The sequence below is a fragment of the Paenibacillus xylanexedens genome, assembly GCF_007676705.1.
In the GTDB taxonomy this organism is placed as follows: domain Bacteria; phylum Bacillota; class Bacilli; order Paenibacillales; family Paenibacillaceae; genus Paenibacillus; species Paenibacillus xylanexedens_C.
In genome coordinates this window covers 57,672-115,342 of the sequence record NZ_VEBF01000001.1, presented here as the reverse complement: position 1 = coordinate 115,342, position 57,671 = coordinate 57,672, and the positions used below count along the sequence as shown (strand labels likewise).

At 46.2% G+C, this 57,671-nt stretch carries 50 protein-coding genes (2 of these 50 cut by a window edge); 39 read left to right on the top strand and 11 right to left on the bottom strand.

The genetic code is table 11. The annotated features are described in order from the left end of the window. The 17 genes from FS628_RS00500 to FS628_RS00420 form a co-directional block, all read left to right on the top strand. A protein-coding gene (locus tag FS628_RS00500) for a glycoside hydrolase family 2 TIM barrel-domain containing protein (RefSeq protein WP_145317520.1) crosses the window boundary here: on the top strand, nt 1–1,584 show its 3' portion. The gene continues 1,242 nt to the left of window position 1, outside the view; the window shows 1,584 of its 2,826 coding nt (coding positions 1,243–2,826); its start codon lies off the left edge, out of view; the stop codon is at nt 1,582–1,584. 252 nt (nt 1,585–1,836) lie between these two features. After that, complete coding sequence (locus tag FS628_RS00495) at nt 1,837–2,577, top strand: LytR/AlgR family response regulator transcription factor (protein WP_145317517.1); 741 nt, start codon at nt 1,837–1,839, stop codon at nt 2,575–2,577. Nucleotide 2,578: 1 nt separating this feature from the next. After that, nucleotides 2,579–3,877, top strand: a complete 1,299-nt coding sequence (locus tag FS628_RS00490) for a sensor histidine kinase (RefSeq protein WP_145317514.1) — start codon at nt 2,579–2,581, stop codon at nt 3,875–3,877. Nucleotides 3,878–3,988: 111 nt separating this feature from the next. After that, complete coding sequence (locus FS628_RS00485) at nt 3,989–6,040, top strand: serine hydrolase domain-containing protein (RefSeq protein ID WP_145317511.1); 2,052 nt, start codon at nt 3,989–3,991, stop codon at nt 6,038–6,040. Nucleotides 6,041–6,234: 194 nt separating this feature from the next. Continuing rightward, nucleotides 6,235–7,638 carry an outer membrane protein assembly factor BamB family protein gene (locus tag FS628_RS00480; protein WP_145317508.1) on the top strand — a complete coding sequence of 468 codons (1,404 nt, stop codon included), beginning with the start codon at nt 6,235–6,237 and terminating at the stop codon, nt 7,636–7,638. A 61-nt stretch (nt 7,639–7,699) separates the two neighbouring features. Beyond that, nucleotides 7,700–8,374: a hypothetical protein gene (locus FS628_RS00475; protein WP_145317505.1), complete on the top strand. Its 675-nt coding sequence runs from the start codon at nt 7,700–7,702 to the stop codon at nt 8,372–8,374. Between the two features lie 160 nt (nt 8,375–8,534). Beyond that, nucleotides 8,535–9,524 carry an SDR family NAD(P)-dependent oxidoreductase gene (locus FS628_RS00470; RefSeq protein WP_440131237.1) on the top strand — a complete coding sequence of 330 codons (990 nt, stop codon included), beginning with the start codon at nt 8,535–8,537 and terminating at the stop codon, nt 9,522–9,524. A 293-nt stretch (nt 9,525–9,817) separates the two neighbouring features. Continuing rightward, nucleotides 9,818–10,708 carry a UDP-N-acetylmuramate dehydrogenase gene (murB, locus tag FS628_RS00465; RefSeq protein WP_145317502.1) on the top strand — a complete coding sequence of 297 codons (891 nt, stop codon included), beginning with the start codon at nt 9,818–9,820 and terminating at the stop codon, nt 10,706–10,708. 235 nt (nt 10,709–10,943) lie between these two features. Then, complete coding sequence (locus FS628_RS00460; RefSeq protein WP_091016421.1) at nt 10,944–11,903, top strand: ABC transporter permease; 960 nt, start codon at nt 10,944–10,946, stop codon at nt 11,901–11,903. Nucleotides 11,904–11,905: 2 nt separating this feature from the next. After that, nucleotides 11,906–12,775: a carbohydrate ABC transporter permease gene (locus FS628_RS00455; protein WP_083679484.1), complete on the top strand. Its 870-nt coding sequence runs from the start codon at nt 11,906–11,908 to the stop codon at nt 12,773–12,775. Between the two features lie 23 nt (nt 12,776–12,798). Next, a complete protein-coding gene (locus FS628_RS00450; protein WP_145317499.1) occupies nt 12,799–14,337 on the top strand; it encodes an extracellular solute-binding protein in 1,539 nt (512 codons plus the stop codon). Continuing rightward, nucleotides 14,334–15,662, top strand: coding sequence for a Gfo/Idh/MocA family protein (locus FS628_RS00445; RefSeq protein WP_145317496.1), 1,329 nt, complete (start codon nt 14,334–14,336; stop codon nt 15,660–15,662). Before FS628_RS00450 ends, FS628_RS00445 begins: the two co-directional genes overlap by 4 nt. Nucleotide 15,663: 1 nt before the next feature. After that, nucleotides 15,664–17,895 carry a glycoside hydrolase family 88/105 protein gene (locus FS628_RS00440; protein ID WP_145317493.1) on the top strand — a complete coding sequence of 744 codons (2,232 nt, stop codon included), beginning with the start codon at nt 15,664–15,666 and terminating at the stop codon, nt 17,893–17,895. An 87-nt stretch (nt 17,896–17,982) separates the two neighbouring features. Further along, the gene (locus tag FS628_RS00435; protein ID WP_145317490.1) at nt 17,983–20,277 is read left to right on the top strand and encodes an AraC family transcriptional regulator; all 2,295 of its coding nucleotides are present in this window, start codon (nt 17,983–17,985) and stop codon (nt 20,275–20,277) included. 43 nt (nt 20,278–20,320) lie between these two features. Continuing rightward, nucleotides 20,321–22,378, top strand: coding sequence for a glycoside hydrolase family 65 (locus tag FS628_RS00430; RefSeq protein WP_145317487.1), 2,058 nt, complete (start codon nt 20,321–20,323; stop codon nt 22,376–22,378). 67 nt (nt 22,379–22,445) lie between these two features. Then, entirely contained in the window at nt 22,446–23,591 is a 1,146-nt protein-coding gene (locus FS628_RS00425; RefSeq protein ID WP_260870887.1) for a glycoside hydrolase family 88/105 protein, read from the top strand. Further along, entirely contained in the window at nt 23,588–26,128 is a 2,541-nt protein-coding gene (locus FS628_RS00420; RefSeq protein WP_313958495.1) for a glycosyl hydrolase family 95 catalytic domain-containing protein, read from the top strand. Before FS628_RS00425 ends, FS628_RS00420 begins: the two co-directional genes overlap by 4 nt. 169 nt (nt 26,129–26,297) lie before the next feature. Here FS628_RS00420 and FS628_RS00415 read toward each other — a convergent pair whose 3' ends face one another. Beyond that, the gene (locus FS628_RS00415; protein WP_145317484.1) at nt 26,298–27,083 is read right to left on the bottom strand and encodes a DUF817 domain-containing protein; all 786 of its coding nucleotides are present in this window, start codon (nt 27,081–27,083) and stop codon (nt 26,298–26,300) included. A 272-nt stretch (nt 27,084–27,355) separates the two neighbouring features. Between FS628_RS00415 and FS628_RS00410 the strand changes: the two genes are divergently transcribed. The 8 genes from FS628_RS00410 (at nt 27,356) to FS628_RS00375 (ending at nt 33,205) form a co-directional block, all read left to right on the top strand. Further along, nucleotides 27,356–27,694 (top strand): antibiotic biosynthesis monooxygenase, encoded by a 339-nt coding sequence (locus FS628_RS00410; protein WP_145317481.1) that lies wholly within the window; start codon nt 27,356–27,358, stop codon nt 27,692–27,694. Between the two features lie 132 nt (nt 27,695–27,826). Beyond that, the gene (locus FS628_RS00405; protein ID WP_145317477.1) at nt 27,827–28,171 is read left to right on the top strand and encodes a YojF family protein; all 345 of its coding nucleotides are present in this window, start codon (nt 27,827–27,829) and stop codon (nt 28,169–28,171) included. Nucleotides 28,172–28,194: 23 nt separating this feature from the next. Next, entirely contained in the window at nt 28,195–28,875 is a 681-nt protein-coding gene (gene bshB2, locus FS628_RS00400) for a bacillithiol biosynthesis deacetylase BshB2 (RefSeq protein WP_145317474.1), read from the top strand. Between the two features lie 400 nt (nt 28,876–29,275). After that, the gene (locus tag FS628_RS00395) at nt 29,276–30,583 is read left to right on the top strand and encodes a right-handed parallel beta-helix repeat-containing protein (RefSeq protein WP_260870886.1); all 1,308 of its coding nucleotides are present in this window, start codon (nt 29,276–29,278) and stop codon (nt 30,581–30,583) included. Continuing rightward, nucleotides 30,580–31,101 carry a nitrous oxide reductase accessory protein NosL gene (locus FS628_RS00390; protein ID WP_145317470.1) on the top strand — a complete coding sequence of 174 codons (522 nt, stop codon included), beginning with the start codon at nt 30,580–30,582 and terminating at the stop codon, nt 31,099–31,101. Before FS628_RS00395 ends, FS628_RS00390 begins: the two co-directional genes overlap by 4 nt. A gap of 22 nt (nt 31,102–31,123) precedes the next feature. Further along, nucleotides 31,124–31,945, top strand: coding sequence for an ABC transporter permease (locus FS628_RS00385; protein ID WP_145317467.1), 822 nt, complete (start codon nt 31,124–31,126; stop codon nt 31,943–31,945). After that, a complete protein-coding gene (ccmA, locus tag FS628_RS00380; protein ID WP_145317464.1) occupies nt 31,938–32,651 on the top strand; it encodes a heme ABC exporter ATP-binding protein CcmA in 714 nt (237 codons plus the stop codon). Before FS628_RS00385 ends, ccmA begins: the two co-directional genes overlap by 8 nt. 11 nt (nt 32,652–32,662) lie before the next feature. Next, the gene (locus FS628_RS00375) at nt 32,663–33,205 is read left to right on the top strand and encodes a TlpA family protein disulfide reductase (RefSeq protein ID WP_145317460.1); all 543 of its coding nucleotides are present in this window, start codon (nt 32,663–32,665) and stop codon (nt 33,203–33,205) included. 173 nt (nt 33,206–33,378) lie between these two features. Here the strand turns inward: FS628_RS00375 and metE are convergent, their stop codons facing one another. Next, nucleotides 33,379–35,673 (bottom strand): 5-methyltetrahydropteroyltriglutamate--homocysteine S-methyltransferase, encoded by a 2,295-nt coding sequence (gene metE, locus FS628_RS00370; protein WP_145317456.1) that lies wholly within the window; start codon nt 35,671–35,673, stop codon nt 33,379–33,381. 202 nt (nt 35,674–35,875) lie between these two features. On the opposite strand from metE, the gene FS628_RS00365 reads away from it, so the two are divergent. Further along, complete coding sequence (locus tag FS628_RS00365) at nt 35,876–36,523, top strand: hypothetical protein (RefSeq protein ID WP_222125161.1); 648 nt, start codon at nt 35,876–35,878, stop codon at nt 36,521–36,523. Between the two features lie 297 nt (nt 36,524–36,820). Here the strand turns inward: FS628_RS00365 and FS628_RS00360 are convergent, their stop codons facing one another. Continuing rightward, entirely contained in the window at nt 36,821–37,486 is a 666-nt protein-coding gene (locus FS628_RS00360) for an MBL fold metallo-hydrolase (RefSeq protein WP_145317450.1), read from the bottom strand. Between the two features lie 203 nt (nt 37,487–37,689). Between FS628_RS00360 and FS628_RS00355 the strand changes: the two genes are divergently transcribed. Then, on the top strand, nt 37,690–38,160 hold the full coding sequence (locus FS628_RS00355) for a GNAT family N-acetyltransferase (protein WP_145317447.1): 471 nt from the start codon (nt 37,690–37,692) through the stop codon (nt 38,158–38,160). Between the two features lie 138 nt (nt 38,161–38,298). Here the strand turns inward: FS628_RS00355 and FS628_RS00350 are convergent, their stop codons facing one another. Next, nucleotides 38,299–38,664 (bottom strand): winged helix-turn-helix transcriptional regulator, encoded by a 366-nt coding sequence (locus tag FS628_RS00350; protein ID WP_145317444.1) that lies wholly within the window; start codon nt 38,662–38,664, stop codon nt 38,299–38,301. A 105-nt stretch (nt 38,665–38,769) separates the two neighbouring features. Between FS628_RS00350 and FS628_RS00345 the strand changes: the two genes are divergently transcribed. After that, entirely contained in the window at nt 38,770–39,627 is an 858-nt protein-coding gene (locus FS628_RS00345; protein ID WP_145317441.1) for an arginase family protein, read from the top strand. 145 nt (nt 39,628–39,772) lie between these two features. After that, nucleotides 39,773–40,951: an MFS transporter gene (locus FS628_RS00340; protein WP_145317438.1), complete on the top strand. Its 1,179-nt coding sequence runs from the start codon at nt 39,773–39,775 to the stop codon at nt 40,949–40,951. An 87-nt stretch (nt 40,952–41,038) separates the two neighbouring features. Here the strand turns inward: FS628_RS00340 and FS628_RS00335 are convergent, their stop codons facing one another. Beyond that, nucleotides 41,039–41,851, bottom strand: coding sequence for an undecaprenyl-diphosphate phosphatase (locus FS628_RS00335; protein ID WP_145317435.1), 813 nt, complete (start codon nt 41,849–41,851; stop codon nt 41,039–41,041). A 211-nt stretch (nt 41,852–42,062) separates the two neighbouring features. Here FS628_RS00335 and FS628_RS00330 point away from each other — a divergent pair, with 211 nt between their 5' ends. From FS628_RS00330 to FS628_RS00310, 5 genes are all read left to right on the top strand, one after another. After that, nucleotides 42,063–43,091 carry an ABC transporter substrate-binding protein gene (locus FS628_RS00330; RefSeq protein ID WP_145317432.1) on the top strand — a complete coding sequence of 343 codons (1,029 nt, stop codon included), beginning with the start codon at nt 42,063–42,065 and terminating at the stop codon, nt 43,089–43,091. A gap of 187 nt (nt 43,092–43,278) precedes the next feature. Continuing rightward, a complete protein-coding gene (locus FS628_RS00325; RefSeq protein ID WP_145317429.1) occupies nt 43,279–43,704 on the top strand; it encodes a MarR family winged helix-turn-helix transcriptional regulator in 426 nt (141 codons plus the stop codon). A 137-nt stretch (nt 43,705–43,841) separates the two neighbouring features. Next, nucleotides 43,842–44,486: an SDR family oxidoreductase gene (locus FS628_RS00320; RefSeq protein ID WP_145317426.1), complete on the top strand. Its 645-nt coding sequence runs from the start codon at nt 43,842–43,844 to the stop codon at nt 44,484–44,486. A gap of 51 nt (nt 44,487–44,537) precedes the next feature. Next, nucleotides 44,538–44,882, top strand: a complete 345-nt coding sequence (locus FS628_RS00315) for a rhodanese-like domain-containing protein (protein ID WP_145317423.1) — start codon at nt 44,538–44,540, stop codon at nt 44,880–44,882. Nucleotides 44,883–45,011: 129 nt separating this feature from the next. Next, nucleotides 45,012–46,034, top strand: a complete 1,023-nt coding sequence (locus FS628_RS00310) for an NADH:flavin oxidoreductase/NADH oxidase (protein WP_145317420.1) — start codon at nt 45,012–45,014, stop codon at nt 46,032–46,034. A 109-nt stretch (nt 46,035–46,143) separates the two neighbouring features. Here FS628_RS00310 and FS628_RS00305 read toward each other — a convergent pair whose 3' ends face one another. After that, a complete protein-coding gene (locus FS628_RS00305; protein WP_145317417.1) occupies nt 46,144–47,067 on the bottom strand; it encodes an AraC family transcriptional regulator in 924 nt (307 codons plus the stop codon). 202 nt (nt 47,068–47,269) lie between these two features. Between FS628_RS00305 and FS628_RS00300 the strand changes: the two genes are divergently transcribed. Further along, nucleotides 47,270–47,848: a TetR/AcrR family transcriptional regulator gene (locus FS628_RS00300; protein ID WP_145317413.1), complete on the top strand. Its 579-nt coding sequence runs from the start codon at nt 47,270–47,272 to the stop codon at nt 47,846–47,848. Nucleotides 47,849–47,998: 150 nt separating this feature from the next. On the opposite strand, the gene FS628_RS00295 is transcribed toward FS628_RS00300, so the two are convergent. After that, complete coding sequence (locus FS628_RS00295) at nt 47,999–48,412, bottom strand: MerR family transcriptional regulator (RefSeq protein WP_440131256.1); 414 nt, start codon at nt 48,410–48,412, stop codon at nt 47,999–48,001. A gap of 193 nt (nt 48,413–48,605) precedes the next feature. Here FS628_RS00295 and FS628_RS00290 point away from each other — a divergent pair, with 193 nt between their 5' ends. Continuing rightward, a complete protein-coding gene (locus FS628_RS00290; RefSeq protein WP_145317407.1) occupies nt 48,606–49,646 on the top strand; it encodes an NAD(P)-dependent alcohol dehydrogenase in 1,041 nt (346 codons plus the stop codon). Between the two features lie 174 nt (nt 49,647–49,820). Further along, a complete protein-coding gene (locus FS628_RS00285) occupies nt 49,821–50,192 on the top strand; it encodes an iron chaperone (protein WP_145317404.1) in 372 nt (123 codons plus the stop codon). A gap of 71 nt (nt 50,193–50,263) precedes the next feature. Here FS628_RS00285 and FS628_RS00280 read toward each other — a convergent pair whose 3' ends face one another. Next, the gene (locus FS628_RS00280) at nt 50,264–51,244 is read right to left on the bottom strand and encodes an aldo/keto reductase (RefSeq protein ID WP_145317401.1); all 981 of its coding nucleotides are present in this window, start codon (nt 51,242–51,244) and stop codon (nt 50,264–50,266) included. Nucleotides 51,245–51,654: 410 nt separating this feature from the next. Here FS628_RS00280 and helD point away from each other — a divergent pair, with 410 nt between their 5' ends. Then, a complete protein-coding gene (gene helD / locus FS628_RS00275) occupies nt 51,655–54,069 on the top strand; it encodes an RNA polymerase recycling motor HelD (RefSeq protein ID WP_145317398.1) in 2,415 nt (804 codons plus the stop codon). A 221-nt stretch (nt 54,070–54,290) separates the two neighbouring features. Beyond that, nucleotides 54,291–54,995, top strand: a complete 705-nt coding sequence (locus FS628_RS00270) for an SDR family oxidoreductase (RefSeq protein ID WP_036616036.1) — start codon at nt 54,291–54,293, stop codon at nt 54,993–54,995. Nucleotides 54,996–55,113: 118 nt separating this feature from the next. On the opposite strand, the gene FS628_RS00265 is transcribed toward FS628_RS00270, so the two are convergent. The 3 genes from FS628_RS00265 to FS628_RS00255 form a co-directional block, all read right to left on the bottom strand. Next, entirely contained in the window at nt 55,114–55,944 is an 831-nt protein-coding gene (locus tag FS628_RS00265) for a carbohydrate ABC transporter permease (RefSeq protein ID WP_145317395.1), read from the bottom strand. Between the two features lies 1 nt (nt 55,945). Next, nucleotides 55,946–56,818 carry a carbohydrate ABC transporter permease gene (locus FS628_RS00260; protein WP_145317392.1) on the bottom strand — a complete coding sequence of 291 codons (873 nt, stop codon included), beginning with the start codon at nt 56,816–56,818 and terminating at the stop codon, nt 55,946–55,948. Between the two features lie 74 nt (nt 56,819–56,892). Then, a protein-coding gene (locus FS628_RS00255) for an ABC transporter substrate-binding protein (protein ID WP_145317389.1) crosses the window boundary here: on the bottom strand, nt 56,893–57,671 show its 3' portion. It continues 532 nt past the right edge of the window; 779 of the gene's 1,311 nt are visible here — the last part of the coding sequence; its start codon lies off the right edge, out of view; its stop codon occupies nt 56,893–56,895.

Below are 57,671 nucleotides of genomic sequence, written 5' to 3'. Positions count from 1 at the left end.
CATCGTCATCTGTACACCGAAGGCTCTAATAACTTTCAGTTTGTGCCGGACATTCTGGAGGAAAGTGAATTCTTCTGCGGGGTTCGTTTCTCCAAAGAGCGGTTGTTCAGAGGTTCATATGCCATGTGTGATGCGCCACTTGGTCACGTACAGACCGACTTACCGAACACATTGAAGGATTATGATGCGAACATTGTACCAGAACAAGGAAGTGACGCTGACTCTTTTGCCCAGGCGGAGGGTCAAGAGATTCAGATCCAGTATGGCACAGGTTCCAAAACGGTACAGGCCGAAGCCGGTAGTGACCAACTCGTCTCACATGTACCGATCATCTCGCATGAAATTGGACAGTACGCCACGTTTCCTAATTTCGAGGAGATCAACAAGTATACGGGTTCTCTCAAAGCCAAGAACTTCGAAGTATTTAGAGAACGTCTGGAAGCGAAGGGACTGGGCCATCTGGCGGAGTCCTATTTCAGAGCCTCTGGCAAACTTGCTGTCGAATGTTACAAGGAAGAACTGGAAGCTGCTTTTCGTTCGAAGCATCTAGCCGGTTTCCAGCTGCTTGATCTCCAGGATTTCAGTGGTCAGGGAACAGCGCTCGTAGGCATACTGGACGCATTCATGGATTCCAAGGGCATGATTACGCCGGAGGAATGGAGAACGTTCTGTTCAGACGCGGTGTTGTTGGCAAGGTTCCCCAAATATAATTATCAGGCTGGTGAATTGTTCGAAGCGCGCATTGAACTAAGTTATTTTCGGAGACAAGCGTTGGATGGACTTCAATTGAAGTGGGAACTGAAAAACGAGCAGATCGAAGGCCGCATCCTTGTGGAAGGGAAAGCAGACCTGCCAGCGTTCCATGGAGAACATTATGTGAGTATCACGGGTCTCAGTATTCGTATCCCTGAAGTCTCCAATATGACCAAAGTGGAGCTGAGTTTGTCCATTCCGGGCACGGATATCCGTAAGTCTTATGACCTCTGGATTTACCCCAATCAACAGGAAGTGGATCTGAGCGGTTTGAATCTTTTTACCGAACTCTCGGAGCATGCACTGGAGCTGCTTGAGCAGGGAGAGGATATTTTACTTTTCCCGACACCAGAGAATGTTCCACAATCTATCAAAGGTTTCTATAGCACTGATTTCTGGTCTTATCCCATGTTCCGTTCCATATCAGAGAATATGAAAAGAGAAGTTCCAGTCGGCACGATGGGTTTGTTAATCCAACAGGACCATCCGGCCTTTGAAGATTTTGTCACGGAAGAACATTCGACCTATCCGTGGTGGAGCATTGTGTCCGAGTCGTCATCGATCATTCTGGATGGGCTGAGTAAAGATCTGCAACCCATCGTGCAGACCATTGATAATTTTGAACGGAACCATAAGCTCGGATTGTTGATGGAGTGCCGGGTGCGGAATGGTAGAGTCCTGATGGGTGCTCTGAATCTGGAGAGCCTAATGACTACGCTGGAGGGAAGACAGTTGTTATACAGCTTCCAGCGTTATGTACAGAGTCCGGCGTACCAGCCAGTTACTCACTTGGAAGAAGAGGAGCTTCGCCAGTTGTTTATTCAGGTCTAGGTAGTCGCTTAAGTAAGCGGAAGCAGATCATGAACAGCCATCAAACAGATGAGCAATTAAACGCCTTAAACAAGCCCTTTCCGTCCACGGAAGGGGCTTTGTGTCAGATTTATTAGTATAATCTGTCCAGATTATTGCATTTCACGGTTGAAATAATGCATTTCGTCCCAATTCGACTCCGAAACCTATGCTAAAATAGTATATTCGAGAGTGAAATTCAGAGTCGATGTCGATGAAAGGCGGATGTCCCCCATGTTCAATATTGCAATCTGTGATGATGAGGAGCAGCAGCGAGAACGTGTGAAAACAATGCTGATTTCCTTATCCCTAAAAACCAATTTTGATTTTCAAATTAGCTTATTCACATCCGGTGAACAACTGCTCTCGCATTATAGAGACGTCGGAGATACATTTCATATGCTCATCATGGATGTGGAGATGGGCGGAATGAACGGGATCCAGACCGCCAAAGAAATCAGGGACATGAAGTTTCTGGATGTACAGATTATGTTCCTGACCAGTTACCCCGAATATATGGTGGAGAGCTTCGATGTCATCACCTTTCAATATCTGATCAAGCCCATCCAGCCTCAAGTTTTCGAGGAGAAGATGATTAAGCTGTGTCAATATTTTCAGGCGCTGGACAAAAAGTATGTGCTAATCAAGTCAGACTATGATGAGCTGCTGCTAAAGTATGATGATATTCTCTGGATTGAGGTCGTCAAAAGTCTGACCATCAAGAACAAATTGAAGTTTGTGACCCAGGATAATGTGCATGACACCAAAGGGATTCTATCCAGTTATGCGACTGCGTTGAAGGACCATGGTTTCCTGCAAATTCATCGCTCGGTTATGATTAACCTGATGCATGTCCAGAAGTTTGCAGGCACACAAGTCGTCATGCTGAATGGAACGGAACTGCCCATAGGTCGCTCCAAGGTCAAGGAAGTCAAGGATGCCTATACCAAATACATGATTATGAGGATTCAATGATATGGATGCCTATATGATCTTTTCCATCATCTTCGTGACCTTGCTTATGGCATTTCAGGCGAATTTTTATTTTGATTCTGTGCTGGGCAAGTCCAGGCGTAAGCCGCGCAGAGCGATCTATTTCATGGTATTTGTCTTGTTGGATTATTTTTATTTGGTCTCTTCCTTCTCAGACATCGTTTCCACTGCTGTTGCTCTGTTATTAATCTTCAGTCTGGCGCAATCCTATGAAGTGGAGTTCAAAATCAAGCTTGTTTTTACCATCCTGTATGCGGTTCTGATTACTATGGCGAACACTATAGCTGTATATATTCTCGGAGTTTTCGAATCCACAGATTTCATCTCATGGGAACAGTTCAACGGAGGAGACCACTGGATTCTCTCCAAAGTGATGCTGCTTGGTTGCAGCATCATGTTCGTTGTCATTCAAGTTGTCCGTCTAGTCGCCAAACGTAGAAGTTTTGCCGTTCACTATCGGTATTATTTGCTTTTTCTCATCGTACCGATCATTACGATCTATCAGATCAATGTGGCCTCCATATATAGTGAAAAGAACATATTTTACGTCTTTTCTGTACTGGGCTCTCTTTTTCTCAATGTGTTCATTGTCTATGTATTCGATAATATGGTGGAAAAGGTACAGCTTGCGCATGCAAATGCCCAGTTACAGCGTCAGATGGATCACCAGGATGCCAACTATGAGAAGACCGTTCACAGTTTCAAAAACATTAAAAGCATCATCCATGATATTAACCAGCAGTTTCTGTATATTGATGAATGTATCAAACGTAACGAACTGGCCGCGGCAGGTGACCATATCAAGTCTACACTGAATACGATTGAAGGTGCATACCAAAGGGTGAACTCCGGCAATCTGGTCATTGATGCTCTCGTTACGAATACGCTTGCTATGGGGCAGGCAAACGGGATCAAAATCGACACCAAAATCCAGCTTCACTCGCAACATGTGCAGATTGATCGATATGATCTGTGTGTGGTGCTCGGTAACATGCTCGATAATGCGATTGAGGCTTCCAAGAAGGTCAGACAAGCGGAAGACCGATATATTCTGATTGCCATTCACTCCACATCATCTGCACTCGTCATCCAGATTATGAATCATGTAGAGCAACCGATAGTTGACTTGAAAAGTGAGAAGCCCAATCCGGAATTCCATGGAATCGGTCTGACCAATATATCGAGAATGTGTGAGAAATACGGTGGACATATGAGTATTGAGCATCAGCATCGGAAGTTTAACAACATGGTTGTGCTTCCGTTTCACACCAACAATCCCTGAACATACCGTTCGGGGATTGTTTTTTTCCATTCAGGGTCCATTCACGCTTTAACTGCCTTTTCCCGGATATGATGAATTCAATCATAAGAACATTTGAGGGAGGACATGAGGATGAAGAAATTAATCAGTTTTTTATGTACAGTGGTGCTTGTAATTACGCCGCTGACATCTGTCAGCGCAGAGACGAATAACAGTGCAACGATTGAGGTGCGGGCGGAGCAGATTGCCAAGGAAATGGTACAAAACTACGGTGTCACCAGTGTGCAATATGCGATCATGGATGAAGGGGAATACATTTTATCAGATAGTGTCGGACTGCACGACAAGGGATCACAGAAGCCAGTAGACAAGGATAGCATGTATGGCATAGGTTCAGTTAGCAAAATGGTTGTTACGGCAGCTGCCATGAGGCTGGTCGATTCCGGCAAAATAGATCTGGATGAGCCGCTTACAACGTATCTACCAGACTTTAAGATGGCGGATGCGCGCTATACACAAATTACACCGCGTATGCTGATGAATCATTCATCTGGTCTTTACGGTTCCCACTATGGGAACAGCATGTTGTTCGACGATAATGATAGCCGCAATCATGATGAGCTATTGCTCAAACTTCAGTCCGAAAAACTGAAATCCAAGCCTGGCGCTTACTCCGTCTACACCAATGACGGTTTTCAGTTGCTTGAAATCTTGGTGGAACGGGTGAGTGGATTAAGCTATAGCGAATATATCGCCAAGTTTATCAGCGAGCCATTGAAGTTGAAATCAACGAAGACACCTATGGATTCTTTTGACAGAGCACAGTTATCCGAAACCTATTGGCCTACACTTGAAATGAAGATGCCTACCGAGAATGCAAATATTATCGGTACAGGTGGTGTGTATTCCACGGCAGAGGAATTGAGTCAATTCGGAGAGGTGTTAATGGGGAACAGACCGGATATTCTGTCCGAATCTGCTGTGAAGGCCATGCAATCTCATGAATATCGTAATGGCATATGGGTATCGGATGAACAAAATACGATCAATTATGGCTTGGGCTGGGACGCGGTTGACCTTGCACCGTTCAGCGATTATGGGATTACCGCACTTGCCAAGGGTGGAGACACCATGCTATATCATGCCGTGTTAATCACCATACCGGAACATGATATTTCAATGGCGGTCCTATCCTCTGGCGGATCTTCGGTCTACAATCAGATGTTTGCCAGCAAAGTGCTGCTGGACGTTCTGGAGGATCAGGGCATCATCGACGATGTTCAGCCTGATCAGACATTCTCACCACCTGTCAAAGTGAAGATGCCGACGAAGTTGAATGCTTACTCAGGTCTGTATGGTACGGTAGGTGCAACGCTGGATATAACAATCAAGGATGGTGAGATTAAACTGCCTGCCTTGATGGGAGGAATTATTCCGGAGCAGAACTATGTGTACACAGGCGATGAACATTTTACAAGTGCGGATGGTAGCGTGAAGGTCAGTTTTGTGAAGGAAAGTAATGACAAGGTATATGTTAAAGTTCAGGGCATGATTACGTTACCCGGTTTAGGTCAAACGGTGATGAACACGTATGATTATCAAAAGTTGGAACATAACGCGCTGGATGCAGCAACGAAAGAGAAATGGGCAGCTCGTAACAACGCGAAATATTATGCACTGGATGAAAAAATAACGTCGATCTTCTATCTGCTTCCATCGATGCTGATCAAGAACCTGTCCGTTGATGCCGAAAATGGCTATGCTAATGGCACGCAAATCTTGGATGCGAACAACGCAGAGAATGTTGCTGAGATTCCAGTCATGAACGGAAGAGACGCATTTGATCTGCAATTCTCCACGAAGAATGGCGCCGAGATTTTGATGCAGGATGGACAGGAATTCATTGCAGAGGATGCCATTACGCCAATCTTTGGTGGGAAAAAAGGAATGACAACCATTCCGGCTAACGGTCAGGCCCGATGGTATGCGATCGACGCCCGTTCGGCGAACAAATCGATCACGGTAGATTCTCCGGAGAACGGAGGTTATGCGGTATATGATGAGAAAGGCGAGGTGGTTCACTTCTCTGTAGCAACCAATCAGCAATCGACTCAGCTTCCGAAAGATGGTTTTATCGTTTTTGGTGGTGACGCCGGTGATGTCTTCAAGATCCAATTAAAGTAAAACAGGAACTTCATTACAAAGTCACGTTTGCAACTTGTCAACGAAACAATACAGTTATCAAGAAGTCGCCTTATGGCGGCTTTTTTGATATCCCTCAGAATAAATTTAGCAATTGGGTAACTATTTGGCATTACTGCGCGTTATGTTTATGTAGTTATATATCAGGATAATTTTCACAGGAGGACTCACTTACCATGTTTAATAAACGTATACGTCAAACGAATACAGATTGGAAAAGAAGAGCAGGCAGACCCGTTGTTGCAGGCTTTGCTGCTGGAATGTTGATGGTTCATGGAGTCATTGGGGTGTTGCCGTCTCAGGCACATGCAGAAGCATCGGATGTATCGATCCGTAACTGGTATTCGTATCATCGATTCACTGTACCTGAGCTGAAACCTTCGTGGACGTCGAAAGTAGATAACTATCTAGATATGAACGAGACGTACGCCCTAGTTAATGCCATTGCGGAAGAAGGTAAAGTATTCACGTTCGCAGGATCAAAGTTAATTGCACTCGATGCCAAAACAGGTAAACGGCTGTGGACTTACGGCAAAGATCTGACACCTTATATCACCTATCAGGGCGGCGTCCTTTACGGACTGACCAGTGATCATAAGCCTTATGCCTTGAATGCAAAAACAGGCAAAGCAAAATGGCAATCTGTCACATCCACCTGGATTGATACGTATCAACGTACAGAAGTCCTGATTCCAACGATAGATACCCTCTATGTGATTAAAGGAAGTACAACGTTCGCACTGGATATCAAGTCAGGCAAACTGCGTTGGGAGGCGGATGAACCGCTGGGTGAAGGTCATGGCACCGAATATCTCGAAGAGTCTAATGGTGTGGTGCTGAGAACCTTTTTTGTCCAAGGGGCACTTACATCCATTCAGCTTAATGCATATGACAAGAAAACGGGCAAAAAGCTATGGGATCATTTTGGTCAGGGGCAAGCTCTTCAGATCAAAGACGGTCTTGTGTATTCGGTGGACACCTATTCTCCAATGCTGGAAGAATATGATTCGTCACCTGAACGCAAATGGAAGATCAACGCATACAACCTGAAGACCGGTGTGTTAAAAGGAAGCCAGGAGTATACGTGGACAATGCCGGGAGACCCGCCGTATACGAATGGTCGAGGAGCGATACTTGTTCATCAAGACAAACTGTACATTGAACAAGGAGACAAGATAGCGGAGTATCCGTTGAATTTGACTAAGTCGGGAACAGCACCCCTTCGAACTTTTCAGCGACCTTACGGGGACAAGATGGCGTTGCTTGGCATTGTACAGGAACGACTGATATACAAGAACCTCGACATCAGTGAACTCACAGGCATCAAGTTGGCTAATGGTCAAGAGGTTCAATGGCATGGGGATGCTCCCGTTTCTCAGATTGATGTTTACAGCAAAGGAATGTATCGAGCGCAACGTAACGGGACTTTGCTTGCCATCAATATGATGTCGGGTCAACCCGTCTTTCGAGTCTCCACCGAAGGAGATCTGTACAACACGACGTTGAAGACAAACGGAATGATCATTATCCAAGCCGAAGGCAAGCTTCTCGGGGTTAAGTTGCCAGCAGCGCTGAAATAGGCGTTCCTTCTGCATCTGCCATGGGTAATAACATGCAAGGTTAAAATAATGGTAGGGAGGAATGATCAAGTTGAAACACTCACGTCCTATTATCACGAGTATTACGCTGATCGCCATGGTTCTTGCACTTGCAGCTTGCTCAGGTGGTAATGAACCTTCTGCTAGCCCTGAGCCATCGACACCACCAGGTGAATCTGCTCCAGCACCTTCAACAGAAAGTGAGCAAGCATCTGAGACGAATGAAACAGAAGAAGAAGCAAATGTAACGGAGCGTCCGCAAACCGAGAGTTTTGAAATGATGACCGCAGAAGGGAATCAATCACTAGAGGCCTCCTTACAACAAGGAGAAGGCTTTTCCTTGTACGTATTCGAGAAATTCACATTTGATGCTGCTCAAGGCCGTTTATCACTGACCAGTAACTCTGACTACTATGTGGATATTGAACCATTGCCTGCGGATTATAATCTGGCAGAACTGGAGAATGGGGGCAAGGAAGAGTTAGAAAATGCCGGTAAGGTATCCGATTATAGCGGTGAATTGGTGGAGCATCCGCTTGGTTCCGCCGAGCTCTATCTCCAGGCCTCTGGTGAAGAAGGGGTCCGTGATTATATGGTCTGGAAATCAGAAGCAGGGGATGCTTTTCTATTCCGTCTTCATAACCCCAAAGGAGAAGAAGCTTCTGATTTCGCTACGCCGATATGGGTTTCATTATCAACTGTCGAGCGTGATTCTTAATCTGATAACGAAGAATCTTGTTAACGAAAGTCGCCAATTGGCGGCTTTTTTTACTTTTGCAGATTGCACGAAGAAGTTTCAGGCGAATTATTCGCTGCATTTGACTTAGAGTGTACTCTAAGGTGTAGACTGCAAAAGAATGAACAAGGATATAAAGGAGATGAACGTGATGATACAGGAAGAGAACTTCAAAACCTTACAACATAAAATAGGCTCAGGATTTGACCATCGCAGCACAGCGGAGGATGTATTGCGGGATATGGATCTGACAGGACAGCTCGCTATCGTGACGGGTGGATACTCAGGTCTGGGGCTGGAGACGACCCGCGCGCTTGTACAAGCAGGAGCCCATGTCGTTGTTACGGCACGCCGGCCAGCTGTTGCTCAAGAAGCACTATCCGGATTGACAGGTGTTGAGATTGACGAAGTGGATCTCGCTGATCTCTCCAGCGTCCGTGCTTTTGCCAGTCGGTTTCTAGCGAGTGACCGAAGTATTGACATGTTGATTCTTAACGCCGGGATCATGGCTTGTCCGGAGACGCGGGTAGGCCCAGGCTGGGAGGCCCAGTTTGCAACAAACCATCTTGGTCACTTCGCGCTCACGAATCTGTTATGGCCTGCACTCGCAAGTCAGGGAGGCGCGCGCGTGGTTTCGTTGGCTTCAGCGGGACATCATTTCTCGCCAATTCGTTGGGATGACATCCAATTTGAGCAAGGCTATGAGAAATTCCCTGCCTATGGACAGTCTAAAACAGCAACTATTTTATTCAGCGTTGAGCTGGACAGACGGGGTGCTGAGCAGGGCATACGTGCATTCTCAGTGCATCCGGGCGGAATTATGACACCTCTTCAGCGTCATATGCCAAAAGAAGAGATGATCGCGTTGGGGTGGATTGACGAGTCAGGTGAGGTCGCCAATCCTGCGTTCAAGACACCTGAACAGGGGGCAGCGACGCAAGTCTGGGCAGCAACCTCGCCTCAGCTTCAAGGAAAAGGCGGTGTATACTGCGAGGATTGTGACATCAGTGTGATGGCTCCTGAAGATGGAGGTTTCTATGGGGTCAAGCCGTATGCCATCGACCCTGAGCAAGCGACTCGTTTATGGAAACTGTCAGCCGAATTAACAGATACGGATATACCTACCTCTTAAGCAATGATTATTATGTAGTAACAAAGCTGGCCATATATCAAACGCTACGGTGCTTCTCAGTAGCGTTTTTCATTTTTTTCATAGAAAACAAAGACAAGGATCGTCCATGATGACGATAATAACCACTAGTCACATCCCTAATGGCTAGATGAATATCATATATCAAACTACAGGAAAGTAAGGCTGCAAACTGCTGGTCTGGAAGTAAAAAGATGTGATGGATTGTAATGAGGGTACATTTCCATTTACAATAGAAGAATCATGTTCTTTTGAGAACGCAGGGAGAGAAAATCATGAATATTTTTGAACATCAGATACCTTTGGAAAAAGTGAAATTTAATGAACCGCTAAAAGAACACACGTATATTAAAATTGGGGGCAACGCAGATATTCTCGTTCATCCAACGACAATAGACGAAATTAAAAAAATCGTAGAGATTGCCAACATACATCAATTGCCTCTGACGGTTATTGGCAAAGGGTCAAACGTCATTATCAAAGACGGTGGAATCAGGGGAGTCACTGTTTCGCTAAGTCATTTTGATCAGGTTAATGTTACTGAGGATAATATCATTGCGCAAAGTGGCGCCGATATCATTGATGTCTCCAGACTTGCGCTCGACCACAGCTTGACTGGTTTGGAATTTGCATGTGGCATTCCTGGCAGTACAGGAGGCGCCTTGTATATGAATGCGGGTGCGTATGGAGGTCAGGTTGCCGATGTGGTCAAACGTGCGACTGTAATCAACAAAGACGGCGCAGTAGTGGAGATCGCTCGAGATGAAATGAAATTTGGTTATCGAAATAGTCTCTTCAAGATGGATCACTATATTATACTGGAAGCAGAATTCGAACTCCAAAAAGGTAATAAGGATGAGATTGCAAGCAAAATGAAGGAATTAACGTTCCTCAGAGAATCCAAGCAGCCGCTTGAGTACCCTTCTTGTGGAAGTGTATTTAAACGACCCGAAGGGCATTTTGCCGGCAAACTGATTCAGGACTGTAATTTGCAGGGCACTCGTATTGGAGGTGCTGAAATCTCCATGAAACATGCAGGTTTTATCGTGAATGTGGATCACGCTACTGCCCAGGATTACATGGACCTGATCCAATTTATTCAGCAGAAAGTATATGATACGTTCCAAGTTGAATTGGAAACCGAAGTAATCTTTCTGGGAGAATAACTGAAAGAACGATGAACTACTTAAAAGTCGCCTATGGCGGCTTTTTTTGTTGCCAAAGTAGTACCAACCATTCCGCCAGTGAATGAACCGATCCTGCAAACCCGCGTCACGCAAGCGATTGGCTCATGCTATGGCTGATTGAACGATTGTTGCTGACCCCGCTCTCCCTTAACATGTGAACAGAGGAGCCTGCTCGTCACTCACCATCATTCTGTTAAAGGGGGCCCGCGATCGTATGGCTGAGCTGTCGGAAACATCAACGTTGCAACCCGGGGTTACAGTCAACAAACCCGTCAAACCAAGTTATCTGCGTAACATTCGAAAACACTGGATGTTGTATGTCATGATCCTGCCCGGCATTTTGTTCTATATTATTTTCAAGTACATTCCACTGGGCGGAAGCGTGATCGCATTTCAGAACTTTCAGATTATGAAAGGCATATGGAGCAGCCCATGGGTTGGCCTGGATAACTTCAAGTTTATTTTTACGTATCAAGATTTCTATCATGTGCTTCGGAACACAGCTCTGATTGCCTTATACAAACTGGTGATCGGATTTCCTGCTCCGATCCTGCTAGCGCTATTGTTCAACGAAGTGAGAAAAATGCTTGCCAAACGCTTTTTGCAGAGTCTGTTTTATCTGCCTCATTTTCTCTCTTGGGTCGTTGTCGGGGGGATCGTGTTTGAGGTGCTAGCCTCAGGTGGTTTTGTAAACGCTGTCCGTGGATGGTTCGGGTTCGAGCCGATCCTGTATATGCAGCAGGAGCAATATTTTCGACCTATTGTCGTCCTGTCCTCTATCTGGAAAGAGGTAGGTTGGGGAACGATTATATACCTCGCTGCGGTAAGTGGCATTGACCCCACGCAATATGAAGCGGCAGTGATGGACGGAGCAAATCGCTGGAAACAGACGATCTACATTACATTGCCTGCGTTGTTCCCGACGATCTTAACCCTGTTCCTGCTGAATATCGGCAATTTCCTGGAACTTGGCTTTGATCAGATCTACAACCTGCTGACACCGATGACCTACTCGGTAGGGGATATCATTGAAACGTATGTATACCGCTCTGGTGTCCTGCAAGGGCAATATAGCGTAACAACAGCGATTGGTCTATTTCAGTCGGTGATTGGCTTCATTCTGCTCTGGGTCTTCAATCGGCTTGCGAGAAAATCAGGAGAGGGGTTGTGGTAATGATCAAGCAGACGATTGGAGAAAAGCTGTTCCAAACCGCCAACTACATTTTCCTGACGCTTGCGGCCTTTACGATGCTCCTTCCTTTGCTGCATCTGCTTGCGGTTTCCCTGAGTTCGCCGGTTGCGGCAGACTCCAAAGAAGTATTTCTGTGGCCCGTCGGCTTTACTTTCGCGTCATGGAAACACATTCTACAAAGCTCGGGCTTATGGCAATCGTTTGGTGTAACCGTATTCATTACGGTAGTGGGTACTGCGCTTAGTATGTTATTTTCAGTGTTGACCGCTTTTCCGTTATCGCGCAGAGAATTCATGATCCGCAAACAAGTGATGCTGGGCATCGTAATTACGATGATTTTCAATGCACCGATGATCCCGTTCTTCCTGACGGTAAGGGAGCTGGGCATGATGAATTCTATCTGGTCCTTGATCATTCCTGGTGTAATTGGCACATTTAATATGGTCATTCTGCGTACCTTTTTCATGAGCTTGCCCAAAGAACTTGATGACACGGCCCGAATCGACGGTTGCCATGACTTCCGGATTCTGTTTCAGATTTATTTGCCGCTATCCAAGCCGGTTCTGGCTACGGTCAGTCTGTTCTATGCGGTGGGATACTGGAACACGTTCCAGCGGGCGGTACTGTTTCTACGTGATCCAGGGCTCTGGCCTTTACAGATGAAGCTGCGAGCGTATTTAACCAGCCCGGAGGAACTGGCCCAGGTAAATATGTTTCTTGGGGATTACAACTTCAATACAACCACGTTAAAGGCAGCGACGATACTTTTTGCAAGCGTTCCCATTATTTTGGTGTATCCTTATCTACAGAAGTATTTTGTGAAAGGTTCATTGCTCGGATCACTGAAAGAATAAACCATGTTCAGGGGGATGATTTCATGAGAAAACGACTGACCCGCAAGATGATGCCGCTAATGCTCAGTCTAGCCATGCTGTTGGTCGCTGGTTGTGGCTCAGCGACTACAAATTCCGGAAATGACGTTGGTAACGGCGAAGGTAGTGGTGGAGCTGCAAAAGTCAAAGTATTCAAAAGCCATATGGGCGTTGGCAGCTTGCCAACTGCGGATAATCCGCATGTAAAATACATCGCCGAACAGACGGGAGTCCAGTATGAACTCATTACAACCCCTCCAGGTTCGGAGCCATCCGAATACTTGAACCTGATGATTGCCTCGGATGAACTGCCAGATATCCTGCGTCCGATTGGAGGTATTGAGCAGACACTGATTCAGCAGGGAGGCGCGTTACCACTGGATGAACTGCTGCCTGAATATGCACCGCATGTGTGGGAGAGTATTCCTCAGGAAGCTTGGGATATCGTTCGCTCTGCTTCCCCTGATGGCAAAATCTATTATGTGCCCAAGGTATTCCTTGTGCCTGAACGTGCACCGTTAATTCGTCAGGATTGGGTGGATAAGGTGGGCATGGAGATGCCAAAGACCACTGATGATTATGTGGAGCTACTCACAGCTTTCCGTGACAAGGACCCGAATGGCAACGGCAAACCGGATGAACTGCCAACAAGTGGTAGGGAATTCGGCAGATGGATGGACCATTTGTTTGCGATGTACGGGGTAGCGATGTGGGAAGGGTATCCCGAATGGGATGAATACGATGGAAAGATTCAGTACGCAGGGACTACCGACAATATGCGGGAAGCAATCAAGTTCATTCGCAAGTTATATGTGGAAAAACTGCTGGACAATGAAACCTTCCTGAACAAAGGAGAAGTGTGGCAAGCCAAAATCAATAACAACCTCGTAGGCAGCTGGTACCATTTGCCTGCAAATGTGCGAGATCGGTACAATGCGATGCTGACCCAGGCTCCAGATGCCTATATTGCGGCAATGCCGTTGCCCAAAGCCGAAGGGTTCGAAGCTTTTGTCACCCAGAAAAGCATGGGTGAACCGGAATGGATGATCCCAGCCACCAAACAGGATAATGCGCCAAATGCGCTGAAGCTGCTGGACTTCTTCTATAATCCTGAAAATGATGAGTTTGGTCGCTTTGGTCTTGAAGGTGAGCAGCATGAAGTCAAGGATGGACGCAAAGTCATTCTTCCACCTGCTGACAACAAACCGCTTGCCTTGGGTATGAAGAATCTCACTACAGCAGAAGACATGAATAAGCGAATTGAAGAGACATATCCAGAAGATCAGCAGCAAATGGTCAAAGACATGTTCGAAGTCAGTACTGCCGATGCACGGCAAATTGCAGGTGACGGTCTGCCAGCCTCTGTGTATGAAGGCTTTCCTGATATTCAATCCCACAAGCTGTTTCAAGAGGTATTGACCAAGATCGTCATCGGTGAGCTGCCGATCGAGGCTTATGATGAATATGTGAAGAAATGGAATACTTCCGGGGGCGAAGTGGTCACCCAGCGTGTACAGGAATGGTATGAGAAGGTGAGAAAATGAAAAAAAGATATGCCCTATGTGGGGTCAGCGGCAGAGCATTGGGACAATTTGCAAAACCAATTCATGAGCTGTTCTCTCATAATTCAGAGGTTGTCGCTCTGCTGGATACCGATCCTGTACGGTTTGAAGTCTATCGCGCCCGTTTTCCTGAGCACACAGAAGTAGCGGTATATGGCGCTTCGGATTTCGGGGTCATGGTCGATGAGACTCGGCCTGACTGTATCATCGTGGCTGGCAGGGACGATACTCATGCCCACTATATTGTTGCCGCGTTGGAGCGGGATCTCGATGTTATCACCGAAAAGCCGATGACGACTACAGGCGCTGATGCCAGGCGCATTCTTGAAGCAGAAGCAAGGAGTAAGGGCAACGTCATCGTAACGTTCAATTATCGGTATATGCCGATCCACATGCGCATCAAGGAATTGATTCAGGAGGGGAAACTCGGTCGCGTCACTTCCATCGACCTTAACTGGTATATCGATACCCATCACGGCTCCAGTTATTTTAAACGGTGGAACCGTGAACGGGTATTCTCGGGAGGTCTGTCTGTCCATAAAAGTACCCACCACTTTGATCTGGTCCAGTGGTGGATCAATCAAAAGCCAGTTGAAGTTTTTGCCTATGGAGCACTGAACTATTACGGGGCTGAAGGCGAATGGAATCCGGCACAGGAGGACGGAAGACATTGCCGTACATGCCATGTCTCAGAAGATTGCGCCTATTATTCCCGCTGGACGTCCCGCAGTCGTCAGATCCGGGTACCGGATGACCATCTGAACCAACTCGGTACAGCAAGCCAGCAGGAGTTTCCGTACACTTCATACCGTCCCGACCAGTGTATCTTCGATTCCACCATTGAGATTGAAGACACGTATGCCGCAACCGTGAAATATAGCGGCGGCGCGCTGATGAGTTATTCAGTCAATTTCTCCCTTCCATACGAAGGGTACCGGTTGGCCGTGAATGGCACGAAGGGCAGGCTAGAAACATTGGAGTATCACATGCCGGCCCGGACGCCTTTTCCCACACCCGTCCAGACGATCGATTACTTTCCGCTCTTTGGTTCAAAAGAAACGATCCATGTTGTTCATCGTGAAGGCGGACATGGAGGAGGAGATCCACTGCTGCTGGAGGATATTTTCCTCGGCGAAGATAAGAGACGCCCTTACCGAATTCTGTCTGGTGCTGAAGACGGCGCTTATTCCGTTGCCGCTGGAGAAGCAGTGTGGCGATCTGTGGAAGAGCATCGGCCTATTTCCATAGACGAAGTGCTGGGTGGTTGGAACAGCAGAGTGCCCACGCACAAAGGGAGGGAGAAGTGACATGAGCAGACCTGTGTATTTTGAACCGGAGGAGAGCGTGGCTTATCACAGTGGTGAAGACGTTATGCACGCCCTGATGAGCATTGCAGGAAGGTATATTGGAGCCAATCCTCCGCATCCCCCGGTCTACAGAGTGAGTAGGCCAGGACTTGTACGCAAGTCCGATGATCACCGCTATGATTTTCCATTGGAGGAACTATTCCCCGACATGCAGAGAGGACAACAGGTCTATGCATGGGCCAAACTGTGGAGTAACAGTGATCAGGAATTTGTTTTTCATATCACCTGCTTCGGACCTGTTAGGCTATATCATAATGGCGTGCTGATCTATGGTTCTGCACCTGAAGAGGAATATCCAGCGATTCCTGTTCTGAAACTGAAATGTGGGCTGGTCAGAGGCTGGAATCATTTCGTTCTTGAATTCAAATCAGGCGAAAATGGGATAGGTGGGCAGTTTGGCACTGGTTCCCGGAAGAACAAACCACTTCACTTCATTGTGCCTTCGCTCGAACGAGATGGGGAAGAAGGCTGGCTCTACAGCGAGCCGTTGGATTTTCCGTTGTCGGAAATTCCTTCTGGCCCCATGCGAGAGAAGGCCACTGGCGTTAACTGGTTGCCTCGGGAGGAAGCCCCCGAGAAGGCATCGCCTTATGGACAGTTGGCACGGATGTATGGACTGACCAGTGGCATGTCTGCATATGCATGGACGAAGATAAGTGGTACGAAATGTGGCAAGGAGACTGTGCTAATCTCTGGTGAGGCTTACAGCCCGATTGAATTCTCGGTGGAGGGCAAGGTGGTATTCCATCAAGAGCAGGCCGGACGCTTTCGCTTCGAACTGCCATTGTCTGCTGCCGTGCAAGATCTGACAGCGAACTGTGTATGTGGAGACCGGGATTGGGGATTCCGTATGGACACAACTACAGATGAGATGTTGACACCCGCACTGGATGTGAAAGGGCACAGAGGCAAGTGGCTGTACCTGGGTTCTTTTCAAGCGGAACAGGAGATTGATCTGGCTTCCTGCCAGAAGATGAAGCGGACTGCTCGTAGCGGAACAGGTGAAAACGTATACTGGCGAACAGAGTTGCCAGACGGAGAGGTACGTCCATTTCTGGAAAATGAATGGTACGGCCGATGGAACTATCCCCTTGGCGTCACGTTATACGGATTGCTTCAGCTTGGCAAAGCGGGTCAACGATCGGATATTCGAGATTACGTGCTGAATCACATTGAATTTGCCTCTTCACGTTTCAGCTACTCCTTATGGGACAGAGAGCGTTATGGTGCAGCTGGGCTGAATAATCAGCTCTCCCATATCGACAGCCTGGACGACTGTGGATCTTTCGGCGCCACCATGCTGCTTGCCGATCGGGTACGCAAGTTGGACGGCGTTTCAGAGACGGCAGCTCATATCGCTGACTATATTTTGCATCAACAGTCCCGTCTGGAAGATGGCACTTTATACCGCAAGATTGGTGTCTCCAGATCAATGGATAACACGATGTGGTGTGATGATCTGTATATGAGCATCCCGTTCCTGTGTAGATACGCCGAATGGTCGGGTGACGATAAGCTGCTGGATGAAGCGGCAAGACAGGTTCTTTTGTATAAAAAGTATCTGTATATTCCAGAGCGTCAAATCATGTCCCATGTATTCGATGTGGAGCGAGGTGAGCCAACACGGACCCCGTGGGGCCGAGGCAACGGCTGGGTGTTGTTCTCCATATCGGAGCTGCTGACGGCCCTTCCTCAAGAGCATCCATCCTATACAGTTCTCATTCAGTTCTACAGGGAATTGTGTGAAGGGTACTTGGCATTGCAGGGCAGAAACGGACTGTGGCATCAGGTATTAACGGACCCGGAGTCGTATGAGGAAACATCCTGTACCTCCATGTTCATCTATGCGTATGCCCGAGGGGTGCGAAAGGGCTGGCTTTTGGATCCGAAACCCTATGCTCAAGCGGCGTATCAAGGGTGGAAGGGGCTTTCGGAGCGCACAATTGATAAAAGAGGCAATGTATACGGCGTATGTCGTGGCTCCAGTTACTCCTTCACGAATCACTATTACAAGCATGAACTGGGTTGGAATCTGAATGATACCCATGGGATCGGCATTGTACTTCTTGCTGGGCTTGAAACTATTTCCATGCAAGAATGGCAGACAAACACGCCGGTTTTCGCTACGGAAAGGGTCGGAACACCGGAGAAATTGGAGAAATCATCTTTTTAGAGGGAGAAAATAGGCTGTTGGACCGGGTCGTATTGGGCATATGGGAACGGTATAATATCGGTATATTGCATATGAGGTGGGATAATTGTGACCCTTTCCTTCTTGAAGTGGCTAAAATTCAATGTCACCAATACCCAGACCCGGCTGCTGCTGATTCTGACTGTTGTTGTCTTCATGATTATTATTGCGGTGGGGATGACGACGTATTATTCTTCCAAATCGGTGTTACAGCAGGAATTAAGTGAGCCGCAACACCAGATGCTGCGTATCAGCATGAATGATATTGATGAAGTGATCCGGGAAAGTGATCAGATTGCGGTGAAAATTGCACTGAACAGTAATGTATACCGATTTCTCACCAATGAAGTACAGGGATCATACCGCAATATTACGGAACTGGTACAATTTCTGGAAACCTTAATCAGTAGTACGTCCTTTATTAAGAGCGCTTACATTTTTGATATGAATCGGGAGAGCGTTGTTGCCTTCCCACAAGGCTACAGCTCCAGCAAGGTTAATTTCCCGGATTCGGATTGGGTTAGCGTTGCCGATGAACTTGAAGAGCGTCCCATGCTGGTCAAACAACGTGAGATTTCCACATCTTCTGGTGCGTCCATGCCGCAAATTACACTTTACCGAAAAATAATGATCGCTGGCGAGTTGAAAGGGATTATCGCAGTTAATTTCAAGACAGAGAAGATGTTCGAGCACATGCTGCTCTCATCCGTCTCCGACCTTGACAGCCATCGGTTCATCCTCGACACCAACAACCAGCCTTTATATGATCTCGGCAATTATGCCGTCGGAGAGGAAGCGGTCAATCATGTACTCACCCAATTGGATGGTGAAAAGCTTGGTGAGTTTAAACATGAAGGTAAGCGTTTACTGGCTTCACAGACCATTTCACCATACACCGGATGGCGCTATCTGTCCGTGATATCACAAGACAGTCTCCTGGCTAATGCACAGAAGATCCGCAATATTGTTTTTATCGTATCTTTGTTGGCTCTTGTAGCAGGAGCAGTTACGATCACAGTTTACAATGCAGCTGCTTTTAGACCGGTAAGACGCATGAGACAACTGCTCAGCGGATACGACCAGGAGAGAATCCATCCGGAGCAGATTGATCTGGAGAAAATAACGGGTGAACTGCTAACGGATCATGCTCAGCAGGCCATCCATCTCAGGCAGACCCTTCCGGAAGCTTCATCCAAATTTCTGACGGATATCTATAACGGACATATGACAGGAGGTCGGGAAATTGGCGAGAAATGGTGCCGTTATTTCAAGGATTGGAGCGATGAGCCACTCTCTATTGCCATGTTGTCGATTGACAATTATATGGCCTGGTGTGAGCGCTTTACGAAGTCAGATCACTCCCTGCTGAAATTTGCCATTGGTAATATCATAGCTGAACTGTTGTCTGGACAATGGCGGGTGTTATCAGCCGATCTGGGCAGAGACCGGATGCTCGTGATGCTGCAACCGATTCATTCTGGCGGTAGCAAGAGCGTATCGACAGCAATACGAGAGACGATTGGCATGATTCCTCGCTTGCTCAAGTTTCAGGTGTCGAGCGGCGTAAGCGGGGGGCACGACGGATTCATGCGACTTCAGCGAACCATGCATGAGGCGGAGAGTGCGCTGGATTACAGATTCTACCGGGGGTATGAACGAGTTATTTCGTTTGACGAGATCTCGGGTCTGCAACCGACCGAGAACACATTGGAAGAACATGAATTCATGACTCAACTGACGGAGACCGTCGAAGCAGGTAGGGGTGAAGAAGCCCTGAGGACTTTTGACAAGATAATCGTTAGAATGACGCACGAGCAATGGCATCCGTCATCAGCGTTGGCCTTTCTTGAAGCTGTTGCAGCTACACTTGAACGTATTCGCCTGAAGCGCGAGACAGAAGGCTGTGGATTCGAAATGGTGGATATGCGGACCATGCATCTGGAGGCTGTCTGTGAAGTGCTGCGAAGCCAGATCGAAGGTTTGGCTGATTGGTTCGGTAGTCTTATGCTCAGCAAGGATTTCATACTGTGTCAACAGATGATTGCATTTATGAACAACCACCTGGAAGACCCGGTAAGCATTCAGGAGATTGCCGAGCATGCCGGGATCGGAAGCAGTTTGGCAAGCCAGTTGTTCAAGCAGGAAATGGGCGATACCATCCACGGATATTTCACTAAACTTCGGATGGAACGTGCCTGTGAACTATTGCTGGATACGGATTACAGAATTTCCGAGATCGCAACGATGGTGGGTTATCAGCATGAGAACAGCTTTATTCGTGTATATCGAAAATACAAAGACATTACACCGGGAAAGTACAGAGAAATAATGCGAAGCCGCAGGGGTGTACTACGGGAATCTTGACCCATACTTGAACCCATAGAATGACAAGGAGGCAGAGCCATAGATGGATCGACAATCGGTCGTCACCAGGAATCATCCGGTATTAACGGAGCTTGAGCCGAGATCACCTTTATCAGTAGGTAATGGAGAATTTGCATTCAGTGCTGATTTTACGGGACTTCAGACGTATCCAGATCTGTATGAAATACCTCTCGGTACACAATCCAACTGGGGTTGGCATTATACGGGCGGTCATCATGTATTCGGAGATGAGGATATTGTCTATCAGGCATTTGAGACATATGGCCGCAAAGTGCCATACCCCATGAAGCCCGAAGACAAGGAAGAAGCCTATCACTGGCTTAGGCAGAACCCGCATCGACTTCAGCTTGGACGCATTTCATTTCGTTTGCTAGGAGAAGATGGTCAGGAGACGGACGTCACCCATGTCGTCCCGGTACGTCAGGAATTGAATCTGTGGACCGGAATTCTGTACAGTGAATTTACCGTGCAGGGGGAAGAAGTGCGTGTAGAGACAGCCTGTGACCCACGGCTCGATTGTATCGCCATTCGTGTACAATCCGAATTAATCCGTATGCAGCGTCTGCAGCTGTTTGTTGTATTTCCATCCCCTGATATGACACACCGGAGCTGGTCAAAATCAGTATTCCCCGACTGGAAGCAACATGACAGACATTCTACTGTGCTGACATCGGTCACTTCGGCTTCCGCATCATTGAAACGTGTGCTGGATGAAGATGAGTATGCATTGGAATGGATCTGGGACGCAGGCCAACTGGAACAGACGGGAACTCACGAATTCACACTTTCTCCCAAGGCCGTACCAGACTCGGACATCTGGTCGTGCAGTGTATCTTTTGCTGCACATAAGCCCGAAACCTTGCCAGCAGATACAGTGTTGCGATCAAGCTCGGTCCACTGGAATCAGTTCTGGAATGATGGCGGAGTGATTGATTTTGAAGGCAGTTCGGATCCGCGTGCAGCCGAACTGGAGCGCAGAGTGGTCCTATCCCAGTTCCTGAGCGCGGTGCACAGCGGTGGTTCCCTGCCGCCGCAGGAGACCGGATATATGTATAACAGCTGGTTCGGCAAAATGCATCTGGAGATGCATTGGTGGCATGCAGCGCATTTTCCGCTCTGGAATCGGACCGATCTGTTGTGCAAGAGTATGGACTGGTACCTGACTATCCTGCCAGAAGCACACGAACTGGCACGCTCCCAAGGTTATGTCGGTGCGCGATGGCCCAAAATGGTGGGTTATAACGGGCATCAGACTCCGTCGCCAGTAGCTCCGGGATTGATCTGGCAGCAACCACATCCCATGGCACTAGCTGAGATGTGTTATCTGTCCCGGCCTGACCCTGCTATGTTAACAAGGTATAAGGATATCGTATTTGAAGCGGCTGAATTTATGGTGTCCTATGCCCATTGGGATGGGAAAAGGCAAGCGTATCTGCTAGGTCCGCCGCTTATCCCGGCGCAGGAGAATCACGCCATGACCAATAGTTTGAATCCGCCCTATGAACTGGAGTACTGGAAATTCGGTTTGGAGATAGCCATCCTGTGGGCAGAGCGTTTGAATCATCCAGCCAATCCAGACTGGCGAAGAGTGGCTTCGCACATGGCTAAACCTCGACATGAGAACGGAGTTTATCTCGCACACGAGAATTGTCCGGACACTTACACGGATAAAAACCATGATCATCCCTCGATGGTTGGAGCACTTGGACTATTGCCAGGTTCATTAATCGATCCGGAGATCATGAGAAATACGTTGCTCAAGGTCAAGGAATGCTGGGACTGGGAATCCGCCTGGGGTTGGGATTTTCCAATGTGCGCGATGACCGCAGCCAGATTGAATGAACCAGAGCTTGCAGTGGATTTCCTGATGATGGATGCCACGAAGAACACGTATCTGCCCAATGGACACAACTATCAGAGAGCAGGGTTGTGGGCATATCTTCCCGGGAACGGCGGTCTCCTAACCGCTGTCGCCATGATGGCCGCTGGCTGGACAGGGGCAGGAGAACAAGCGAATCCGGGATTTCCACGGGATGGAAGCTGGACTGTGAAGTGGGAAGGTCTTCATCCTTTGATGTAATCATCAGAACGTTAAACCCCGAATGAACGGTACAGATGGCATAATCCATCAGAAGGAGGATTTCGATATGGTTGGAACTTCGACAAAGGCTGTGACACAGGAACGCAGAATGTCTGTCAAAATAGCAGATACCTTGCTTTCCGAATGCCAGAATGGCAATCATCCCAAGATTGCAGGCAAATGGGGCTATGTGGGCGGGATGACGTTGATGGCATTAGAACGCGCCGCCGAATGGAATCAAGAATCTCGCTATGCGGAACTTGTCCAGCGTCACATGGATGACCTCATCGAGAATGACGGTACCATTCGGACCTACCAGTTGAATGATTACAACCTGGACATGATCAATGAAGGCAAAAATCTGTTCAGCCAGTGGAAGAAATCAGGCAATGACAAATATGCTAAGGCGATTCAGCACCTCGTTGACCAGCTTAAAGGACAGCCACGGACAAGTGAAGGTGGATTCTGGCATAAGAAAATATATCCGTTTCAGATGTGGCTGGATGGCATTTATATGTCTTCACCCTTTCTGGCGGAATATGCGAGCACCTTCGATCATCCCGAGAGCTTCGATGAAGTGGCACGACAGATTTTGTTGATCGAGCGAAAGACCCGTAATCCGCTTAATGGCCTACTCCACCATGCCTGGGATGAGAGCAGGGAACAATGCTGGTGCGCTCAAGATACTGGTCGATCCGTTCATGTTTGGGGCCGGGCCATGGGATGGTATGCAATGGCCGTTGTGGATGCACTGGAGCACTTTCCCGTGGATCACCCACAGCGCGGACAGATTATGGGCATATTTGAACGAATGGCATACGCGATTGCTCATGTTCAGGATCATGATAGTGGACTCTGGTACCAAGTGATGGATCAGAACGGAAGAGCGGGCAATTATCTGGAAGCCTCTGCTTCCTGTATGCTGACCTATGCACTCGCAAAAGGCATCCGGTTACATTATCTGGCTGAACTGGACCGTGAAGTCGTTGATCATGCCTATGCAGGAATATTGAAGCGGTTGGTCACTGAAGATGAAAAAGGGGTGCACTTGCACCACATCTGTCACGGTGCCGGACTCGGTGGGAAGAAGTATCGAGACGGTTCTTATGAATATTACATCAGTGAACAGGTCGTTAGCGATGTGCAGATGGGCGTAGCCCCATTCTTGCTAGCCAGTATTGAGATGGAGAGACTTGGGGCGGAAGAAGCGTGAACCAACACAAGGACCAGACAGACACTACAGGCATTCGGCCGGACAGGAACAAGCTGTTGATGAAATATCCCTCTTCTTGGTGGCAAGGGATGTGGCGAGAAGCGCTACCTTCCGGAAACGGTAAACTTGGTGCTTCAGTGCAAGGCGGAATTCAGGCGGAAACTGTGCTCTTGCAGCACAGTGAATTATGGCATTGGGGGCGCAAAGATGAACTGCCCGATGTCAGTCATACCTTATCAGAAACCCGTAAGTTAATGGATGAGGAACGATATTTGGAAGCAAGCTGGCATCTGACCCGTACACTGCAAGCAGAAGGTTACGCGTCCAGGCTGTCCTCCCGATATCCACTGGCTACAATGACGGTGGAAATGAAGTGTAATAACGCTTTTCGCAAATATCGGCGGGAACTGGATATGGACACAGGGGAAGTTCAGGTGCGCTGGCAGGACGGAAGTGACAACTATACAAGAAGTCTGTTCGTCTCGCGTGCAGACGATTGTATTGTCTATGAGATCCAGACTCATAGAGTGAAAGATGGAGCAAGTGCGCAGGGAACAGATTCGGCTGAGCATTCATTGCTGTCGGGGACGATAGGCCTACAATTCCCGCAGGGTGACCGGGTGAGAGAAGACGATGAGTTCAACGTACTAAAGTCGTCTATAACGATAAGAATCGATCGGGATCATAGTGGAGACTACCTGTGCTATGGCGGACAAAATGACGATGGACAGGACTACGGAGCGGTGCTGCGACTGATCCAATTGAACGAAATCCCTGGTGCGAGTCATGATCAACAAAAGGAAAGCGAATCTAACGAAGACATGCTTAGCAGGCAACTTCATTTCCATACCTCTGGAAAAGTGCTTGTGCTTGTTAAAATGTTTGCTACGGGCAGACGAGCGCAGGAATGGACACGGTTGAAGCAGGAACTCGCATCGCTTGAGAGCGACTACAATACGTTGCTGGATCGGCATATCTCACTGCATCAACCGTTGTTTCGGTCCGCTGAGCTAGATCTGGATGATGAAACGGATGACGGGCGCTGTAATGAAGACTTGCTTCTGGAAGCCTATGAAGGTGAAGCACCTACAGGGTTCGTGCGCAAAATGTGGGCCTATGGTCGATATCTATTTATCAGCGGAACCACTGAACATAGCGGATTGCCATTTGGATTATACGGCTTGTGGGGTGGAGATTATCGCTTGATCTGGGGCCACAATATGGCGAATGAGAATGTACAAATGATGTATTGGCACACTGACGTAGGTGGTTTATCCAATCTGAATCGTTCGTTGTTCCGCTATTACAACGGATTAATGGATGACTTTCGGGACAATGCTCGCAAGTTATATGGCTGCCGAGGGATTTACATTCCCGCTGGAACAACACCGGGTATCGGGGTGCCTAACCAGATTGTTCCCGTAATCATGAATTGGACGGGAGCAGCAGGATGGATCGCCAGACATTATTATGCACATTATCAGTTCACTGGGGATAAGCAGTTTCTGCTGGAGGAAGCCTTGCCCTTCATGAAGGAGGCCCTTCAGTTCTATGAAGATTTTCTGGTGCTGGGTGAAGAAGGAAAATACAAGATATACCCGTCTGTTTCGCCAGAGAATACACCTGAGAATTTTATGCCTAAGCATGGACAGCCACTCGCCCATCCTATGCCTACAGCCATTAATGCCACCATGGACATTGCTATTATTAAAGAACTGTTACAACATGTCATTGCAGCCAGCCGGCTAGCCGGTGTGCATACGACTAAGGTTCCCTGTTGGGAAGCCATGCTGGATCGTATACCCGATTACCTTCTTCAAGCAGAGGGAGCTGTGAAAGAATGGCTGCATCCTGCGTTTGAAGATCGACGTGATCATCGTCATCTCTCGCACCTGTATCCTGTATTTCCAGGACAGGAGGTCACCCGTGAGGAACAACCAGAACTGTTTCAGGCTTTCGAGACAGCAGTTGATCAGCGAAGGCTTGGTGCTCAGAGTGGTTGGTCTCTTGCACATATGTCGTCCATATATGCTCGACTTGGCAATGGTGAGCGGGCGCTGGAAAGTCTCGATATTCTTGCGCGCTCCTGTGTACTGAGTAATGGGTATACCTTGCATAACGACTGGCGCAATATGGGAATATGTATGTCCATGCCCGCAGCTCCGATTCAGCTGGATGCCAATATGGGCTGGGTTAATGCAGTACAGGAAATGCTGCTCTATGTGTCAGAACATCGCATCAAGCTGCTACCGGCATTGCCAGAACGGTGGGCACAAGGTTCCATTCGTGACTGGTGCATACCAGGAGGTAGAATGTCCTGTACATGGAATCGGAGCACGGGTTTCTTCCGGGCAGAACTTGTCGCGGACCGGCGGATCAATACGAAGCTTCATATTCCTGAATGGGTGAAAGGATGCGAGATGCTCAGCAGAAGTGCCTGCTTATGTGAACTTGATGAGAATGGCATCTATGAGCTTAAAATTGAAGCTGGAGGGGAACTAGTGCTGGAACAGACAGCAACTGGACAGGTGCAGTAAAAAAGTCCCCATTAGGGGGCTTTTTTACGTAGGAATTATAAGTTGCTTCGAATACTTTCCTAGTACTGAACAGTTTGAAGAATACTTTGGTACTGTAAAAAAAGCAGCAGCATTCAAAGACTTATTTTCCAGTCTGAGATTGCTGCTGTTATGGTTAGAGAATGAATAATTAACTGGACTTTGAATCACCTGCGGTTCGATTGGCCTTCACATATTTGAGCTGAGCAACGATGATGACGCTGATGATGACCAGCAGGAACCACGAACTGATCTTACTAAAGCTAACCAGCTGCCATGCATCATGCTGATCTGGATATTTCCAGGCATTGAAGAATGTAGCGATATTCTCGGCAGTCCAGATGAAGAAACCGACAATGATAAAAGCGAGCGATAACGGCATTCGATAGGTCGTTGCTCGTACCCGGTAGATAATCCAGGTTTTCCAGAAGACAATAAATACAAGCGCCGTCAGCCACCAGCGAAAATCGGGAATAAAATGATGGGTGAAAAAGTTGATATAGATCGCTGCTCCGAGCAGAACGGAAGGTGCAAAACCAGGCCATCCGGTCATGTCCATTCGCAATCTTCGCCACACCTGACACATAAAACTGGCTACACTTGCATACATGAATCCACTATAAAGAGGGACGCCCAGGATTTTGGTGTAAGCTGCCTCAGGGTAAGACCAAGATCCCATCCATACTTTATAGATTTCCAGCACCAGGCCAATGATGTGAAATACACAGATGACCTTGATCTCATCCCGGGTCTCCAAGCCGCTTCGATACATCAGGTACTGGACACCAAGCAGTACAAGCAGAATGGCATCATATCGATGAAGGAAAGGGATCGGAATTACGCTGGATAGGGCCAGTGTTCCAAAGATCGCTACGGGAAATATGCAGCTCATCGCCTGGTGATAGCCGAAATGAAGTAGTTGTATTAGAGATTTCAAGTCGAGTTTAACTCCTTTCATAACACGTTTGAGCACAATTTAATGATATGATTTAAGGGTGTTCATCATGGGCGTTTTTTTGCCTACACTCCATAATATAGAGATCATCGATGAATAAAAAGAGAAAAAAACACGCTGATCTGTTCTTGTTTTCAAATGTAAAACGAACCCTCTTCATTGATAATGATTTTCAATTAGATTAAAATAAGAGAATAAAACATGTCATCATGTCTTGCACAATGTGAGGCATGCGACTACCAGGAGGAATTAATATGTTGATTCAAACTCGAAGCATCATTGTCAAAAAGGGAAATAGCGATAAGGTTGTGGAACGTTTCAGTGGGCCAACTCCGGTTGTGGACATGCCCGGTCTGATTGATTTCAGTGTCATGGTTAACAAGAAAAATGCAGAGAACGAAGAAGTGATGGTCATCATACGCTGGGAATCAGAAGAAGCATGGAAGAACTGGGAGAAAAGTGATGTACATATCAAAGGCCATCGTGAGAAAAGAACACAGGAGAAACCTGATTATCTGATAAGCACAACTGTAAATATGTATCAGGTACAGACGGTGAAGACAGGCAGCGGCAGTTCAGAACAAGGACTATAGGGAGTCCATCCCAGAGTTTGCCCGATTCCAATAGAAGGCTCTATGAGCAGGTGGCATGGTCCTTCCATGTATATTCTCTCGTGGTTATGTTAAAATGAAATTCGTACAATTACATTAGACAAGGAGGCCGCCATGCAACCGATAAAACCTCAAGATATTCAGCTCCGGATCAATAATCTTGCTGATCAGGACTTATACGTACATCTAGAACTCACGTCAGGTGCTTACGCACAACACATGGACAGTACAAGACATCCAGCATCGGCATTCATTACCAATGCGGCCATACGATATACGCAGGGTTCCATCTCAGGTACAGGTCCTTACCGGGTTGGTCTGAAAACAACTCAAGGTTGGATCTACGCCGAAGGCCTTACACACATTGATGAGCAGGAAGAAGAAAGACTGATTCTAGCTGGTCACGACAGCCAAGGCAAGCTGGTTGTGGCGTTACAACTGAGTCGGGAGATGTTCTGATGAAAGCGGAGGACGGAATAACCATGAATACTACACATAACGAGCAAGAGCATGAGCGCATCTTGGTGGTATATCCACATCCAGATGATGAAGCTTTCTCTGTATCGGGAACGTTAGCCAAATACATAGATGGCGGTGCCCATGTAACCTATGCTTGTCTAACACTTGGCGAGATGGGGCGCAACATGGGGATTCCTCCATTTGCCAACAGAGTGACGTTGCCTGCCATCCGTAAACAGGAACTCATCGAAGCTTCTGAAGCGATTGGGATTCAGGACCTGAGGATGCTGGGTTTCCACGATAAAATGCTGGAGTTCGAAGACCCACAGTTACTGGAAGACACCGTCATGTCGCTACTTAAAGAGTTGAACCCTACGCTGGTCATTACGTTCTATCCAGGGTACAGTGTTCATCCCGATCATGATGCAACAGGAGCCGCTGTTATACGTACCATTACTCAACTTCCTGTGGCTGAGCGACCAGTGGTTCACTGCGTTGCGTTCGCTAATAATCAGGAACAGTACATTGGCAAACCAGATGTATTCGTTGACGTATCCGAATTTTTGGACCGGAAAATGGCGTCCATTCGTGCCCATCGTTCACAATTCCAGGCAGCAGAGCTTGTAGGGAATCGTGAGCTGAATGATGAAGAAATCAAGAAACGTTTTGGTAGAGAAACATTTTGGACCTATCCATTTGAATAATATAATTGCTTAGAAGTCGCCTATATGGCGGCTTTTTTTTGGTTTACATCACAATATCGACACATAAATGGGGCGTCTATAGCCTAATTGAGCTATATGGAAAAAATATCATTTTAAGTACACTGTGATCAGGATTGTGATAACGCTTCATTTTTAGATTGGCTTCAATGGATGAGGAACATGGAGAGTTGATTTTGAGTGAAATGGAGGGATGGTGTGTACAACCAACGTATATTTTGGATTAACGTAAGACTCGTTGAATACATTGCCACAGCAATAAGCGACTATAACAAGAAGCCAGAATTGCGCGTGAAGGTTCATGGGTAATCCTTCGACAGGGCTAGATGAATTCGGCGTTTGCATCAAAAGCAGGGTTTGGGGTTTAGTTTTTCTGATAGGTATGATGATGCTTCTACTGTCTCTTCCGCACGGTGCGATCATGGCCTCCTCTGGACATCGTGATCTCATTCCCCTTCAACCTATAATTGACCGTGCTGACACTGGAGATATTATTCAGCTTGAAGCAGGTCGTTATTCGGGCCCTGCGATCATTGATAAGAGCATTACCATTCAGGGTGATTCTACGGTCATCGTAATGAATACGGAGGCCACCTCTACGATAACCATTCGTTCGGATGGGGTGAAGTTGAGTGGGTTTACGATTGAACATGATGCGAATGAAGCGACCGCAGCGATTCAGGTGGAAGGAAAAAACAGTAAGATCACCGATCTGCTTATTCAGACCCAGGGCTTCGGGATGATGATCCGGAATTCGAGCCAGGCGACGATTCAGCGGAACAACATTACTTGGATCGGGGCGGATGCTGCTTCCAGTAGCCAGAAGGGTAATGGCATCGATCTGTACAACTCGCATGACAGCTACATTGAAGCCAATGAGATTACCGGCATGAGAGATGGAATCTATCTGGAGAACAGTCGCAAGTCTACGGTGCAAAATAACAGGCTGTTACATACAAGGTACGGCATTCATTGTATGTACATTGACGGCTCTTCTGTCATGGACAATACCGGAGAGGAGAATATGACAGGTGCCATGATCATGGGCGTCAAGAATACGGTTATATCGGGGAATTCTTTTCGCAAACAGAGTACCAATGTTCATTCCCAAGGAATTCTGTTGTATGACGTACATCAATCCTCTGTTCACAACAATGTAGTGGAAGGTAATCGTGTCGGCATGAATATTGCAGAATCCTCAGGCAATGAGATCCGTGGCAATGCGGTGCTTCGGAATTTTGTTGGAATCCAGCTGGTCCTGGCAGAAGCTAATGAGTTTACACGTAACCGACTGGTTTCTAACGTCATTGAGGCTTCCGCACTGGATAGCCCGAATAATGTCATGATGGAGAACTACTGGGACTCTTTTCAGGGACTCGACCTGAATCAGGATGGAATCAGTGAAATTTCCTATGCCATCAATCCTTTTTATGAGCAACTGGTCAGTCGAAATTCAGCGTATCAGCTCTTTTTTCAATCGCCGGGTATGATCTTTCTGAGTGACTTGTTTACGGAAGGTAGAGATCAATGGACTACCGACAAGTCGCCACGAATGAGCATGGATACAGAATCTGATCTGCACATGTCAGTGGAAAGGGCAACAGGTTCGAATATGGTGTGGGTGTTCGGGCTAGTTCTGTTGGGGCTGGCAACTTTTATAATCATCTATATGGGGGTATTACGAAAATGAACAAAAGCTTGAGAAGATGGACAACGGTCATGGTACTTATGTTTGGCATTGTACTGTTAACAGCTTGCGGACCAAAATACGCGGCATTGCCGATCAACGAAGACGTGGATATCTGCGTGATATGTAAAATGCAGGTGAAGGATGATGCGTATGCAACGCAGCTCACAACCAAAGACGGCCAAAATTACAAGTTCGATGATATCGGCTGCATGAACCAGTGGAAAACAGAAAATGGCACAGATAACATCGGTATGGACTATGTACGTGATTATAATGACAAGGAATGGATTGAATACAGCAAAGCCACATATGTATACGACGCTTCATTACGTACGCCTATGGCCTATGGCATTCTTAACTTTAAGGACAAGCCCTCGGCTGAAGCTTTCATTGCAGAGCAAGGTGTGGGAACCATTATGACCGCTGAGGATCTTGCCTCTCATGACTGGAAACAAAATACAGAGAATATGGACATGATGGGTGAGCACGGACATGGTGAGCAAGGACATGGTGAATGACAATAGAAAATGGTGATCAATGATGTCAGATATGATACAGATTGCAAGGCGAGAAGTGAAAATGGGATTTCGCAATCCTTGGGCGTATTCGTTTCTGATCCTGTTTTGCACCTTTAGCTTAAGCTTGTTACTTCTGAATTCACAAAATCTGGTTGAAGGATATTCGGGCACCACAGGTTCCATGTTGAATCTCATTCTCTACCTTTTGCCATTAATGACACTGTTTCTGGGGTCCTTCTCATTAACTTCCGAAAAAGAAGACGGCAGCTGGCAATTGCTGTCCACGTATCCCATCGGCACGATGTCCTTTATTGTTGGGAAGTATCTCGGGCTCTCGGTTGTCTTGATAACCATTGTTGCATTTGGATACGGCCTGATGGGGGGAATTAGCGGCTTGATCGGGAATCCACTGGATGCCGTGACATACCTTCTCTTTCTGGCATTTTCCTGTGGACTGGTGTTGTTGTTCCTGACGCTGGCTCTATTTATCGGTTCGTTGTCGCACAATCGGTGGCAGGCGTTGACGATCTCCGTGACCGTATGGTTTTTCGCAGTCATTGGGTGGCCAACATTATTGCTTTCTGTGCTGGGACTGATGCCTTATCTGTGGGTAAAACCGCTGCTGGTTATACTAACGCTCATCAATCCGGCCGAGCTGGTGCGCTTGTATGTAGTGATCAAACTTGGAGGTGGCTCCATTCTGGGACCAGAATATTATCGATGGGTGGAGTGGGTGCAGCAACCCAGTGGCAGTTGGATCTTCATCGGGATATGCCTGTTCTGGATTACCTGCTCTGTTCTGGCGGTATACGCGATCTGGGAGAGGGGGCGTTCTCATGGATAAGGTGGAACTCGAAGTGATGGAATTGTGCAAATCCATTAAAAAGCAACCCATTGTTGAGAATATCTCCTTTCGCATAACTTCAGGCCAAGTGCTTGCCCTCTGTGGAGGGAATGGCGCAGGGAAGAGCACGGTGCTGCGTATGATTGCGGGAATTCTTCGGCCTACCTCCGGTGAGGTTGTAGTGAACAATGTGCGATGGTTGAAGGAGCGCAAGCGTTATTCGCAGCAGATTGGATATATGCCGGACGATTATCAATTTAACCAAGGACTGAGTGCGGAGGAAATGCTTCTGTTCTGGGCTTCTCTGAGGAAAGTTCCCAAGGCGAGGGTAGAGGAAGTACTTAACATGGTAGGGTTGCAGGAACAAAAGAACAAGCGGGTTACCACCTTCTCGAAAGGCATGCGCCAACGTGTGTTATTCGCTCAGGCTGTGCTGTCGAAACCTCCACTGCTCATCATGGATGAGCCAACGAATGGATTGGACCCATTCTGGATGCAAGAATTAGCTCAGCTGCTCAAGGGAATCAAGCAGGATGGTCATATGGTCGTGTTCTCGACCCATCAGCTGGAGATCGCAGACGATATTGCGGATCAGGTGATATTCATGAATCATGGACGTAATGTTGGAGAGGGCTCCACTCACGACTTTCGTAATCAATTCGGTTCGCTCCATGCAGCATTCCATCAAAGTCTCGGCTTAAAGTGAAGGTGAGTTTATTGCAGAAGAAGAGTTTTAAAAGCAGACGTACACTTACAATTTTGATTGGTTTGATCGCATTGCTCACAGGTGCATGGGCCATTTCCCAAAATGTATCGACACCCGAGTCTGGGCGAGGCAACGCTATTGAAGCAGGTGCAAAAGCCCCTGAGTTCACAGCGGTTAATTCAGCAGGCGAACAAGTCAGACTGTCGGATTATCGTGGCAAAGCCGTCATGATTAACTTTTGGGCTTCATGGTGCACACCTTGTGTAAGGGAGATGCCGCTCGTTCACCAGATCGCTCAAGACTATCAGAACGATGTGGAGACGCTGTTTGTTAACGTGGGGGAATCGAAGGGCACGATCCGTGAGTTTATGGATAAGCAGGCGTTTGATTTTCCGGTGATCATTGATGTGACGGGCAACATTTCAGGCATGTATCGTATTACGGGTTTGCCCGCAACGATGGTAATTGATAGGGATGGGGAGTTCCGTCACATACTGCTTGGCGAACTGACTGAGGATATCCCGTTGCAGCAATGGCTGGAAGAGAGTATCTAATCGTAAGAGTTGGAATGATGATCAAAAGGGCGGGGATGTCGGAGTTGCCCATGTTACAAGTGAAATGGATGTATGTTAAAGTAACCACAAAAGTAACCACATAAAAAGCCGGACACCCAATTAACGAAGGGGCGTCCGGCTTTACTTTTGAAGCTATGCTACTTCACAGCCGATTACAATACAGCAACTGAAGCATGATTGGTGCGAGCGATTCTGGTTGCGTCAACCATGTTGCGCAGAGAAGCAACCGTTTCTTCCTGTCCACGGGTTTTCAATCCGCAGTCCGGGTTAATCCAGAACAGCTTCGGATCAAGAACACGCAGAGCGCGTTCAATCATGCTGCTCATTTCATCCACACTTGGAACACGTGGACTATGAATATCATATACGCCAAGACCGATACCGAGCTCATACGTATTTTCTTCAAAGCTGTGAATCAGTTCACCGTGACTACGGGATGTCTCAATGGAGATAACATCAGCATCCATGGCTTCAATGGAATCAATCATGTCATGGAATTCGCAATAGCACATATGTGTATGGATTTGAGTCGTTTCGTGCACTGTGCACGTGGAGATGCGGAATGCTTTAACAGCCCAAGCCAGGTAATCGGCTTGTTCATTTTCCTTCAGTGGAAGCCCTTCGCGAACAGCCGGCTCGTCAACCTGGATCATGCCGATACCTGCCTGTTCAAGTGCTTCAACTTCCTGTCTCAGTGCATACGCCAATTGATAGGCGATCTGCTCACGAGCAATGTCTTCGCGTACGAATGACCAGTTCATGATGGTAATCGGGCCAGTCAGCATGCCTTTGACAGGGCGCTCTGTTTGCGATTGGGCATATTTCGTTTCTTCCACCGTCATTTCTCCCGTAAATGCAACATCGCCGAAGATAATAGGTGGTTTCACGCAACGTGAACCATACGATTGTACCCAGCCAAACTGTGTAAAGGCAAAACCGGCAAGTTTCTCGCCAAAGAATTCAACCATGTCGGTACGCTCAAACTCACCATGCACCAACACGTCAATTCCGATCTCTTCCTGAATCTTAATCCAGATATCAATCTGCTCCCGGATGAAGGCGGCATACTGTTCGTTGTTCAACTCACCCTTGCGCCACAACTGACGTGCTTTTCTGACTTCAGCAGATTGCGGGAAACTACCAATCGTTGTCGTTGGGAAGAGTGGCAATTGCCATTTGACCTGTTGAGCTTCATGACGCTCTGCAAAAGGGCGGGAGCGCTCCGGCTGTTGAACACTGATGGAAGCAACGGCTTGCTGAACAGCGGTGCGGTTCCGATCTTCGGATTGCTGAAGCGCCTGAAGGGTAAGCTCTGCTTCATCTATTTTAGCGGTAAGCTCTGCACTTGGTGAAGATAAAGCTGTAGTCAAAAGAACAATTTCATCCAGCTTTTCATCTGCAAACGCAAGAGCATTTTTCAGTTCGGATGTAAGTTTTGTCTCCCGTTCTGTCGTTACTGGCACATGCAGCAGGCTGCAGGATGATTGCACGATAATACGTTCAGGTGTCACGACTTCGGCCAATTCATTCAGCAGTTTCAGTTTTCCTTGAAGGGAAGCTTTCCAGATTCCACGCCCATCAATAATACCTGCTCCCAATACTTTGTCCGCTGGGAAACCGGATGTCCGAATGGCTTGGCTGTTGCCAGAGAGTCCATGTACAAAATCAAGTCCTACACCTTGAACTGGCAGTGCAACAATCTCGTTGTAGTTTTCAACAGATTCAAAGTACGTTTGCAGCATAATATTCAGGCCTGGAACGGCTGCTGCAAATGTCTCATATATTTTATTCAGACGCTGTACATCCTCATCGCTTAATTTGGTTACCAGAATAGGCTCGTCGATCTGCACCCACTGAACGCCCTCGCTTGCAAGTTCTTGAAGCAATTGAGTGTAAAGTGGTAGCAAGCGGTCCAGCCAAGCGTCTGTCTCGGATTTATCATAGCCTTTGGAGAGTTTCAGGAAGGTTAGCGGTCCAACGATTACCGGTTTGCCTTCAATACCGAGTTTTTCTTTTGCTTCACGATAAGCGAGAAGGGGTTTGTTCTCGGTGAGAGTTGGGGAAGCCCCGTCCAGTTCAGGTACAATGTAGTGATAGTTAGTGTTGAACCATTTCGTCATTTCGCTTGCTGCGGCATCTTTCGTTCCCCGGGCAATGCCATAATATACGGACAACGGAACGGAGCCACCATCATAAGCAAATCGTTTGGGAATAATGCCGAACATCACGGCTGTATCCAGGATATGATCATAATAACTGAAATCATTCACCGGAATGAGGTCGATGCCTTTCGCTTGCTGCTTGCGCAAATGATCGATACGGATCTCCTGCAAACGTGCATGAAATTCATTTTCCTCCAGCTTCCCTGCCCAGAACGCTTCCAACGCTTTCTTCCATTCCCGATCAGCACCAATACGCGGATATCCCAATACACTACTTTTCGTCATCGCTTAAAACCCCTCTGCTTTTATGTTACACAAAATTTATCACAGATCAGGAGTTATAACGTAATTCCATTAAATTATACCTAGTTATAGCCTGAGGCTATATCGGAAAGAATCTTTTTAGCATGGAGTATAGAACTTGAAGAACTCATTACGTTTGAAATAGACCCCACTAATGTTACAATGGTTAACTATGTTCATACGAATGATTGAAAGGAAGGCGGTACTTGTGAATCTGTATCATATCCAGTCGTCCGTGTATGGAGTCAACAGAGTAAAGTCCTTTTTGGAAGAACATTTTATTGGTATCGCTTGGTCAGGTACGGGGGATCTGGAGCATACGCCTCCGGAGTTATGGAAGGAAAAGTTGGTCGAGCATTATGGTTTTGATGAGTGGGAATTGGCGAACACACTTGCGACACTACATATGTTTGTTAACCTCATGCAGGATGGAGATTATGTCTTAATTAATGATGATGAGTGGACGTACGTGGGAGATATCGGGGATTATTATTACGACGATTCCGCTGGTACTGAAGAAGACTTGATCTGCCATCGTCGCGGAGTTACATGGTTGGGGCGTATTCCACTTGCTGAGTTAAATGACAAAGTGCAAGCATTGCAAAAGGACTCATCCATTCTTGCGAAGTTTGATTATCCGGTTTCACTAGCAGAACTGGATCGCGGACTTGCAGTCACCGCAGCATCGGGTGCAGTTATTCCTCCCCCAGTCGAGCTAGATGAAGCCACGATTCAAGCCGCTCTCCATGTGCTCAGAGAAGCGTTACACAGTGAAGAGGAAGAGCTGCGAATTCGTGCGGCTACAGCCATTTTGCAGTATGCCAAACCATAGAACTATGCATAATGATAGAGAATTGTAGTGGCATATACAGGAATTATTCGCGCAACAGCAAATTCAAATATTATAAACCCTTAACTATATAAATTGAACTAAACATTTACACAAAACGAAGAGGACAGAAAGAACCTGAAGAAGCGGAGCGTTCGCCTACAAGCTTTCTGCAAGAAAGCTACATCGGAAGCATACGCTATCCCCGGATTTAACCTAAATAAAAGGAATCAAAAAAATCTGGGGATAACAGCGATCGGAAGGTTGTTCTGTCATCGGAGTGTGCAGTGTAAATATTCGTTAGTTCAATTTATATAGCCCTGAGATCTGTTCATTTACATTCCTATGACTTAGTCCTCCGTGGTAACAAACCACAGATGTAATGTCGAGTTCGGTATATTTCTTCAATGAGAACCGGGCTGTCTCTATATCCAGTGTAGTTGGTTCATGTATGCCTCCAAGCATGCCGTCCACACTGTACATTGAATCTCCGGCAATGAGTGTCTTGCTTTGCTTCAGATAAAGACTGATATGACCTGGCGTATGACCAGGTGTATGAATAACGCGAATTCCACCGCAAAACGGGAGTACCTGACCATCAGTCACGGTTTCATCTACTTTGCCCTTTGGAGGGTGCTTAAGGTGACCGTCTTTGAGAAGAGGGAGCTGTCCCTCAATATACGGCTTATCCAGCGCATGCGCATATATCTTGACTTGTGAGCCACACTCTTGCAAAATCTCGGGAAGACACCCGATATGGTCTACATCCTGATGTGTTAAAATCACTGCTTTAAGTTGGCTGATCGGCATGCCTATGTTTTCTAACGCAATGCGTAAATCGTCATATTGCCCTGGGAAACCGGTATCTATTAACACAGCTGTTTCTTCTTCCCGTATCAGAATAGGATGAATCACATTCCCTTCAAAATCGAGCTGAAGCATCTCTATTCCTTTTGAAATTTCCATAATGCCGACCTCCAAAAAATATATTGATATACAAAATGGGTCATTATATTACTTAGGTAAACGAATAAAGACTGTAAAAAGATACGTTCGGGTACATATAGAAATATTCGATGGATGAGGGAATTGACGCTTGGTGTTGGGAATGATAATTTATATATATCGCAAAAACCAACAAGTCCAATAAGATAAAGGGGGTATGTGGGATGACACAGATCGTGCATGCGGCAGCTGAAGATATTCGAAGCGAGGATTCGCTGCAATTGATTAAGGAACTGAGCGAAGAACTCGGTTTGCTCTATGGTGGTGATGGGACGGCGGGTTTTCAACTGTCAGACGTTGAAGTACCACGTGCGGCCTTTATTGTCGCCAGAATCGACGGGTATCCGGTTGGTTGCGGAGCACTTCGTCCCCTTGATGAAACATCTGTAGAGGTTAAACGCATGTATACACGAAGTGGCTATCGCCGGAAGGGGATTGCCCAGGCGATTTTGGCTGAGGCGGAGCGACTTGCGAACGAACTGGGTTACACTAATCTGAAACTGCAAACGGGCCCCTTGCAGCCGGAAGCAGCAGCACTCTATGAGCGGGTAGGATATTATCGAATCCCTATTTTCAGTGGTAATTGGGATAGAGTGCTGGCCTACCAGAAAGATCTGGTACACGAAAAAGTATAACTCTACGAACGAATCACAGCTTCCATTCAATGAACGGACAGAGGAGCATATGAAGATACAAGAAAAAGTCGCCTATGGGCGACTTTTTTTACGCTTTAACGTATCCTACTTTTCTAAAAAAAGGATAGACCAAAGGTCTTAATCCTTTGCGGAATGAATGATCGAAGGGTCTTGATGTTGGACACCCCATTCGCATAGGCCTTCCAAAACGGGCAATAACGTTTCAGCTTTCGCTGTCAGACGGTACTCGACTTTAGGAGGGACTTGGGGATATTCTTTCCGTTCGATCATACCATCTGCTTCCAATTCTTTGAGCTGTGAACTCAGCGTTTTATACGTAATCGCACCAATCTGTCTTTTCAGTTCATTAAAGCGGACGGGCTGGTTTTCTGCCAGGAGATACATAATCACCATTTTCCATTTGCCACCAATGACAGACAACGTGTATCCAAAAGGGGTATCTTGAATGTTTTTAACTTTACCGTGATATTCAGCCATACTCATCATTCACACTATCCTTCCGGGTAGTACCTATCATAAAAGACCGTACTATTTATTTGTTTGGGCTCAGTTTATACTAACCTTACTTTGAAGTAAAGGAGATTTACGATGACTCAAAAAACAATACGTCTGCTTATGCCACAATGGCAAGGTGGAGATAATCCGAACTACTCTTTTGGAGCGGAACTGCTTGCTTGGCTCGCACCTGACAATAATCAACCTCTCATTCATGTTCCTGTTGAGGCTTATGATGGAACACCTCTGGTAAGCGAGAACGGGATTAAAAGCAGAACACAGCTACTTCAGCAATTGCAGGCTGCCCAGCATATTATTCAAGCTCATCAGCCTGATCGCATTGTCATGTTTGGCGGTGACTGTTTGGTCGAACAAGCCCCGTTTGCTTATTTAAATGAACGATATGACGGAGAACTTGGTTTGATATGGATTGATGCTCACGGTGATTTGGTTAGATACGAGGGCTATGACAACGGTCATACTTTACCGCTCGGGAACCTTCTTGGGGAAGGCGATCCGGAGTTTGCCAAACATGTGAGAGTCCCTTTGAAGCCTGAACATGTCTTCATGGCCGGGTTGACAACCCCCACGGAACAGGAAACCGAAGTGATTCAAAGATTGGGTATTCGAACGGCTGGAACTGAAGAATTAACCCATGGCATGGAGTCGATTAAGAAGTGGATTAAAGAAAATGGTATCAAACACCTGGCAATTCACCTTGATCTGGATGTGCTTGATCCCAACATGTTCCGTTCATTGTTATTCGCCAAACCAGGGGAACCTTATGTGTTTTCACCAGCGGGAACCATGCAAATACCTCACTTGCTTCATCTGATCAAAGAACTGTCTGAAGAAACAGAAGTAGTTGGATTAGGGATAACCGAGCATATGCCGTGGGATGCCATTAACTTGAAGAATCTACTTGGAGAAATTCCTATTTTGAACCAGTGATATAGGTTATAAGTCGCCAGAATATATCAGAATACTGATATAATAAGTCAATATTGAGGAAGATCATCAATAGAAATATCAATATTATTATATGGGTGGTTCAAAGCGAATCAGAATTCAAACAAACTGAGGAGAGTACACCCAGATGGTCACGTTATTGCTAATCCTTATCTATTTCGCATTTATAGGACTGGGACTGCCAGATGCCTTACTTGGCAGTGCCTGGTCCATAATGAAAAACGATATACATGCGACAACAGAAATGGCAGGTTACATATCGTTAATTATTTCATTTTGTACAGTAGTGTCCAGTCTGTCGGCCAGTCGATTGTTACACCGATTCGGAACGGGGAGGGTCACGTTATTCAGCATCCTCTCAACAACCGTTGCTCTGTTGGGATTTTCGATCTCCGAGAATTTTGTGTTTTTCCTTATTCTGGCGATTCCTCTAGGCTTAGGTGCAGGTTCGGTGGATGCGGCACTTAGTAATTATGTAGCATTACATTTCAAGGCGAAGCATATGAATTGGCTGCATTGTTTCTGGGGAATTGGTGCCGTGACGGGTCCACTCGTAATGGCATATTGGCTGAATCAAGCAAACAACTGGCGTGCAGGATACGTTACAGTAGGGTTGATTCTCCTGGGGATCGCGGTGATCTTATTGTCAACGTTGTCTCTATGGAAGATCTTCGAGAAGGGGAGAATAGAAGAATCCGGCGATGAGAAGAAACGTGTGAGCAACAGGGAGGCTATACGCATCCCCGGTGTGAAGATGTCGATGTTGGCCATGCTCTGCTACAATGGTTCGGAGACAGCTGCTGGTCTATGGATGGCTTCTTTCTTCATAGGTAGTAAAGGCGTATCTCCAGGTACTGCGGCAGCGTTATCTTCCTTGTTCTTTATCGGAATCATTGTAGGACGTATAATCTCAGGATTTCTATCGACGCATGTATCGAGCAAACATCTCATCAGGTATGGTGGAATTGTTGGATGTTTCGGATTAGTCATCCTGGTTATGCCGATTCCGTACTGGATTGCAGCAGGCGCGCTGTTTGTGGTCGGATTGGGTGGAGCACCGATCTATCCGAGTATTGTTCACGCGACACCAGAACGGTTCGGAGAGAAGGCCTCCCCAAGTGTAATTGGACTTGAAATGGCAAGTGCCTATACGGGATCAACTTTAATTCCTTTAGGTATGGGCCTGATTGCAAGCCAATGGGGAATGTCGATGGTACCCCTGATTCTTCTTATACTCTTCAGTGTCATGTTCGTGGCCACAGAGCTGGTTAACAGAAGCAGCAAGGCTGCCCGGCTGACCGTCTAGCTCTTGCCTTCATGGAATGTGGTTCCCTCATTACAAAACAAAGGAACAACCATCGCTGGTTGTTCCTTTTGTTATAGTTGCTTATTTTTATAAAAAGATCAGTAGCAAGGTACCTGCGGCAAAACAGTAATACGAAAAGTATTTCAGGTTACCTCTGGCCATAATGCCCATAAACCATCTCATGGAGAAATAGGTGACGAAGAGCGTTGTGATAAATGCAATCAGATATGGGATAGCCAACTGTGATCGGTTCGGATCATTGGCAATGTCGGATACACCCATAATGAGTCCGCCAATGCTAATGGGAATATACAGCATGAAGGAGAACTTCAAAGCCGTTTCCTGTTTCATGCCGACAGCGATCGAGGCGATTACAGTTGCTCCTGAACGGCTTATCCCTGGAATAAGAGCGACTGCCTGAGCCAGACCTACCAATAATGCATCTTTCGTAGACAGATCTCCATCTTGCTTGCGACCACGAAGATTACGAATCAGCCATAAAGCAACCCCGGTGATCAATAATGCGATGGAAACGGTGTATACGGACGAGAAGATTTCTTCAATCCGATCCTTGAACAGGACCGCAACGACAGCAGCGGGGATCGTACCAATAATTATGTATAAGCAAAACATGAAGTCTGCTTTATATTCTTCTTTACGAGTACGCAGGTAACCTAGTGCACCAATGATCAATTTTTTGATATCTTCCCGGAAAATAAAAATAATAGCGATAAGTGATGCTGTGTTTGTTAAAATCTCAAATGACAATCCATTCTGCTTGATGCCCATCAGTTTCTGGGCGATGATCAAATGACCGCTTGAGGAGACGGGAATCGGCTCTGTTGCGCCTTGAACAATACCTAAAAATAAATACTTTAACCACAATATAATCTCTTCCATGTTGTCCTCCTTGAATACGTTTCATTGGCTTTCCAATGATCTCTCTTATTAATAAAAGTGACTTGTCTACTCTATTGATGATAGCTGTTTAACTTGGTGACTTGCAAGTTAGAGTTCATAGAGAGAGGGAAATAAACATAGCTTGTCAAATTCTGCAGAGCATGATATCGTTGATAACGATTATCAATATCAATGAAGAGGTGGGTTTATTTTGCGGAAACAGAGAACACCAATATGGATCATGATGGCACTCATCTTGTTGCTTGTACTTAGTGCATGTGGACAGTCTGCCACGACCAATAGTACAACTGCTGACAGCGCGAACGCAGCTGCGGAGACAGAAACCAAGACGGACTCGAATGCAGCTTCTTCCGCTGAAACCAGTGCCACTGCTGAAGAGGAGCTCGTTACATATCAATCGGATGCCGGCGAAGTGCAGGTGCCCAAGAATCCACAACGTATCGTTGATCTGACGTCATTCTCGACAGGGTACTTTGTTGCCCTGGATGCACCGGTAGTCGGTGCTTTATCCGGAGCGATGAACAACAAGTATATCAAGGATCAACTTGCAGCAGCGGGCACCAGTGACTTGGGTGAAGTACCTACTCCAGAGAAGCTAATCAGTCTAAAACCAGACCTATTTATCGTGTACACGGGCACCGAGGGTATCGACAAGCTGGAGCAGATTGCGCCTGTCGTACAGATTACATTTGGCAAGCGTGATTTCAAGGATCTAATGCTTGAAATGGGTAAGCTCACGAATAGAGAAGACGCCGCTATAGCCTGGAATGCTAAATGGGAAGAGCGCATTAATGAACTGAAGCCTAAGGTTCAGGAAGTTGTCGGTGATCGCACTGTTTCCATCCTGAATCCGTATGCAAAAGGGTTATTTGTATTCGGTCATAACTACGGTCGAGGCGGTGAAATTATTTATGGGGAGTTTGGTCTCAAGGCACCAGCCAAGGCTCAAGTTGAAGCAATTGACAGCGGGACTGGATGGGCTTCGATCTCCATGGAACTATTGCCGGAGTATGCAGGTGATATCATCTTCACCAGTCCGTGGTCCGGAGATAAGACTGATCCCAAGATCGTATACGATAATACATTATGGAAGACCTTGCCTGCAGTGAAGGCAAATCATGTGTTCCAGCTTGACCCAACCTCTGATACGTATAACGATCCGGTAACGCTGGAAGGTCAGTTGCAGTTTATTACGGACAGCCTGCTTTCGGCGAAGTAAGATTGAACCATATACATGATAATACTGGAGCATTTCCGAAACGTCGCTACAAGACGGGGAAATGCTCTTTTTATGAGCTTAGAATGTTATATACGTCGATCTTGGATGGATTTTGACCAATGTAATTAAGCTTGATACAATAGGATAACAGCTGATGAACATTAAATATCAAGTGGGGTGATCTATATTGCAGCAAAAAAGTGAACGTTTGAATGTTTGGTTGGCTTTCTCTAACCTTCATACCCATCTGAACGAGAAGCTGGAACAAGCTCTGCTTCAACAATATGACTTATCTTTGAAGGAATTTTATGTGTTAAACTTCATATATAATGCGGAGGGTAAGGAATTACGCCTACAGCAACTTCAAGAACTGGTGGGGTTGAGCCAAAGTGCTACTTCCAGGCTCGTCGTTAGGATGGAAGCCAAAGACTGTGGGGCTCTGGAAAGACATGCATGTGAAGATGACCGACGTGGCATTTACACTCGTATCACGGAGCTTGGAGAGAATAAATACAAGAAAGCACTTCAAACGTTTAATCAGGTCTTGCAAACTGAATTGGAACAGGATGGATTTGAGACTCGATTAGAGAACCTCACTAAAGAATTGTTCTAAGAGTAGGGTGAATATAGGGTAATGTAGTCATTTACCCTATAAGAAGACTTGACACTCATTAATCTATCCGTTAAATTAAATGCATGCGCATGCTTTTAATGTGGGTGCGGTGATTCATGTATAAGGAGGTATTAAACATGAAGGTATTCGTCGTAGGATCAAATGGACAAATTGGTCAACAGCTTATTCATCTTTTGAAGAATAGTGAAGAGCACACCGTTCTTGCCATGGTACGAAAACAAGAACAGGTAGATACATTTGCGGCACAGGGTGTGGAAACAGTGGTTGCCGACTTGGAAGGTACGGTTGACTCACTTGTAGCTGCTGCAACGGGTTGTGATGCAATCGTATTTACAGCTGGCTCTGGCGGTACAACGGGATATGACAAAACACTCCTGATTGATCTGGATGGTGCGGGGAAAACCATTGAAGCGGCTCAAAAAGCGGGTATTGATCGATTTATCATGGTAAGTGCAATCCAAGCCAATAATCGTGAGAACTGGCATGATAACATCCTTCCATATTATGCAGCCAAACACTATGCTGACAAATTGTTAGAGAGCAGTGGGTTAACATATACCATCATACGTCCAGGGATTCTAACGAATGAACCAGGGACAGGTAAAGTTTCTGCTTCTGAGAATATTACATCCGGTAACATCGCTCGTGAAGATGTAGCTCATGTGATTTTGGCCAGTTTGAGTGAGAAGAATACCTACAAGCGTTCATTTGATCTAATCACTGGCGAGGATGTAATATCTGAGGCATTGAGTAGACTTTGATCCAAAACAAAATTTTCGCCGATATCAGATGAGTTAAGAGAGGGCTATACAATGATTATGTTGATGCTTTTGACCTTCATATTAGGTATCTTCATCGTTGTACGTCAATTTTGGCCACTGCGCAATCTTGAATATATTGATTATCAAGTATTTCTCAGACAAGAGCGTGACTTTCGGCAGTATAAAGTGATCGATATTCGAGATGCGACGGATTATATGGCTAATCCTACTCCGGATACGATTAACATCTCACTGGGACGTCTTGCTTTCACCTGGGAAAAATACCTTCTTCGAGAAGATAATGTAATTATAATGTCTCCTGGTATGCTTCAATCCAAAAAGGCTATACGTATTTTGCGAAAGCATGGGTTTGAATGTCTTTATGTGATGAAGTAAATGAAGTAAATGAAGTAAAAGATACATGTGAGTTCTTAATCATACGGAATTATTAAGTGTAGGCACTGTTTCAATGCTTGCGCATGCATTTTATTATACGTGATTCATGAAAAGGGGAGTTTTATTTTGATGACAGATTTGTTTAGTCCATATTCTTTTAAAAGCCTAGAGCTTAAAAACCGTGTCGTAATGGCTCCAATGTGCCAATATTCAGTTGAGCAAAAAGATGGTATAGCAACAGATTGGCATTATATGCACTACGTTAGTCGTGCCGTGGGGGGAACAGGTTTCATTATCATTGAAATGACAGATGTGGAACCAGATGGCCGAATTTCAGACTATGATCTTGGGTTATGGTCAGATGAACAGATCCCAGCTCTGAAGCGGATCGTAGATGCGTGTCACAGTTATGGTGCCAAGGTTGGTATTCAGATTGCTCATGCGGGCCGCAAAGCAGAAGATGCCGAGGTTCCAGTAGCTCCGTCCGCGATCGCCTTTGATGAGAATTCCAAGCAACCTCGAGCGCTTACAACGGACGAAGTAAAAGGAATGGTTGAAAAGTTCCGTAGTGCAGTAGCGCGTGCAGTGAAAGCTGGATTTGATGCGATTGAGCTTCATGGCGCACATGGCTATCTGATTCATCAGTTCCATTCTCCACTAACGAACAAGCGCGAAGACGAATATGGACAAGATTTAACTTTATTCGGCAGGGAGATCATTCAGGCTGCAAAGGCAGAGATGCCAAAAGACATGCCCCTGATGATGCGTATTTCAGCAAAAGAATACGTCGAAGGTGGTTATGGAATTGAAGAAAGTTCCGAGTTTGCCAAGGCATATCAAGAGGCAGGCGTGGACCTGTTCGATATCTCATCTGGTGGCGAGGGACCTATTGGTGCATCGGGCAGACCAGGAACTCACGCAGCTTATCAAGTACCTCTCGCTAAAGCAATCAAAGAAGCTCTTGATGTGCCCGTGATTGCTGTTGGAAGACTGGACGACCCGAAATTGGCGAATGCAGTTATCGGAAATGAAGAAGCTGATCTCGTTGCAGTCGGAAGAGGGCTGTTAAGAAATCCTTACTGGGCATTGGAAGCTGCGTCTGCTTTGCGCAAGACAACGGACGTTCCAAAACAATATACGACTGGTTTTTAATAATCTGCATTAAAATATGGATAAGAAAGGACTCCGACTGCCAAAACAGAAGGAGTCCTTTTTTTGGTTAAACTAAACGATGTGAAGGAATGATATTAGCGAGTAACAGTCAGGAGATCGTTGTCGATTCATCGGTTTTACCTCTCAGACGTTTGATATCTTCCCGGGGCGGAAAACCGAACATGCGGGAGTATTCACGACTGAATTGGGAAGGGCTCTCGTAACCTACCTGAAATGCTACATCTGCTGCATCGGTGGACTTAGATAATAACAAGCGTCGAGCTTCCTGAAGCCTGAGTTGTTTTTGAAACTGAATTGGACTCATGGCAGTCACTTCTTTAAAGTGTCTATACAGCGAGGCAGTGCTCATATTCGCCAAGTGGGCCAATTCCTCAACCCTGAAATTCTGATCAGAGTGATTCATAATATATTGAATGACGTCTTTGACTCGATACGTGTGGCTGCCCTCCATTGTAGCTTGTTCTAGGGCAACCCCATGGGGACCTTTCAATACTCTATAGAGAATTTCCTTCTTGAACAAAGGTGCGAGTAGTGGGATATCTTCCGAATGTTCTTCCAGTAGTCGGGCCAACCTGACGACCGCGTCCAGCAGAGACGATTCAGTTTGGCTGACAAACATGGCCCTTCTCGCATTTTTCAGCGGTTTTGTAGGGAAGTCGGAATGGTTTAATACCTCCAGAATTTCACTGGATGTAAACTCAAGTTTTAGCGCCAGGTAAGGAGCTTCAGGCGAGGCCTGAATGACTTGTCCACTAACTGGCAAATCAACGGTTGCGACGATATAACTTCCTGGACCATAACGGAAACGATCCTGTCCCAGGAGTACCTCTTTTTCGCCCTGAACGATAATGCAGAAGGACGGTTCATTAACTCTGAATAGGGGTTCCGTAACGACAGATTCGCGGATTAAAAATAAGGAGGGAATGGCAGTAGAATGCACCCCGTCCTTGTCAGAAAAACGGTCAATGAGTGTGGCTAATTCGTTCTGTTGTTCGTGTATTTGATCAGACATGAAAGTTCTCCTTTTTTTCTCACAACATAATAACCACATTCTATCGTAGATTGACCCAAGGCGGTAGAAAACGGATAGGAATAGGCAAACATTTGAGGTGAATGGATAAGATATGTTATTTGCCAGCTGAATATTCACAAGTCCCTATTTTATTTACTGATCGTTCCCGATGTGTTAGATTGATTTTGGGAGGGAAGTCAAAATGGCTAGGAGTAAAGAGTTTGAAGTAAACGAAGTATTGGATAAAGCAATGAAGATCTTCTGGGAACAAGGTTACGAGAAGACGTCGATGAGTGACCTGGTTGAGCATATGGGGATTCATCGCAGAAGTATATATGATACGTTTGACGACAAACATTCGTTGTTTTTGCAGGCAATGGATCGTTACAATGGTAAGGTCAGCAATACATTGCTCGCAGAGATCAAAGCGTCCAAGACAGCAGTGGAAGCACTGCATAAAATTTTCGAAGTTATGATCAGCGAAGCAGAGGATACGCCATCGGGTTGCCTGATCGTGAATTCGGCGGTGGAGCTGGGTCCACGTGATACGGAGGTGGACTCCCGATCTCTTGAATCATTTAATGTAGCAGAGCGGATGTTCGAGCAGATTATTGAATGGGGACAGCGGGATGGAGAGTTCTCCTCAACTCAGGATGCGAAGGAAATGGCAGAGTACCTTCACAATACTTCCGTGGGCATACGAGCCATGGCAAGAACTTCGATGGATAAAGAAAAATTAAATCGCATTATCCATATATCGATGAAACTTTTGGAAAAATGATACAGCTAGTTCTACACGTAATAGAATGAGCATTCCTAAACTGCTATTCATATGGCGGGTAGAGACGTACCCAAAAAAGTAGCTTGAAATCCGTTAGCGGACTTCAAGCTACTTTTTTTTGCGTCAATTTTAGAATAAAAGCATATAACATCAATTGGTAATGGCATTTTCTATTGATTTAACTTTGTGAATCTCTTCAGTCCCAGCCTCCAAAGCAGTCTCGTAGTATGCGCATTTGTGCTCAATGACCTCCATGGTCCTTCTTAATTCCTCCATCTGCGCTTCTACGCTAGCTTTTCGCTCTGTGAACATGTCATATCTTTGCTTCAGTGTGGAATCCCCTTCAGAACACCATTCAATGAAGTCTTTGATGTCCTTAATAGGCATCCCGGTCAGCTTCAGACATTGGATGATCTTTAGAAAGTCAATGTCAGAATCTTTGAACAAACGTGTACCGCTCGTCGTACGTTCTACAAAAGGCATGAGTCCTTCCTTATCGTAGTAACGCAATGTATATACCGTAAGGTCTAATTTTTTGGCAACTTCACCGATTGAATAGGTCATTTTCATAAAATTCCTTTCCACAGGGGGTAGACTTCGAGTTAACTCTAGGATTGATCCGAGTGAATTCTACCATGCTGCATTACAACATGTCAAAGTGAGTTGGAGATAAAAAAAGTAAGATAAATATTTGACCTAGAGTTAACTAGAGGGGGTAAGATTATTTTGAACTTTAAATTACTAGGAGGTTATTACATTGATTATAGCTAAAGCCAGAGCAGTTGACGGACCAGACCAACAATTCCGAAGTGCTGAAATTAAACGACGTGATCTGGATACGAATGATGTATTAATCGAGATTAAATATGCCGGTATCTGCCATTCTGACATCCATACTGCCCACGGTGAATGGGGTCCTGTGAATTATCCGCTTGTTCCTGGACACGAGATTGCCGGGATTGTAACAGATGTAGGAACCGGAGTATCCAAATACAAGGTCGGTGACCGAGTAGGGGTCGGATGTATGGTTGACTCTTGTGGTGAATGTGATAACTGCCGCAAAGGTGAAGAGCAATACTGTCTCAAAGGAAATATTCCTACCTACGCTGGTGTAGACAAATATGGTGAACCTACGCAAGGTGGATATTCTACCCATATTGTTGTAATCGAGGATTTCATCGTTCGCATCCCGGATAACATTGCACTGGACGCTGCTGCACCTTTGCTGTGTGCAGGTATTACGACGTATTCACCGCTGCATCACTGGGGAGCTGGCCCAGGTAAGAAGGTTGCCGTTGTAGGTATGGGTGGCCTAGGACATATGGCTGTTAAAATTGCACATGCGATGGGCGCCGAAGTAACGGTTCTTTCCCAGTCCTTGAGTAAAAAAGAAGATGGACTGCAATTTGGTGCAGATCACTACTACGCAACAAGCGAACAGGAAACGTTCGAAAAACTTGCAGGGACTTTTGATCTGATGATTAACACAGTAAGTGCGAATATTGATATTAACGCTTATTTCTCACTGCTCACGCTGGATGGTACTCTCGTGAACGTGGGTGCTCCAGCAGAGCCATTAGCTGTTAACGTATTCTCTCTCATCGGTCATCGCCGGTCATTCGCAGGTTCAATGATTGGTGGCATTCGTGAAACGCAGGAAATGCTCGATTTCTGTGCGGAACATGATATTGCGCCTAACATTGAGGTCATCTCGGCCGATCAGATTGACGAAGCTTACAAACGTGTACTGGCTTCCGACGTGAAATATCGCTTTGTTATTGATATCAGCACAATGTAATTGTGAAGTAAGTAATAACTCGTTGCATGAGTAGACAAGCAAGTAGCTGGCCACCAAGGTCAGTTGCTTGCTTGTTTTCTTATGATCTCGTTAGATTCGGTTGATGGATTCATGATAGAATGAGATCGAATGGGGCAAAAGAAGCAGTATATTTATTGATATAGGGGGAAAGCAATGGAGACCTTTGCAGAATTTATAGCACGTATCGATAACCCGGAACATCAGGCACGGACGGAAGAAGTCTTGAACTGGATTACTGAAAAATTCCCGAATCTAAAGCAAAAAATAGCATGGAATCAACCGATGTTTACCGATCACGAGACCTTTATCATTGGCTTCAGTGTATCCAAGCAACATTTGGCTGTTGCTCCCGAGAAGGCAGGAATTAATCGTTTTTCGGAAGAGATCACTCAGGCGGGTTATGATCACACCAAAGAATTGGTTCGAATGAAGTGGAAACAGGAAATTGATTTTTCGTTACTTGAGCGAATGATTGAGTTCAATATCGCGGATAAGGCAGACTGTTCAACATTTTGGCGTAAATAAATCGCGATGAAAAAAAAGAAGACCCCTAACTTCCAGATTCGGAAGTTAAGGGTCTTCGGTATATTACACCATTATTTATGACCTACTACAGGGTGAGGTACGTATGGCTCTTCAAGGAACGTAACATCTTCTGTGGTCAACTTAACAGACAGAGCACCTACAGCATCATCCAGATGCGATAATTTGGTGGCACCGATAATCGGAGCCGCCACAGTATCTTTTTGTAATAACCAGGCAAGTGCAATGTGTGTGCGAGGAACACCATACTTTTCTGCAATGGATGCAACCCGCTCGACAACAAGTCGATCCGCATCACTGGTTCCGTTATACTTGGATTTTTGCACTTCGTCTGTCTCGGAACGAAGCGTGGTTACAGACCAGTCACGGGTTAACCTGCCTGAAGCCAGAGGACTGTAGGGAGTGACACCAATCTTTTCTTCCTTGCACAGAGGAAGCATCTCGCGTTCTTCTTCACGATAGATGAGGTTTAAGTGGTTTTGCATGGAAACGAACTTGGTCCAACCATTTCTCTCGGCCACATGCAATGCCTTTTGGAACTGCCATGCGAACATCGCTGAAGCTCCAATGTATCTCGCTTTACCGGACTTCACCACATCATGTAAAGCTTCCATGGTTTCTTCAATAGGGGTATTGTAATCCCAACGATGGATGATATACAGGTCGACATAATCCGTTTCCAAACGTTTCAGACTCTTGTCTATTTCACTCATGATGGCTTTTCTCGAAAGGCCAGAACCGTTGGGCCCCTCATGCATCTGTCCGTGGATCTTGGTTGCAATGACAACCTCATCACGATTGGCATAATCCTTTAATGCCCGACCAAGATATTCCTCACTTGTACCCAAAGAGTATACATTCGCTGTATCGAAGAAATTAATGCCTAAATCTAGCGCTTTTTTGATGACAGGGCGGGAGTTCTCTTCATTCAATACCCATTGATGAACCCACTTACTGGCGTCCCCGAATCCCATACATCCCAGGCAAAATCGAGATACGTCCAAGCCTGTGTTACCAAGTTTTGTGTATTCCATATGATGTTCAAATCCTTTCTAAAATTTATTATGGCCACCTGTATGGTGACCTATTTACATTTATTATGTCATAACGAACGAAGCAGCCTGTACCACATTTCTATCAAACTTTTGCCTAATCCTATCATTATCTCCAAATCGGTTGGATATAGAACATAAAAAAATGCCCCCAGTGTAGCTCAAGGGACATCTTACTCCATATAAAGTATGGTTCAACTCAGACAGAGAAGAGAAAAAAAGGATTGAACGCGAAAAAAAGCCATGATATAATCTATAGCGCAATTGACATTTCATTTGAATGTAAAGGGTGAATCATTATTTCTCCTAATTTAATTTTACATCCGACATTCCGATTTGTCAATGCTCTTTTTTTTGGGTCCTAATAAATGGAAAAGGGAGTGGACTTATTCATGGATAAAACAGTTGAATGGAAGTTGGAAGAGGAAAGACTAGTGGAGGTGAGGAACAAACTTCAGGCACGACTCGACGAGTTAGAACCGAAGGTTGCCGGACTGCATGAACAGGCTGCCGAAATTCGTAAGCGGTTCTGGGAAGACGTGACGATTAACACGGGTTCGTACACGGATTTTGAAGACGCATTCTATACCATCAATCAGCAGTCGAGGGTATTGGCCGAGAGGGAGCGCGGGCACAAGCTATTAACACAACAATGGAAAAATACAAAGAGACTGCTTCCAACGCCGTATTTTGGTCGTTTCGACTATAAGGAAAAAGGCATGACATTTACTGAACAGATCTACATCGGCGTATCATCTTTCATGGATGAGGATGGACTGAACTTTCTAATCTATGACTGGAGAACACCAATTGCGAGTCTGTACTATGATCACTCTCCCGGGCCAGCAGGCTATGACACACCTTCAGGACGAATCGAGGGAAAGATGGAGCTCAAGCGTCAATTCCAGATCCAACATGGGCAGCTTCATAGCATGTTTGATTCAACTGAGACGATTGGTGACGAATTGTTGCAGCAAGTACTCGCCAAGGGTGCAGACTCACAAATGAAGAGCATTGTAGCAACCATTCAGAAGGAACAAAATGCTATTATTCGTGATGACCGCAGCCGGATGCTTATCGTTCAGGGGGTAGCGGGCAGTGGCAAGACGTCAGCTGCGCTGCAGCGAGTCGCCTACTTACTTTATAAACACCGCCAGGCCGTCAAAGCAGATCAGATTGTACTTTTCTCGCCGAATCCGATGTTCACCAGCTATATTTCCACCGTACTCCCGGAACTTGGTGAAGAGAATATGCAGCAGACGACTTTCCAGGAATATCTGAATTATTGGCTGGATTCCTCCGTACGACCAGAGGATGCCTTTGATCAGATTGAATATGTACTGACAGCCCAGGGAGATCCGGGATATGAAGCTCGTATGGAGGCGATCAAGTACAAAGCTTCCGAGACATTTCTTCAAGTGCTCCAAAACTACGGTAAGTGGTTGGGAAGAGAGGGGATGCGGTTTAACGGAATTCAATTTCGGGAACGTGAATTCATCACTGCAGACCGAATAAAGACCCATTTTTACAGTTTGGATCAAAATCTTACATTGTCCAACCGTATACTTCTTTTGCAGGAATGGCTGCTGAGAGAACTCGTTTCGCTGGAACGACTGGAACGGGAAGCAGACTGGGTTCTGGAGGAGTTGAATTATCTGGACACAGAAGAGTACGTGGAAGCTTTCCGCATGTTGCACAAAGAAAAGCCTGTGTTCGATGTGGCGGAAAAATACGCAGCGCGGGAGAATGGGAATACAAGCGCAGAGAAAGATGAGGGTGCCTTTAACTTTGCAGTGAGGGAAGAGGAACTGCTTCGTCAGAAACTGGTGAAAGACATGTTTAAACCTTTAAGAAAGAGTGTACGGAAATTCCAGTTCGTGGATGTGAAAGGCATATATGAACAACTATTTGTAGATGAAGCTGCTTATCGTGAACAAACGAATGGGGCAATCCCCCCGCAGCATTGGCCTGAGATTTGCAAACAGACTAAGAAAATGATCCTCCAGAACAAGCTGTTCCATGAGGATGCTACTCCTTTTCTATATGTAAAAGAGATGATCGAAGGTGTCCGGACAAACACGGATATCCGTTATGTCTTTGTGGATGAAGGCCAGGACTATTCGGCGTTTCAATATGAATATCTCAAGAAACTGTTTCCTCGTGCCCGCATGACGGTGCTTGGTGATTTCGGTCAAGCGATCTTTATGCAGGCTACCGATTTAGCAGCATCCAACTCGCCACTGGTTCATCTTTACGGAGAAGCCGAAACTACATTGATACGCCTGGTACGCAGTTATCGTTCAACCAGAGAGATTGTTGAATTCACCAAATGCATGCTGCCAGGGGGAGAAGAGATCAGACCGTTTGAAAGGGGAGATCAGAAGCCTCTTTTAACAAGATTGGAGGATGATAAGCTACGTGGTTCGCAGATTCTCGCAGATATTACCGCACTCAAGGCGGAGGGGTTCGATTCCATCGCTGTGATTACGAAGACCGCGGCTGAAAGCCGGGACGCCCATGAATGGTTACGTAGTCAAGGAGGCGAAGGGCTGCAGCTCATAACGAAGGACACACAGATTTTTGAAAAAGGAATCATGGTTATTCCTGTGTACCTCGCCAAAGGTGTCGAGTTCGACGCTGTCCTGGTCTATGATGCTTCACCAGAAGCTTACAGCCAGGAATATGACCGAAAGCTCCTCTATACGGCCTGCACACGAGCCATGCACCGACTTCATCTATATACAACGAGTGACTGGTCACCGTTTGTGCAGGCGTTACCTGCGAATCTGTATGACATAAGATCATAATCCATAAGTAAAATCAATTTCAATGAAGGAACAAAGTAAGATGCTCGGAGCCTTTTTCAAAGGTTATCGGGCATCTTTCTTTTTATGAAGACATGAGTCGTAAAAGTTATTCTTTACTGATCGTTCCCGATGTGTTAGATTATTATTGGGAGTTATGAGAACGATCATTCTCATAACGGCTCGAAAATGAATACATTCTCAATGAGAGGGAGTAATAATAAATGAATATTTCCAAACAAGTTGCTATTGTAAGTGGGGCTAATCGAGGGTTGGGCAAGGAACTTGCTCTTGAATTGCTGGCGCGGGGAACCAAAGTGTACGCTGGCGCACGAAACCCTGAATCCATTGATCTGCCGGGGGCTATTCCACTGCAACTCGATATTACTGATCCACAATCTGTCATGGCTGCAGCTGAGGTAGCTAGTGATGTAACCCTTCTAATCAATAATGCTGGTTCCGCTACGGGTGCTTCTCTGCTCACAGGTGAGCTGAACGATATTCACTTGGAGTTCAATACACATGTATTCGGTACGCTTTCAATGATTCGTGCGTTTGCACCGGTGATAGAGAAGAATGGGGGCGGTTCGATACTGAATATCCTGTCTGCTCTATCTTGGCTCAGCCTTGGTAACTCAGGTGCATATTCAGCTGCAAAATCCGCTCAGTGGGGAATTACGAATGCATTACGTCTGGAATTAGCCCCTAAGAACGTTAGCGTTGCCGGATTGCACGTGGCGTTCATGGATACGGATATGACGGCAGGTATCGACGCACCGAAAACGAGCCCAACGGATATTGCCAAAATTGCAATAGATTCAATCGAAGCGGATCTCTACGAGATTATTGCTGATGATACCAGTCGGAACGTGCAACAGGGTCTTGCTGGTGGTGTTGCTGCCCTTTACCCGCAATTGTTTCAAAAATAGAGAGGTGTAGATGCCTTTTCACGCTATAAATAAAACAACCCCCACCAGATATGGTGGGGGTTGAGTACGTCATGAATTCTCCAATTCCATTCCTTCAAGAACGGTGAGAATATGAGGTTTAGCCTTTAACTGCACCAGCAGTAAGGCCGCTGACGATATATTTTTGCCCGAATAGATACAGGATAAATACAGGCAACGAAGTAAGCACGAGATTAGCGAAGATCAGGTTCCAGTCCCGGCTATATTTGCCGTAGAAATTGTAGATCGATAGTGGCATCGTCCAGGTGGAGCTGTCTGTCAGGAAGTACACCGGAATCGTGATGTCATTCCAGACGGACATGAACACCATGATCGCTACCGTAGCGTTAACGGGCAGGATGAGCGGTGTGACGATGCGGAAGAACACGCCGAACACACTTGCACCTTCCAGAAATGCCACTTCGTCCAGCGCTCGTGGAATGGTTTTGATGAATCCACTGTACAAGAATACACTGAAGGCTGTATTTAACGCGGCGTAGATCAGGATGACACTTGTGATGCTGCCGTAGAATCCTAATCCCTGCACAACCCGAATGGTCGTAATAATCGACATCGGCGCAATCAGTCCCATGAAGAAATACATGTAGATCGTGCCGGATAGTTTGGTTTCCCGACGTGCCAGAATGAATGCCGCTGCCGAAGAAGCAACGATGTTAATGATGGATGAAACGCCAGTAATCAAGATGCTGTTGAAGAATGCTCGTGACAGACCGCCTTCCTGGAAGACACGAACATAGTTCGAGAACTGCCATGTTTCAGGCAGACTCAGAGAGAAACTGAGCACCTCGGCGCTGGTTTTGAATGAACCAAAGATCAGAATGACAAGCGGCAACAGAACGATAAGAGAGGCCAGAATCAGGAAACCTTCCACGATATAGTTGCGGATGGCGAGTTTGCGTGTATAGCCCATGTTATTCCGTAACCTCCTTACGCCGCATGAAGATCAATAGCGGTATAGCGATAATGGTAACGACGACGAACAGAAGTGTGTTGACCGCGGTACCAAGTCCCCAGTTACCTTCACCGAAAGATCGTAGAATGATCGTACCCACGACCTGAGAAGCGTTACCTGGGCCACCACCTGTCATGACATATACTTCGGAGAATACTTTGAGTCCACCGATTAATGTCAGCATCAGGTTAATGTTAATGGCTGGCAGCAAGAGCGGCAGTGTGATTTTGAAAAAACTTCTCCACGAGCTTGCGCCATCAATCTTGGCTGCCTCGTAATACTCTTGAGAAATGGACTGCAGGCCCGCCAGATAGATAGCCATCTGGAACCCGGCACTCTGCCAGATTGAGACGATAGCAATCGTCCAGATGACAATGGATGGGTTGGTCAGCCAAGCTTGGCTTAACGAATGTAACCCAACAGATTCCAATAGGTTGTTAATCGTACCTTCGGTACGCAACATGGGAGTGAACAGAATGCTGATCACAAGAATGCTGAGTATGGAAGGGGAGTAGAAGATGGCGCGCAACAGGTTCTTGGTTCTTAATCGCATGTTAAGTCCTACAGCCAGCAATAGACCGATAACGTTTTTGCCCACTACAGTGACGATCGCGAATATTGCTGTGTTCTGCAATGCCAGAATCAGCGTTTTGTCCGAGAAAATTTTTCTGAAATTGTCCCACCCGATGAACTTCAACTCCAGTCGGTCCAACCGCCAATCCGTGAATGAGTAATAGAAAGCGGCAAGAGCAGGCACGACGAAAAAGATGGAGTAGATAATCAGTGCGGGAAAGATCATGTAATACGAATACAAATTTTTAGTCCTTTTCATGTCTCACACTCCGTTATAGCTAGGCAGCATAACAATCATCCGTGGTATGCTGCCTTGTATTTCACTCCTATTTCTTAGAAACCCGCTACACCTTTATCCTGCATCAGCTGACTGAACTTCTCATCCCAGGATTTCAACACTTCTTCCGGTGACAACCCGCCTGCAAATTGATCCTGCAACAATCGGTACAGTTCACTGCGATCAACCAGCATGAACGCATCCGTTGTCAGCACGGTTTTCTTCGGCGTAATGTAGTTGTCTACAATGTCCTGCTTATAGGCCGGCAATTCCGGTGTTGTGACGTCACTGAAATTGGATACATAGCCTTTGGAGTCCACGATCTGTTGTGCGACATCCTTGGAAGCGATGTAGTCCAGGAACTGTTTGGCTTCTTCCAAATGTTTGGATTTCTTCGGAATGAACAATTGCCCACCCAGTGGACTTGCACCCAGACTGGCATTATCCGACGATGGAATCGGGAATACGCCCAGTTCCATGCTTGGGTCTTGCTCGGCAACACCTTCAATTAACCAATCGCCCATAAACATCATGGCCACTTCCTTGTTCAGGAATTTACCTACTGCCATGTCATAGCTGTCGCTAAGCACATCCGTGTTGGTGTAACCTTTGGTGTACACTTCATACTGTTGTTCAAGGAATGTTTTGAATTCCGGTATATCGGACCATTTTTTCTTATTGCTGTTCAAGTCATCAAAAAACGTCGGTTCATTCTTAGCTACAAAATCGGCAAAAGCCGCTGCAGGCCAGATGTTGGCAGCCCAGGCATCTTTGTATGGCATGAATACTGGTGTAATACCACTCGCTTTGATTTTTTCACAGATTGCCAAGAATT

Bases quoted from the DNA above. Each gene is read 5' to 3' on its own strand.
- FS628_RS00495 (WP_145317517.1), top strand. From the start codon at position 1,837: ATGTTCAATATTGCAATCTGTGATGATGAGGAGCAGCAGCGAGAACGT.
- FS628_RS00490 (WP_145317514.1), top strand. From the start codon at position 2,579: ATGGATGCCTATATGATCTTTTCCATCATCTTCGTGACCTTGCTTATG.
- FS628_RS00485 (WP_145317511.1), top strand. From the start codon at position 3,989: ATGAAGAAATTAATCAGTTTTTTATGTACAGTGGTGCTTGTAATTACG.
- FS628_RS00480 (WP_145317508.1), top strand. From the start codon at position 6,235: ATGTTTAATAAACGTATACGTCAAACGAATACAGATTGGAAAAGAAGA.
- FS628_RS00475 (WP_145317505.1), top strand. From the start codon at position 7,700: ATGATCAAGTTGAAACACTCACGTCCTATTATCACGAGTATTACGCTG.
- FS628_RS00470 (WP_440131237.1), top strand. From the start codon at position 8,535: ATGAACGTGATGATACAGGAAGAGAACTTCAAAACCTTACAACATAAA.
- murB (WP_145317502.1), top strand. From the start codon at position 9,818: ATGAATATTTTTGAACATCAGATACCTTTGGAAAAAGTGAAATTTAAT.
- FS628_RS00460 (WP_091016421.1), top strand. From the start codon at position 10,944: ATGGCTGAGCTGTCGGAAACATCAACGTTGCAACCCGGGGTTACAGTC.
- FS628_RS00450 (WP_145317499.1), top strand. From the start codon at position 12,799: ATGAGAAAACGACTGACCCGCAAGATGATGCCGCTAATGCTCAGTCTA.
- FS628_RS00445 (WP_145317496.1), top strand. From the start codon at position 14,334: ATGAAAAAAAGATATGCCCTATGTGGGGTCAGCGGCAGAGCATTGGGA.
- FS628_RS00440 (WP_145317493.1), top strand. From the start codon at position 15,664: ATGAGCAGACCTGTGTATTTTGAACCGGAGGAGAGCGTGGCTTATCAC.
- FS628_RS00430 (WP_145317487.1), top strand. From the start codon at position 20,321: ATGGATCGACAATCGGTCGTCACCAGGAATCATCCGGTATTAACGGAG.
- FS628_RS00425 (WP_260870887.1), top strand. From the start codon at position 22,446: ATGGTTGGAACTTCGACAAAGGCTGTGACACAGGAACGCAGAATGTCT.
- FS628_RS00410 (WP_145317481.1), top strand. From the start codon at position 27,356: ATGTTGATTCAAACTCGAAGCATCATTGTCAAAAAGGGAAATAGCGAT.
- FS628_RS00405 (WP_145317477.1), top strand. From the start codon at position 27,827: ATGCAACCGATAAAACCTCAAGATATTCAGCTCCGGATCAATAATCTT.
- bshB2 (WP_145317474.1), top strand. From the start codon at position 28,195: ATGAATACTACACATAACGAGCAAGAGCATGAGCGCATCTTGGTGGTA.
- FS628_RS00395 (WP_260870886.1), top strand. From the start codon at position 29,276: ATGATGATGCTTCTACTGTCTCTTCCGCACGGTGCGATCATGGCCTCC.
- FS628_RS00390 (WP_145317470.1), top strand. From the start codon at position 30,580: ATGAACAAAAGCTTGAGAAGATGGACAACGGTCATGGTACTTATGTTT.
- FS628_RS00385 (WP_145317467.1), top strand. From the start codon at position 31,124: ATGTCAGATATGATACAGATTGCAAGGCGAGAAGTGAAAATGGGATTT.
- ccmA (WP_145317464.1), top strand. From the start codon at position 31,938: ATGGATAAGGTGGAACTCGAAGTGATGGAATTGTGCAAATCCATTAAA.
- metE (WP_145317456.1), bottom strand. From the start codon at position 35,673: ATGACGAAAAGTAGTGTATTGGGATATCCGCGTATTGGTGCTGATCGG.
- FS628_RS00365 (WP_222125161.1), top strand. From the start codon at position 35,876: ATGATTGAAAGGAAGGCGGTACTTGTGAATCTGTATCATATCCAGTCG.
- FS628_RS00360 (WP_145317450.1), bottom strand. From the start codon at position 37,486: ATGGAAATTTCAAAAGGAATAGAGATGCTTCAGCTCGATTTTGAAGGG.
- FS628_RS00355 (WP_145317447.1), top strand. From the start codon at position 37,690: ATGACACAGATCGTGCATGCGGCAGCTGAAGATATTCGAAGCGAGGAT.
- FS628_RS00350 (WP_145317444.1), bottom strand. From the start codon at position 38,664: ATGAGTATGGCTGAATATCACGGTAAAGTTAAAAACATTCAAGATACC.
- FS628_RS00345 (WP_145317441.1), top strand. From the start codon at position 38,770: ATGACTCAAAAAACAATACGTCTGCTTATGCCACAATGGCAAGGTGGA.
- FS628_RS00340 (WP_145317438.1), top strand. From the start codon at position 39,773: ATGGTCACGTTATTGCTAATCCTTATCTATTTCGCATTTATAGGACTG.
- FS628_RS00335 (WP_145317435.1), bottom strand. From the start codon at position 41,851: ATGGAAGAGATTATATTGTGGTTAAAGTATTTATTTTTAGGTATTGTT.
- FS628_RS00320 (WP_145317426.1), top strand. From the start codon at position 43,842: ATGAAGGTATTCGTCGTAGGATCAAATGGACAAATTGGTCAACAGCTT.
- FS628_RS00315 (WP_145317423.1), top strand. From the start codon at position 44,538: ATGATTATGTTGATGCTTTTGACCTTCATATTAGGTATCTTCATCGTT.
- FS628_RS00310 (WP_145317420.1), top strand. From the start codon at position 45,012: ATGACAGATTTGTTTAGTCCATATTCTTTTAAAAGCCTAGAGCTTAAA.
- FS628_RS00305 (WP_145317417.1), bottom strand. From the start codon at position 47,067: ATGTCTGATCAAATACACGAACAACAGAACGAATTAGCCACACTCATT.
- FS628_RS00300 (WP_145317413.1), top strand. From the start codon at position 47,270: ATGGCTAGGAGTAAAGAGTTTGAAGTAAACGAAGTATTGGATAAAGCA.
- FS628_RS00295 (WP_440131256.1), bottom strand. From the start codon at position 48,412: ATGACCTATTCAATCGGTGAAGTTGCCAAAAAATTAGACCTTACGGTA.
- FS628_RS00285 (WP_145317404.1), top strand. From the start codon at position 49,821: ATGGAGACCTTTGCAGAATTTATAGCACGTATCGATAACCCGGAACAT.
- FS628_RS00280 (WP_145317401.1), bottom strand. From the start codon at position 51,244: ATGGAATACACAAAACTTGGTAACACAGGCTTGGACGTATCTCGATTT.
- helD (WP_145317398.1), top strand. From the start codon at position 51,655: ATGGATAAAACAGTTGAATGGAAGTTGGAAGAGGAAAGACTAGTGGAG.
- FS628_RS00270 (WP_036616036.1), top strand. From the start codon at position 54,291: ATGAATATTTCCAAACAAGTTGCTATTGTAAGTGGGGCTAATCGAGGG.
- FS628_RS00265 (WP_145317395.1), bottom strand. From the start codon at position 55,944: ATGGGCTATACACGCAAACTCGCCATCCGCAACTATATCGTGGAAGGT.
- FS628_RS00260 (WP_145317392.1), bottom strand. From the start codon at position 56,818: ATGAAAAGGACTAAAAATTTGTATTCGTATTACATGATCTTTCCCGCA.